This window comes from Novosphingobium lindaniclasticum LE124 (assembly GCF_000445125.1).
GTDB classification, from domain to species: Bacteria; Pseudomonadota; Alphaproteobacteria; order Sphingomonadales; family Sphingomonadaceae; genus Novosphingobium; species Novosphingobium lindaniclasticum.
In genome coordinates, this window is the sequence record NZ_ATHL01000064.1 from 1 (window position 1) to 41,358 (window position 41,358).

The 41,358-nt window shown below is 60.6% G+C and carries 31 protein-coding genes and 3 pseudogenes; 25 read left to right on the forward strand and 9 right to left on the reverse strand.

The genetic code is table 11. The features are described from left to right. From L284_RS49085 to L284_RS33565, 5 genes are all read right to left on the reverse strand, one after another. The coding region (locus tag L284_RS49085) for a transposase (RefSeq protein ID WP_152524642.1) at positions 1-240 on the reverse strand (240 nt) is incomplete at its 3' end. A gap of 189 nt (positions 241-429) precedes the next feature. After that, complete coding sequence (locus L284_RS33550; RefSeq protein WP_021233695.1) at positions 430-1,557, reverse strand: acyl-CoA dehydrogenase family protein; 1,128 nt, start codon at positions 1,555-1,557, stop codon at positions 430-432. Between the two features lie 90 nt (positions 1,558-1,647). After that, a complete protein-coding gene (locus tag L284_RS33555) occupies positions 1,648-2,631 on the reverse strand; it encodes an NAD(P)H-dependent flavin oxidoreductase (protein ID WP_031341934.1) in 984 nt (327 codons plus the stop codon). Between the two features lie 104 nt (positions 2,632-2,735). Then, positions 2,736-3,497, reverse strand: a complete 762-nt coding sequence (locus L284_RS33560; RefSeq protein WP_021233697.1) for an SDR family NAD(P)-dependent oxidoreductase — start codon at positions 3,495-3,497, stop codon at positions 2,736-2,738. A 142-nt stretch (positions 3,498-3,639) separates the two neighbouring features. Continuing rightward, positions 3,640-5,175 carry an acyl-CoA synthetase gene (locus L284_RS33565; protein ID WP_021233698.1) on the reverse strand — a complete coding sequence of 512 codons (1,536 nt, stop codon included), beginning with the start codon at positions 5,173-5,175 and terminating at the stop codon, positions 3,640-3,642. Between the two features lie 285 nt (positions 5,176-5,460). Between L284_RS33565 and L284_RS33570 the strand changes: the two genes are divergently transcribed. The 10 genes from L284_RS33570 (at position 5,461) to L284_RS33615 (ending at position 17,565) form a co-directional block, all read left to right on the forward strand. Further along, positions 5,461-6,225, forward strand: a complete 765-nt coding sequence (locus tag L284_RS33570; protein WP_021233699.1) for an SDR family NAD(P)-dependent oxidoreductase — start codon at positions 5,461-5,463, stop codon at positions 6,223-6,225. Continuing rightward, positions 6,222-7,412 carry an acyl-CoA dehydrogenase family protein gene (locus tag L284_RS33575; protein WP_021233700.1) on the forward strand — a complete coding sequence of 397 codons (1,191 nt, stop codon included), beginning with the start codon at positions 6,222-6,224 and terminating at the stop codon, positions 7,410-7,412. Before L284_RS33570 ends, L284_RS33575 begins: the two co-directional genes overlap by 4 nt. Continuing rightward, positions 7,409-8,491: a phosphotransferase gene (locus L284_RS33580; RefSeq protein ID WP_031341935.1), complete on the forward strand. Its 1,083-nt coding sequence runs from the start codon at positions 7,409-7,411 to the stop codon at positions 8,489-8,491. Before L284_RS33575 ends, L284_RS33580 begins: the two co-directional genes overlap by 4 nt. Continuing rightward, positions 8,488-9,270 (forward strand): enoyl-CoA hydratase/isomerase family protein, encoded by a 783-nt coding sequence (locus tag L284_RS33585; RefSeq protein ID WP_021233702.1) that lies wholly within the window; start codon positions 8,488-8,490, stop codon positions 9,268-9,270. The genes L284_RS33580 and L284_RS33585 overlap by 4 nt, the downstream gene beginning before the upstream one ends. A 2-nt stretch (positions 9,271-9,272) precedes the next feature. Next, the gene (locus L284_RS33590) at positions 9,273-10,433 is read left to right on the forward strand and encodes an acetyl-CoA C-acetyltransferase (RefSeq protein WP_031341937.1); all 1,161 of its coding nucleotides are present in this window, start codon (positions 9,273-9,275) and stop codon (positions 10,431-10,433) included. A 3-nt stretch (positions 10,434-10,436) separates the two neighbouring features. Then, positions 10,437-11,216 (forward strand): enoyl-CoA hydratase-related protein, encoded by a 780-nt coding sequence (locus L284_RS33595; RefSeq protein WP_021233704.1) that lies wholly within the window; start codon positions 10,437-10,439, stop codon positions 11,214-11,216. Positions 11,217-11,404: 188 nt separating this feature from the next. Beyond that, complete coding sequence (locus L284_RS33600; RefSeq protein WP_052018367.1) at positions 11,405-12,310, forward strand: AraC family transcriptional regulator; 906 nt, start codon at positions 11,405-11,407, stop codon at positions 12,308-12,310. A gap of 100 nt (positions 12,311-12,410) precedes the next feature. Beyond that, positions 12,411-14,486 (forward strand): beta-glucosidase family protein, encoded by a 2,076-nt coding sequence (locus tag L284_RS33605; protein WP_160172109.1) that lies wholly within the window; start codon positions 12,411-12,413, stop codon positions 14,484-14,486. 63 nt (positions 14,487-14,549) lie between these two features. Next, on the forward strand, positions 14,550-15,920 hold the full coding sequence (locus L284_RS33610) for an MFS transporter (RefSeq protein ID WP_021233707.1): 1,371 nt from the start codon (positions 14,550-14,552) through the stop codon (positions 15,918-15,920). A gap of 49 nt (positions 15,921-15,969) precedes the next feature. After that, positions 15,970-17,565: a carboxylesterase/lipase family protein gene (locus L284_RS33615; protein WP_160172110.1), complete on the forward strand. Its 1,596-nt coding sequence runs from the start codon at positions 15,970-15,972 to the stop codon at positions 17,563-17,565. A 56-nt stretch (positions 17,566-17,621) separates the two neighbouring features. On the opposite strand, the gene L284_RS33620 is transcribed toward L284_RS33615, so the two are convergent. Continuing rightward, the gene (locus L284_RS33620; RefSeq protein ID WP_021233709.1) at positions 17,622-18,488 is read right to left on the reverse strand and encodes a helix-turn-helix domain-containing protein; all 867 of its coding nucleotides are present in this window, start codon (positions 18,486-18,488) and stop codon (positions 17,622-17,624) included. A 71-nt stretch (positions 18,489-18,559) separates the two neighbouring features. After that, positions 18,560-19,396 (reverse strand): enoyl-CoA hydratase-related protein, encoded by an 837-nt coding sequence (locus L284_RS33625; RefSeq protein WP_235054342.1) that lies wholly within the window; start codon positions 19,394-19,396, stop codon positions 18,560-18,562. Positions 19,397-19,808: 412 nt separating this feature from the next. Between L284_RS33625 and L284_RS0124010 the strand changes: the two genes are divergently transcribed. The 8 genes from L284_RS0124010 (at position 19,809) to L284_RS33655 (ending at position 32,434) form a co-directional block, all read left to right on the forward strand. After that, positions 19,809-20,540 (forward strand): nitroreductase, encoded by a 732-nt coding sequence (locus L284_RS0124010; RefSeq protein ID WP_235054343.1) that lies wholly within the window; start codon positions 19,809-19,811, stop codon positions 20,538-20,540. Positions 20,541-20,729: 189 nt separating this feature from the next. Then, entirely contained in the window at positions 20,730-23,645 is a 2,916-nt protein-coding gene (locus L284_RS33630) for a TonB-dependent receptor domain-containing protein (protein ID WP_160172111.1), read from the forward strand. 87 nt (positions 23,646-23,732) lie between these two features. Beyond that, the gene (locus L284_RS33635) at positions 23,733-25,424 is read left to right on the forward strand and encodes a linalool dehydratase/isomerase domain-containing protein (RefSeq protein ID WP_021233714.1); all 1,692 of its coding nucleotides are present in this window, start codon (positions 23,733-23,735) and stop codon (positions 25,422-25,424) included. Positions 25,425-25,445: 21 nt separating this feature from the next. Then, positions 25,446-26,729 carry a spinster family MFS transporter gene (locus tag L284_RS33640; protein WP_160172112.1) on the forward strand — a complete coding sequence of 428 codons (1,284 nt, stop codon included), beginning with the start codon at positions 25,446-25,448 and terminating at the stop codon, positions 26,727-26,729. A 55-nt stretch (positions 26,730-26,784) separates the two neighbouring features. Next, complete coding sequence (locus tag L284_RS0124015) at positions 26,785-28,359, forward strand: carboxylesterase/lipase family protein (protein ID WP_081673954.1); 1,575 nt, start codon at positions 26,785-26,787, stop codon at positions 28,357-28,359. A 68-nt stretch (positions 28,360-28,427) separates the two neighbouring features. Then, a complete protein-coding gene (locus L284_RS33645) occupies positions 28,428-30,215 on the forward strand; it encodes a tannase/feruloyl esterase family alpha/beta hydrolase (RefSeq protein ID WP_021233717.1) in 1,788 nt (595 codons plus the stop codon). Positions 30,216-30,287: 72 nt separating this feature from the next. Then, the gene (locus L284_RS33650; RefSeq protein WP_040713053.1) at positions 30,288-31,238 is read left to right on the forward strand and encodes an NAD(P)H-dependent flavin oxidoreductase; all 951 of its coding nucleotides are present in this window, start codon (positions 30,288-30,290) and stop codon (positions 31,236-31,238) included. A gap of 434 nt (positions 31,239-31,672) precedes the next feature. Beyond that, on the forward strand, positions 31,673-32,434 hold the full coding sequence (locus L284_RS33655; RefSeq protein ID WP_021233719.1) for an SDR family NAD(P)-dependent oxidoreductase: 762 nt from the start codon (positions 31,673-31,675) through the stop codon (positions 32,432-32,434). A 50-nt stretch (positions 32,435-32,484) separates the two neighbouring features. Here L284_RS33655 and L284_RS33660 read toward each other — a convergent pair whose 3' ends face one another. Beyond that, on the reverse strand, positions 32,485-33,480 hold the full coding sequence (locus tag L284_RS33660) for a LacI family DNA-binding transcriptional regulator (protein ID WP_021233720.1): 996 nt from the start codon (positions 33,478-33,480) through the stop codon (positions 32,485-32,487). Positions 33,481-33,569: 89 nt separating this feature from the next. Here L284_RS33660 and L284_RS33665 point away from each other — a divergent pair, with 89 nt between their 5' ends. The 6 genes and pseudogenes from L284_RS33665 to L284_RS47915 all read left to right on the forward strand — a co-directional run. After that, positions 33,570-34,424 (forward strand): fumarylacetoacetate hydrolase family protein, encoded by an 855-nt coding sequence (locus L284_RS33665; RefSeq protein WP_021233721.1) that lies wholly within the window; start codon positions 33,570-33,572, stop codon positions 34,422-34,424. A gap of 2 nt (positions 34,425-34,426) precedes the next feature. Then, complete coding sequence (locus tag L284_RS33670; protein ID WP_031341949.1) at positions 34,427-35,158, forward strand: SDR family oxidoreductase; 732 nt, start codon at positions 34,427-34,429, stop codon at positions 35,156-35,158. Between the two features lie 50 nt (positions 35,159-35,208). Next, on the forward strand, positions 35,209-36,924 hold the full coding sequence (gene dld / locus L284_RS33675) for a D-lactate dehydrogenase (RefSeq protein WP_021233723.1): 1,716 nt from the start codon (positions 35,209-35,211) through the stop codon (positions 36,922-36,924). A gap of 288 nt (positions 36,925-37,212) precedes the next feature. After that, positions 37,213-37,748 (forward strand): annotated as a pseudogene (locus L284_RS33680) (IS5 family transposase); the annotation flags it as partial. A 78-nt stretch (positions 37,749-37,826) separates the two neighbouring features. Further along, positions 37,827-39,187, forward strand: a protein-coding gene (locus tag L284_RS33690) for an IS3 family transposase (RefSeq protein WP_152524645.1) whose coding sequence is annotated in 2 segments (ribosomal slippage) — positions 37,827-38,172 and positions 38,172-39,187 — 1,362 coding nt in all. Because the reading frame shifts where the segments join, the coding sequence is not laid out codon by codon here. A 217-nt stretch (positions 39,188-39,404) separates the two neighbouring features. Further along, positions 39,405-39,530 (forward strand): annotated as a pseudogene (locus tag L284_RS47915) (IS3 family transposase); the annotation flags it as partial. 231 nt (positions 39,531-39,761) lie between these two features. Here L284_RS47915 and L284_RS33700 read toward each other — a convergent pair. Continuing rightward, positions 39,762-40,778, reverse strand: coding sequence for an IS110 family RNA-guided transposase (locus L284_RS33700; RefSeq protein ID WP_026109761.1), 1,017 nt, complete (start codon positions 40,776-40,778; stop codon positions 39,762-39,764). Positions 40,779-40,847: 69 nt separating this feature from the next. Between L284_RS33700 and L284_RS47305 the strand changes: the two are divergent. Then, positions 40,848-41,358 (forward strand): annotated as a pseudogene (locus tag L284_RS47305) (IS3 family transposase); the annotation flags it as partial.

A 41,358-nucleotide genomic window follows, 5' to 3' on the forward strand; every position in this document is an offset into this window, starting at 1 on the left:
ATTCAACCGCAAGACTCTCGTTATGAGCGAGGGACCGCCGGGGGGCAGGTCAGTGATGATCGGTCCCCACTTATAGATCAGCGAAACATCGACGTCCGCAGCGCGGGCGACGTCTGCGATCGAAGCGCCGGGCGCCATCGAGGCCTCCACCAGCGCAAGCTTCTCATTCAAACTCGACCGCCGCCGCCTCTGCGCGCCGGAAAACACCGTCACCTGACCCACTGCACATCCCGTAGCCATGTGGCAAACCTCAGTGCTTGCCACATGGCTAACCTCTCAGGCCGCGCCGATCAGCAACAGAGGGCTCTCGCCGGATGCGTACGCATCTGCGCCCAGGAAAGCCGCATCAGATCACTCATGACCTAGTCTCTTCGTGGCGCCATCGAACCAACCTATCCCGATCAATGAAGCAATTTATTAGCTTCTGCCCTAGAGTGCCCGAGCAATCACCATGCGCTGGATGTCAGAAGTTCCTTCGTAGATTTGGCAAACGCGGACATCTCGGTATATTTTCGCGACGCCGAATTCCTCAAGATACCCGTACCCTCCTAATGTCTGCAATGCACCGGACACGACCTGTTCCGCCATCTCCGATGCAACCAGCTTGGCCATCGATGCTTCGCTTAGGCAAGGACGTTCGGCGTCTTTCATGGACGCTGCGTGGAGTACCAGCTGGCGGGAGGCCTCAAGTTTGGCAGCGAAGTCTGCAAGGCGAAAGCCCACCGCCTGATGCTCGATGATAGGCTTGCCGAAGCTTTTTCGCTCTTTCGCGTAGGCGACTGCAATGTCGATTGCAGCCTGAGCCATACCGACGCATTGTGCGGCGATACCGATGCGGCCGACTTCAAGATTGGCGAGAGCGATACGGTACCCGGCGCCGCAACTGCCGAGCACGAGTTCGTCAGGGACGAACACGTCGTCGAACCGTATCGCACAGGTATCGGAAGCCCATTGGCCCATTTTGTGCTCTACCTTATCAACGGTGTATCCCTCACTGTTGGTAGGAACAATGAAGCCGGAGATTCCTCGCTTTCCGGCGTTGGGATCGGTGATAGCGTAAACCATAGCTATGCCAGCTATTTTGCCGGACGAAATGAACTGCTTGGCGCCCGTAAGACGGTAGCCGCCGCTAACCTTCACGGCGCGGGTCCGTATGGCAGCCGCGTCAGAACCGGCGTCAGTCTCCGTCAGTGCAAATGCACCGATCAATCGCCCGGCAATCAGATCCGGCAGGAAGCGCGCTTGTTGGTCCGAGTTCCCGTCGCGAAGCAGGCTGGAGACAATAAGGCTGTTCTGTATCGACACAATGGTTGAGAGCGGCCCGTCTGCGGCCGCGATCTCCATGAGAGCGAGCGCGTAGGATACGTAGTCGGTTCCCGCACCGCCGACCACTTCAGGCGCTGTCATCCCCATCAAGCCAAGAGAAGCCATCTCTTCGAAAAGGGCCGGTGGATAGCAGCGCGCAGCTTCGAATACGCGGCTGAGGGGCTTGATCCGTTCCTGCGAAAAGGCGCGGATGGTGTCACGTACAGCTTCATGCGTTTCGTCGAGAACCATGAGGAAATCATTCCTTGCTTGATTGCGCTAGATGGGCATCGGAGGGGCGCCGCCTGCATGTCTGCTAATCGGTGTGACGGTAGTTGTGGTCTATTCTGATGCAATGAACTGACTGAGGCGACCATTGATGATCTCCTCTGCGTCATCGACGATGCGCTTTAAGAGGTCAGCGCAAGTGGGAATGTCGTGGATCAGACCTTGAATCTGGCCTGCCCATACGAGGCCAGCGCCGATGTCTCCTGTCTCAAGCGCGACCCGGCCTTTCGCGCCAGATACATATGGCTGGATGTCGGTAAAGACACTGTCGGGACGTGCGCTGATCTCCACGACGGTGTCAGAAACATCTGTCTTTGCAACACGGCCAGTGTTGTGGAATTTGCGAAAAATCAGGTTGGTCGACCGTTCATCGTTTTCGACGATCAATTGTTTGACCTTGTCGTGGATCGGGGCCTCCTGCGTAGCACAAAAGCGCGTGCCCATGTTAATTCCGTCCGCGCCCAAGGCCAAAGCTGCAGCGAGCCCTCGACCGTCGCCAACACCGCCGCTGGCGAGTATCGGGACTTTCACCTGATCGGCCGCAGCAGGTATCAGGATGAGCCCGCCGATATCGTCCTCTCCGGGATGACCGGCACATTCAAATCCGTCGATGGAGATTATATCCACGCCCATCCTGACGGCCGAAACGGCGTGACGCACGGCCGTGCACTTGTGGAGCACCGTTATGCCGTGCCCTTTGAAGTCATCGACATGCTCCTGCGGCTTGTGTCCTGCAGTCTCCACTATCTTGATCCCGCTTTCAATGATCGCACGGCGGTATTCGGCATAGGGAGGAGGGTTCACCGAGGGCAGGATCGTGAGATTCACGCCGAACGGTTTATCGGTCATGCTACGGCAACGGTCGATCTCGCGGCGCAGATCGTCCGGTGTGGGTTGGGTCAGCGCCGTGAGGATGCCAAGGCCGCCGGCATTGGAAACGGCCGAAGCCAGTTCGGCCCTGCCAACCCACATCATGCCGCCCTGCACAATGGGATGCTCTATCCCAAGCATCTCTGTGATGCGCGTCTTTATCGCCATTGCCGTTTTCCCCTTTGCCGCTAGCCGCGCGGCATACAAATCTGCGTTGATTGTAGAATGCCTGGACCGAAGCGCCGAAGTGGAAGCCAGTTGCTCCGACTTCGTCAGCGCGGTGCCATGCGGATTGCGCCGTCGAGGCGGATCACCTCTCCATTCAGCATCGGATTGGCGATGATGCTCTCGACCAGCTGCGCATATTCGGCGGGTTTTCCAAGCCGGCTGGGATGCGGCACCTGCGCACCCAGGGCGTCCTGCACGCTTTGCGGAAAGCTTTCCAGCATGGGCGTAAGGAAGATTCCGGGGGCGATGGTCATGACGCGGATCTTGTGGCTCGCCAGATCGCGTGCGACCGGCAGCGTCAGGCCGACGATCCCGCCCTTCGAAGCGGCGTAGGCAGCCTGGCCGATTTGCCCGTCATAGGCGGCGACGGATGCGGTGTTGACGATGACGCCTCGCTCTCCATCGATTTCCTCAGCCGCGGCAAGGCGGGCGGCGACCTTCGATATGGCATTGAAACTGCCAACCAGGTTGATGCCGATCGTCTTTGCGAAGCTGCCGAGCGGATGCGGGTTGTTCTCCTTGCCGACGGTCTTCACCGCAGGCGCGATGCCGGCGCAGTTGACGAGGATGCGCGCAATGCCATGCGCCGCTTCCGCCGTGGCGATTCCCGCCTCCATGCTGGCATCGTCCGCCACGTCCACAGCAACGAAGAGGGCGCCAATTTCCGCCGCCGCCTTCGCGCCGACTTCTTCGTTCAGATCGAAGATCGTTACCCTGGCTCCGCCTGCTGCCAGCATTCTTGCCGTGGCATTGCCCAGACCCGAAGCGCCGCCGGTCACGATGGCGGCTGCACCCTTGATATCCATGTCCCGTCCTTTCCGTTCATCAGTTCGATCCTGCCGCAGCCGCTTTGCCGCCGCCGGACATCGACGCCCTTTTTGCATGAGGCATTCCCTGCGCACCGGCAGACCCCGCCACGGCGGCTTCGCGCCGTCGGTCCGGGGCAGGTTATCGTGGAGCGGCTGCGCCGGACCGAAATTCCTCGATAAGCTTCGTCTTCATCAGTTTTCCCGTCGCCTCGCGGGGGAGGGTGTCACGGAAGAGGAAGCGTTTGGGGGTCTTGATGGCGCCGACAGCTTCCCGGCAGAAGCGGCGAAGCTCCTCTGCCACGGTATCGTCGCCATCCACGCCTTCGCGCGGCTGCACGATGGCGAGAACGGCCTCGCCCATTTCCTCGTCCGGCACGCCGATGACCGCGACATCGTTGACCTTGGGATGGAGGACCAGCGCGTTCTCGATCTCTTGGGGGTAGATGTTCACGCCGCCCGAGATGATCATGAAATGCTTGCGATCGGTCAGGAAGAGATAGCCCTCCTCATCGAGGTAACCGATGTCGCCGAGAGTGGCCCACCCCCTGTCGTTATAGGCAAGTGCGGTCTTCTCCGGATCGTTGTGATAGGCGAAGGGCGACCCATCCGCGAAGAAGACCTGACCGACTGTGCCCGTCGCGACTTCGTGCCCGTCTTCATCGAGGATTTTCGGCTTCCCGATGACGGCACGGCCGACGGAACCCGGCTTGCGAAGCCATTCCTCCGAATCCAGCGCGGTGATGCCGCACTGCTCCGTGCCGGAATAGTATTCATGTATGATCGGGCCGAACCAGTCGATCATCTGGCGTTTGACCTCGACCGGGCAGGGCGCTGCCGAATGGATGACTGCCCGCATGGAACCGAGATCGTATGCGGCGCGGACATGTTCGGACAGCTTGAGCATGCGTATGAAGTGCGTGGGCACCCAGGTGGAATGCGTGACGCGGTACCGCTGGATAAGCCGCAGCGCTTCCTCGGCATCGAATTTGGCCATGACGACGACCGTGGCGCCAAGGCGATGGGCAAGCATAGCCCAGCGTAGCGGTGCGGCATGGTAGAGGGGGGAAGTGGACAGGTAGACCATGTCACCGTCCATGCCGTAGAGCGAGCAACCCATGGACATGAGGGCGATCGAGGCATCGATCGCGCCGTCTGGCAGCGGCCCGCGAACGCCTTTGGGACGCCCCGTCGTCCCTGACGAATAGAGCATGTCCGTGCCCGCGCTTTCGTCGACGATCCTGTCCTTCGGCTGCCGGGCGCTCAGGGATTTCCAGCTTTGGTAGCTGTCGCCGCCCGTGTGGACGCCAAAGCCCTTCACATCGGGAAGGCATGCGAGCGCCTCGGCCGCGAGCGCGGCAAGATTGTCGGAGAAAATGAAAATCTTGCACCCCGCATCCTGCAGGATATAGCTGATGTCCCTGGCGCTCAGCCGCGTCGAGACCGTGGTGAGGTAGCATCCCGATCTTTGCGCGCCCCAGGCAATCTCGAACAGCGGCAGCTCGTTCTCCAGCATGACCGCGATGACATCGCCGCGCTTGAGGCCCAGATACCTGATCAGGTTTGCGCTCTGGTTGGATGCATCCTCAAGATCCCGGTAGCTCACGCTTTCGCCGGTGCTGGCAAGTATGCAAGCCGGCTTGTCCGGGTTGGCCGCCGCATGATGGAACGGGTGCATCTACTCTCTCCCTAGTCGGTCGACTGACACCCTCGCATGCAGGTGCCGCGGTTCCGTTGGGCTTTAAAAGGCAAATGCCGGCCCCTGACGCAAGGCCGCCGCGTTATTTGCAAAGTTTGATGCGGGTTTTGTGTAAAGCCATTTTTCGTCGCATGGATTAGACCTTCATTCGCAAATGTTCGCTGCGTTTCCTGTCTCTGTCCGCCGTCGTGGGGAGTGACGGTGCTTCTGCCGCTTCAGGCGGTAGGCGGGCGCGTGAAGTAAAAGATAGTCGAGAGGATCGAGATGGATATCAAAGGGCTAGCGGCGGTAGTAACCGGAGGCGCTTCCGGCCTTGGCGGCGCTGCCGCTTCGCGTCTGGCGAAAGCGGGCGCGAGGGTGACGATCCTCGATCTCAATCCGGAAATGGGCGAAGCACATGCCCGTGCGATCGGCGGCCATTTCATTCGCGCGGATGTGACGGACGAAGCAGGCGTCGCAAACGCGCTGGATGAGGCCGCCGAACGGCACGGGACCGCCCGCGTCCTCGTCAATTGTGCCGGCATCGGAGCTCCTGCGCGAATTCTTGACCGCAACGGTGAATCCATGCCGCTGGCGAATTTTTCGCGCGTGGTGACGGTCAATCTGATGGGCACTTTCAACGTGCTGTCGAAATTCGCCGCGCGCCTGCAGGGCGAAGCACCGGTAGGACCGGAAGAGCGCGGCGTTATCATCAATACTGCCAGCGTCGCGGCTTATGACGGTCAGATCGGCCAGGTGCCCTATGCCGCCTCTAAGGGTGGCATCGTCGGGATGACGCTGCCCGTCGCGCGCGAATTTGCACGGCTCGGCATTCGTGTGATGACCATTGCGCCCGGCATCTTCCGCACGCCCCAGCTTGGAACGCTCCCGCAGGACGTGCTCGACTCGCTCGGCGCGCAGGTACCCTTCCCGAGCCGCCTGGGTGAAGTGGACGAATTTGCCGCCCTTGTCGAACACATCGCCGCGAATCCGATGCTGAACGGTGAAGTGATCCGTCTGGACGGCGCCATCCGGATGGCCCCGAAGTGAGCGGCCCTGAAACTCCCGCCGTCGATTGGGATGTCGCACGGGATATCGCCACCCGCGTCGAGCGCTTCGTGCGCGATGTGGTGGTTCCTTTCGAGCGCGACCCGAGGCGCGATCACCACGATTGCCCGACCGATGCACTGGTGGATGACCTGCGCGCCCGCGCGCGCGATGCGGGCGTCGTGTCGCCCCACATCCTCGCCGATGGCCGGCACCTTTCCCAGCGTCAGACCGCACTGGTCCTGCGCATGACTGGATTGTCTCCGCTTGGCCCGCTGGCGTGCAACACCGCCGCGCCGGACGAGGGGAACATGTACCTTCTCGGCAAGGTCGGCAGCGCGGAGATCAAGGAGCGTTTCCTGCAGCCGCTCGTCGCGGGAACGGCGCGCTCGGCGTTTTTCATGACCGAACCAGCCGAAGAGGGTGGCGCGGGCTCGGACCCTTCGATGATGCGGACGACCTGCCGCCCGGACGGAAATCACTGGGTCATCAACGGTCGCAAGGCGTTCATCACTGGTGCCGAAGGCGCCCAGGTGGGCATCATCATGGCAAAGGCGGAGCAGGGCGCCTGCATGTTCCTTGTCGATCTGCCGGATCCGGCGATCCGGGTGGCGCATGTCCCGAACACGCTCGACAGTTCGATGCCGGGCGGCCATGCCGTGGTGGATTTAACCGATCTGCGTGTTCCTGCCGACCAGATGCTGGGGCAGGCGGGGGAAGGCTTCAAGTATGCGCAGGTCCGGCTTGCGCCCGCCCGCCTTTCGCACTGCATGCGATGGCTGGGCGCCTGCATCCGCGCGAATGAGATCGCGACCGACTACGCAAACCGGCGGCAGGCCTTCGGAAAGGTTCTGATCGACCATGAGGGCGTCGGCTTCATGCTGGCAGAGAACCTCATTGACCTGCGCCAGGCAGAGCTGATGATCGACTGGTGTGCCGACGTGCTCGACACGGGCGCCCAGGGGACTGCGGAAAGCTCCATGGCGAAAGTGGCCGTGTCCGAGGCCCTGATGCGCGTCGCCGACCGCTGCGTCCAGGTGATGGGCGGAAGCGGAGTGACGACTGAAACCATCGTCGAGCAGGTGTTCCGGGAAGTGCGTGCATTCCGGATCTACGATGGTCCGACGGAGGTTCACAAATGGTCGCTCGCCAAGAAAATCAAGCGCGACTGGAAGGCGGCACAGGCATGAGCAATCCCACGCACGACGCATTGGCACAGGAGGCGAATGCCGGGACCACTGCGGTACGCGATGCCTATCGCTTCGACGAGACGGCGCTGTCCCGCTGGATGGAGGAGCACGTCGATGGCTTCGCGGGACCGCTGGTTGTGGAGCAGTTCAAGGGCGGCCAGTCCAACCCGACCTACAAGCTCGTCACCCCCGCTCGCAGCTACGTCCTGCGGCGCAAGCCGCCGGGCGTGATCCTGAAAGGCGCCCATGCGGTGGAACGGGAAGCCCGCGTGCTTGCCGCCCTTCATGCGCAGGGCTTCCCGGTCGCACAAGTATTCGGGCTGTGCACCGACGAAAACGTGATCGGTAGCTGGTTCTACGTGATGGAGATGGTCGAAGGGCGCATTTTCTGGGACGCAACGTTCCCCGGAGTGTCCGAAACGGAACGGCCTGCATACTTCGATGCGATGAACGAGGCCATCGCCCGCCTTCACATGATCGACTACCGCGCCATCGGACTGGAGGATTTTGGCAGACCGGGCAACTACTTCGCTCGCCAGATCAGCCGCTGGTCCGACCAGTATCTGAATGATGAGGCCGCCGGTCGCGACCACAAGATGGATGAACTGGTCAGCTGGCTTCCGACCGCGATCCCGGCAGAAGACGAAACCAGCATCGTCCACGGTGATTTCCGCTGCGACAACATGATCTTCCATCCGACCGAACCGCGCGTGCTCGCGGTACTGGACTGGGAACTGTCGACCCTGGGGCACCCGCTGGCGGACTTTGCCTATCATGCGATGATGTATCAGATGCCGCCCGATATCGTGGCAGGGCTGGGAAAAGCGGACATCGCCGCGCTGAACATACCTGATGAAAAGGCTTATGTCGCAGCCTATTGCGCGCGCACGGGCCGGACCGCGATCGCGAACTGGGACTTTTATATCGCGTTCAACTTCTTTCGCCTTGCCGCGATCTTCCACGGCATCAAGGGCCGCGTCGCACGCGGCACGGCGGCGTCCGGCCATGCCAGGGAGCGGGCTGCGGCCTATCCCCGCGTTGTCGATCTGGCGCATGCCGCCATGGAGCGCTGCCGATGAGCGTGGAGCCCGTCCTGTTCGAGGTCGTGGACGATATCGCAACGATCACGCTCAACCGCCCCGCTAATGGCAATACCGTCGACATGGCGCTGGCGCGCGGGCTGTTGTCCGCCGCCATCGCCTGCGACCATGACAGTTCCATTCGCTGCGTTGTGCTGACAGGAGCCGGCAAGCTCTTCTGCGGTGGCGGCGACCTGTCGGTGTTCGCGGACCTTGGGAGCGACATTCCCATGTTCCTGAGCGAACTGGCGGGTACGCTGCACATGGCGGTCTCCCGTTTGCTGCGTATGGCCAAACCCCTGCTGGTGCTGGTCAACGGCCCGGCCGCCGGGGCCGGTCTCAGCCTTGCGCTGATCGGGGACGTTGTCGTTGCGGACGAAAGCGCTCACTTCACGGCGGCCTATGGCAGCGTCGGGCTCTCGCCGGATGGCGGAATGAGCTGGCTTCTGCCCCGCCTCGTCGGCGTCCGCCGGGCGCAGGACATCATCATCTCGAACCGCCGCATTGCGGCTCAGGACGCTGCCGCGATGGGCATCGTCACGCGCGTGGTCGCAGACCTTGCAGGCGACGGACGGGCTGAAGCACTGAAGCTGGCGGCTGCGCCGACGGCAGCGGTAGCCCAGGCCAGGGCGCTTCTGCTTGAGAGCTTCAGTTCATCGCTTGAAACCCAGCTTGAGCGGGAAACGCGCAGCATTGCCGCCATGGGAGGCACTCAGGATTGCCGGGAGGGCGTGATCGCCTTTGCCGAGCGCCGCAAACCCAAGTTCTCAGGAGAATGACAATGGCAGAAGCCTACATCGTCCAGGCCGTTCGCACCGCCGGTGGCCGCCGCAAGGGAGCGCTGGCGGACTGGCACCCCGCCGACCTTGGCGGGGAAGTTCTGAATGCCGTGGTCGATCGGTCCGGGATCGACCCGGCTAGCGTCGAAGACGTGATCCTCGGTTGCGTCACGCAGGCAGGAGAACAGGGCTTTGCGTTTGCCCGCAATGCGGTTCTGTCGTCACGCCTGCCCATCAGCGTGCCCGCCGTCACCGTCGATCGGCAATGCGGAAGCTCCCAGCAGTGCGTGCAGTTCGCGGCCCAGGCCGTTATGTCGGGTACGCAGGACGTCGTGATCGCAGCGGGTGCGGAAAGCATGACGCGCGTGCCGATGTTCACGAACATTTCCTACCATGAACGCGAAGGTGTGGGGGTTGGCCCGTTCAGCGACCGCATCAAGCAGCGCTTCGGCGTCGAGAATTTCAGCCAGTTCCAAGGCGCCGAAATGCTGGCCGCGAAGTATGGCTTTGATCGGGATACCCTCGATCGCTTTGCCCTGGAAAGCCACCGGCGTGCAGCGGCTGCGACCGATGCCGGGGTCTTTCGCGAGCAGATCGTGCCGCTGGCCGTGGCGGGGGGCATCCATGACAAGGACGAAGGCATCCGCTACGATGCGACGCTCGAAAGCATCGGATCGGTGAAGCTTCTCACCGAAGGCGGGGTCATATCCGCTGCGAACGCCAGCCAGATTTGCGACGGCGCATCGGCGGCACTCGTCGTGTCGGAAAGAGCGCTGAAGGACCACGGCCTGACACCACTCGCCCGGATCGTGAACCTTACGGTGACCGCAGGCGATCCGATCATCATGCTGGAAGAACCGATCGGCGCCACCCGCAAGGCATTGGCGCGCGCGGGCATGTCCATCGACGATATCGATCTGTACGAGGTGAACGAGGCTTTCGCGCCGGTGCCGCTGGCATGGACCAAGGCGCTGGGCGCCGACCCTTCGAAGCTCAACGTTACCGGCGGCGCGATTGCGCTTGGTCACCCGCTGGGCGCGACCGGAACGAAGCTGATGACCACGCTCATACACAATCTGCGTGCTCGCGGCGGTCGCTACGGCCTGCAAGCCGTGTGCGAAGGCGGCGGCATCGCCAATGTCACCATCGTGGAGGCGCTCTGAGACATGCCCGGATATCACTATGTAGACGTGGTCAGGGAAGGTCCGCTCACCATCGTCACGATCAATCGGCCGGAGGTGTACAATGCACTGAGCTCTGCGGCTCATGATGAACTGGCGGAAATCTTCGATGCATTCGCCGCCGACGATGAGCAGTGGGTGGCGATCATCACCGGGGCCGGTGAAAAGGCATTCTGTGCCGGCCACGACCTCAAGCAGCAGGCTGCCGGAGGCGGGCTTACCACTCCCTTGTCCGGTTTTGCCGGATTGACGGCGCGCTTCGACCTCAACAAGCCGGTCATCGCGGCCGTTAATGGCGTCGCCATGGGAGGCGGCTTTGAAATAGCCTTGGCCTGCGACATTGTAATAGCCTCACGAAGCGCCAGTTTTGCCCTGCCGGAGGTGAAAGTCGGTATAGCGGCATTGGCAGGGGGGCTACAGCGCCTGCCGCGGGAAATCGGCCTGAAGCGAGCGATGGGTATGCTGTTGACGGGACGCCGGGTTTCGGCATCCGAAGGTCTGGATCTGGGCTTCGTCAATGAGGTGGTCGACAGCGACGTTCTGGGCGCAGCGCGCCGCTGGGCCAACGAAATCCTGACGTGCAGCCCTATGTCCGTCCGTGCGACCAAACAGGCGGTAAGCCGCGGTCTGTCCATACCGGTCGAACAAGCAGTCACCGAACAGTGGGAGTATTTGGCGTTGAAAGAGATGCTAGCTTCGGAGGACTATGTGGAGGGCCCCTTGGCGTTTACGGAAAAACGTTCGCCTCGGTGGACAGGCCGCTAAAGCCAGCCACGCTACATATGCCCGAGCCGCGTGTGCGTCGCCTGCAAGCCATTCAAGGTCCTGAAAACGCCCTCAGGCGGCGCGCAAGAAATGTATCGAAAGGGCGCAATTTTTGTAGAACGGGTTCGTGCTAGCATCCGCTTCGTCGATGGGGCCTTAAGGCCATACGGCGGAGAGGAAGAATGAGCATGAACGTGCTGGCTGATAGGCCCGCTGCTCATTACGAGCAGCGTAGCAGTGAAACAATCATTGCCGATGTGCTTCGCCGCGGTCCGGAAGTGGATCTGGCAGCGCCGGATGGCAGCTGGCGCGTCAGCCGATGGCGGCAATTCGTAGGGAGCTACGAACTGCCTGAAATGCCTAGCGCCGTGTTCGTGGTTCAGCTTGCCGGCAAGACGGACGTAAGGACATGGCAGGGCAACGGGTGGAGCCAGGTTTCGACTTTCCCCGGCTCGGCGACCATCGTCCCGCGCAATCGCGGTACGCGCTGGCTGGTTGACGGCGAACTTGATGTGATGACTCTCAGTTTGCCGAACTGGGAAGGCGGATCGGGACCGCTGCTCGATCATGCGGGTGATATGCGCTTTGCCTATTCCGATCCGCTATCGGCTGCTCTGGCGCGGCAGATCGTTGCAGAACTCTATCGCCCGGCGTCGGCGGAAAGGGATAACTACATCGTTTCGCTGGTGTCGGTTCTCAAGCTGCACCTTATCCATGTGCCTGCCGATTGTGGCTCTTCTGCTTACCCTGTTTCGAACTTCTCATCCTACCGGGTGCACAATGCGATCGAAGCGATCATCCGCTCACCCAGTGCAGAGCATCGCCTGGACGATCTGGCGCAACAAGCGGGTGTGACACCTTCGCATTTTGGAAGAATGTTCAAGAAGGCCACTGGCCAGACCCCGCATCAGTACGTGTTGAAAGCTCGACTGGAGCGGGCGCAGCAGATGCTGGAAATGACCGATGCACCGGTCAACGTCATCGCTGAAAAGCTTGGGTTCAACAATCAAAGTCACTTCAACAGGATATTCCGACAATTCATGGCGAAGACGCCAACGGATTTTCGGAGAGGCCGCACCGGGGCGCTTTCATGACCTTTAACTGGTCTGTGCCCAGGCCGGGATATTCCGGCGCGGTGGCCGCAACCAAATTGAGGAAGGAATGCCCATGACGAGTTTCGAGCCCCGCAAGGGCATGACCGAACAGGAGATCGAGAAAACGATCAGCCTCATCCTCGCAGAGGCAAGCCTGGCGGAAAAAGTTGGAATGATGTCCGGCAAGGGATTTTTCGCCCAGTACGCAGAGAGCGGCCGGAGATGGGGAGGGCACGCCTATCGCGCCGGCGGCGGCATCGAGCGGCTGGGAGTTCCTGCGCTCTACTTCACTGACGGCCCGAGGGGCGTATCGCGTGGCAATTCAACATGCTTCCCGTGTTCGATCGCACGCGGGGCGAGCTTCGATGTCGCGCTGGAGCGCCGTATCGGGGAAGTCATGGGGATCGAGGCACGCGCACAGGGCGCGAACCTCTCCGGCGCAGTTTGCATCAATCTCCTGCGCCATCCGGCATGGGGGAGGGCGCAGGAAACTTACGGAGAAGACAGCCACCATCTTGGTGAAATGGGGGCTGCGCTGGGTCTGGGGGTGCAGGCCCACAATGTCATCGGCACCCTCAAGCATTTCGCACTCAATTCCATGGAGAATGCCCGCTTCAAGGTCGACGTCCAACTCGACGAACGAACCCTGCACGAAATCTACCTGCCGCACTTCAAGCGCGGAGTCGACGCCGGCATCGCGACCGTCATGTCCGCGTACAACAAGGTAAACGGAGAATATGTCGGGCAGGATCGCTACCTCCTCACCGACGTCCTCCGAACGGAATGGGGCTTTGACGGCTTCGTGCACTCCGACTGGATCCGGGGGGTCTACGCCGTATACGGCGCCGCTGCCGGCCTTGATATCGAGAACCCCGAGCCCGCCGTGTTCGGGGAGAACCTTATCGCGGCAGTTGAAGCGGGGCATGTGGAGCCGACCGTCATCGACCGGGCGTGCCGCCGGATACTGACCGTCATCTACCGCTTTGCGTCGGCCGAAGACCCCTTGCCGGGCTATGACATGGAACTGGTCGCAAGCGATGCCCATACGCGGCTTGCTCTGGAAAGCGCCGAGAAATCCGCGGTTCTGCTTGAGAACGACGGGGTTCTGCCATTCAAACGAGGCAGCATTGCAAGGCTGGCGGTTCTCGGGCGTCTGGCAGCGATCGAGAACACGGGGGATACCGGGTCCAGCATGGTCCGTTCACCCTATGTCGTGACCGCGCTGGAGGGCTTGCGCCGCCATCTTGGCGAGGATGCGATCCTGACGGCGGATGAAAGCGACATCGACCACGCTGCTGCCGTGGCGAAGGATGCCGACGCGGTCGTGGTGGTGGTGGGATGCACTGCTCTTGAAGAGGGGGAATATGTACCGGGCGGCCTGACCTTTGGCGCCGATCAAAAAGAGGCGCTTGAAAAAGAAGGAAAAACCGCTGCCGACCTGCCATCGAAAGGCGGAGATCGTGAACACCTTTCCCTTCCTGCCGAACAGGTTGCGCTGATAGAGGCCGCCGCGTCGGCGGGCAAACCGGTGGTCGTCGTGATCGTTGCGGGGTCTGCCGTGCTGGTCGAGGAGTGGCGAGACAAAGCTTCTGCGATCCTCCAGACCTTCTATTCGGGCATGGAAGGGGGCACGGCACTTGCCCGCCTACTCTTTGGCGAGGCCAACCCTTCGGGGCGCATGCCGCTGACCGTGGCGAAATCGATCGAGGACTATCCTTTCTTCGACCGTGACGCCGACGCCATCGAATACGGGTACTGGCACGGCTATGCGAAGTTCGAGCAGGAGGGCTTGGTGGCCCGTTATCCGTTCGGCTTCGGACTTTCCTACACCCGTTTCGCCTACCGATCGCTTCGCGCACGCGTGTCGGGCGATACCATCCATGCCTCTGTCGGCGTGACCAACGATGGGGATGTGTCAGGCGACGAGGTGGTGCAGCTTTACGTAGGGTATCCGGGCACGATCAAGCCGCGAGCGGCAAAAGCGCTGAAGGCGTTCAATCGCGTGACCCTGGCGCCAGGCGAAACGAAAATCGTCGATCTCGCGGTGCCGCTGGGCAGTCTCGCGTACCGCGACGTAGCTACTCACGGCTGGAAAATGGAAGCCGGCGAGTACCGCATCATCGTCGCGCGGTCGTCTGCGGATCCTGCGCCGCTGTCGGCAGGCATAACGCTTTAGCCAAACGGCATTGCTTTGACATCGGGAGTTTGTTGGGTGAAGGAGGGAAGAAGCTTGAAAGGCATGACGACGTCGGGCGCGGAATTGCCGTTCAGAAAGCGTTTTGGCTATGGTATCGGCGATCTCTCCTTCAATCTTTATTTTACCACCGCCAGTCTTTATCTCTTGTTGTACTATACCGATGTAGTGGGCCTTTCGCCCGCAACAGGTGGCTGGATATTCGCTGCGGCCCTTACATGGGATGCGGTTCTCGATCCGTTCATGGGTTATGTTGCAAGCCGCACCCGCACGAGGTGGGGAAGTTACCGGCCCTATCTGTTGTTCGGGGCCGTGCCGCTCGCGATTGCTTGGGCGCTTATCTTCCTGCCGTCAGGATTTACTGGCACGGCACTGACGATCTACGCGCTTGCGGTCCATATGCTTTTCCGAACCTGCTACACCATCGTATCGATGCCTTATCTTTCTTTGTCGGCAGTGATGACGTCCGAAAGTAACGAGCGAGGCGTCCTTGCGAGCTTCCGCATGGTCGCTGCAACGGGCGCGGGGCTCATCATTTCGTATTTCACGCTGGACCTTGTCAAAGCATTCGGCGGTGGCGACCAGATGCGCGGTTTCCTGTTCGTTGCGCTCCTTTTCGGGACCCTTGCGACACTGATACTTTGGTTCACCTTCCTGAATACCACGGAGGAAGTTGCCGCCGAGGAAGAGAAGTTACCGAGCGCTGCCGACATGATCCGGATGCTGCGCGCCAATAGCGCGTTCTGGCTCGTCGGCGGTTTGATGCTGATGACAGCCATGGCATCGACGTTTTTCAGCAAGGCCATCCCGTATCTGTTCAAGTACGGCGTAGGACGTCCCGACCTGATAGGCACCGCTCTTGCCACCATTACCGGTTGCGCCATGATCAGTATCCCGTTCTGGACGCAGATCATGAAGCGCACATCGAAGCGGGCTGTGGCGATGTCAGGCCCTTCACTGGGGTGCATCGCCTATACTTCATTCTGGTTCGTGCCGATGGACCGACCGGATCTGTTGCTGGGCATCCTTGTGATCTCCGGATTCGCGACCGGCGCAGGATATCTTACGTTCTGGGCCATGATACCCGACACAGTAGAGTTCGGCGAATGGCGCACGGGGGTGCGTGCCGAAGGTATGCTGTTCGGCTTTGTCTCGCTCGTGCAAAAAGCCGCTCTCGGCTTCGGAGTCGGCTTGCTTGGTGAGGTTCTGACCAAGATCGGCTATGTGGCGAACCAGCCCCAGACTCCCGAAACTTTGGCGAACCTGCGAATGATGATGCTGGCCGCTCCGCTGGCATTCGCCGCCGCTGCCGTCGCACTGATTTCTTTCTACCCGCTGGACAGGAAACGCCACGCCCGCCTGGTAAAGGCCCTTGCGTGGCGGAATCGCAGAATGTCGCCGAGAGATGTCATGTAATGCGGCGGTTTGGCGCCCGATCAATGATCTGAAAAAGGACTTCGTTATCATGTCGATCGACCTGTCGCGCAGAACATTGCTGACTTCCGCAGCATTCGCGGGGTTCATGAGCGCTACGCATGGCTTCGCTCTCACCATTGTCGGTGCGCCAACGCCGATCGTACAGACAAAGGCAGGCAAGGTACGTGGGCGAATGCAGCCCGAAGGTCTCTACAGCTTCAAGGGATTGCGCTACGCCGCGCCGCCTGTCGGAGCATTGCGTTTTCGGCCTCCGCCACCATTGAAGCCTTGGGCCGGGGTGGTCGAAGCGTCGGACTTTGGCGATGCCGCCATGCAGACGGCAGGTGCGGGTTCGCTGCCGAGCGAGACGCATAGCGAAGATTGCCTTTACCTGCATCTGTGGACCAAAGGCCTCGACAACACCAGGCGGCCCGTCATGGTCTGGTTGCACGGAGGCGGATTCTGGGAAGGCGCGCCGGGGCGTCCGGTATACTACGGCGATCACATCGCTCAGCAGGATGTGGTCATCGTCACGGTGACGCACCGGCTGAATGTGTTCGGATATACGCAACTCCCGGATAGTTGGGGCCCGGAATACAAGTCTTCCGGTATTGCAGGCATTCTGGATATCGTGGCCGCATTGCGCTGGGTAAAAGCCAACATCGAGAAATTCGGTGGAGACCCTCAGAACGTCACCGTCTTCGGCGAAAGCGGGGGCGGGGGAAAGCTGTCGCTTCTGCTCAACATGCCGGCGGCCACCGGGCTTTTCCAGAAAGCCATCATACAAAGCGGCGCCGTTCTTTCGGCCAACTCGAACGAATACGGCCAGGCTCTGGGGCAGGCCCTGACCGACATCATCGGCGTATCTGCCGGAGACGTGGACGCATTGTCGAAAGTCGATGCAGGCAAGATCTTCGAGGCTCAGGACGCGGCGATCGCAAAGGTGCGCGACAAAGCACCGAAAGGCTTCTTTTCCGGGCTATTTTCGCCAACGGTCGATGGTGTCGAATTGCCGCGAATGCCGTTCGATGGCGGAGCACCTGCCGCCATCGGACAGATTCCTCTGATGATCGGCTCAGCCAGGAACGAGGCGAACTTCTTCCCGGACTCTGCTACCATCATCAAGGAAACCGACGCGCAGTTCGAGCAGCGAGTCCGCGAGGCGTTTCCTTCGGAAGCGGCGCAGCTTATCCCGGCGTTGCGCGCTTCTTACCCCGGCTACAAGCCGGGCGAACTCAGCCTTCAACTCATCACCGCGCAGATGTTCTGGATCAACACGGTCAAGGTCGCGGATATGAAGGCGCGCCAGCCGGCTCCGGTGTTCATGTACCGCTTCGACTGGGAATCGCTGACCCGACGCAACGGTGTGCCCATGCGCGCGGCCCATGCCATCGACGTTCCGATCGTTTTTGGCACTTATGACAGCATGCGCGTATTCGTGGGGCCCGGTGATGGACCGGCTCGCATGAGCCAGCAGATGATGCCGGCCTGGGTAGCATTCGCACGTACTGGGAGGCCGGACTGCGAAGAGATTCCGGCCTGGCCGCGTTACGACTTGGCCAAGAGGCATACGATGCTGTTCAACCTGGAGAGCAGCGTTGCAAGCGACCCGCTCGGCGAAGTCCGGCGGTTGATCGCAGGTTGATGCACAAGGCCCCGCGGTCAACCGGGACCGCGGGGCCTTCTACTACGAGCCAAAGGTCAGTGGGCGGCCGAAATGACCCTGCTTCGGTAGCTGGTCGGGCTTTCGCCCCCATGCTGTCGGAAAGCACGAGCAAACTGGCTGGCACCGGAAAAGCCCGACATCTGCGCTATGCGCTGCATGGAGATATCCGTTCGGCAAAGCAGCCGTTTTGCACGGTCCAGCCTGGCTTTCAGGATGTAGGCATGCAGGCTGACGCCCATGGCCTGCGCGAATGTTCGGCTAAGGTGCGATTCCGTTAGGTCGACAAGATCCGCCAGATCGCACAAGCTATGCCGCTTGGCGGGGTCGTCATTGATGGCGTTGATTACGGTGTGAATCCGGGACGATGATATCCCTGATGTGGGATAGGCTGCTTTACCGGCTGAACTGCGGCCGCTCGAAACGTGCATGGACAGCATCGACATAAGGTGTTCGAGATAGGCGCTATGTTCGTCCCGTTCATCGTTATAGAATTCGCTCAGGATCTGTTCGGCCAGAGCACTGCCCAATGGATCCGAGTAGGCGAAGCGCATTTTGCCGAAAGCGTTGCGTTGCCCACTAGGCACCGGTTCGTTCAGACTGAAAGTCAGAACGTCCAGTTCACCGTCGACGAGCCAGCGGGTTTGGGTATCGGCGGGCACGATCGTTGCGGCGCCGGGGAAGGAGGTCGCTTCACTCCAGCCATCCCGATCCCAGAACCGCACGTCACGTTTGCCAGACAGGTGAACAACGAACATCGGAGCGGGCAGTGCGGGTAGAGAATAGCTTCCTACGAACTGCCTCCACCGACTGACACGGTATTTGCCCAGGTTGGACTGGTGAGCGACCTCCGGTCCCTTGCAGATGGTATTCGCGATGATCGCCTCGCCGTTCCAGTCACTCATGAAATCCACTCCAGCTTCAGATACCCGCCGGGATGGGGCCGCCTGCCACTCCCGATCGGGCTCAACCCTATTTAAATGCCCGTCCAAACCGGCCGTCGGCGTTCTGCAAAAGCGCTGAGACCTTCCTTGAAATCGGCGCTTGTGCTCCAGGCGATGTATTCGGGATATGTATCCTGTCGTTCCAACGCCGCCTCCACGTCCACTTCGGCCAGTCCGCGACGGACGATCGCCTTGGAAGCCTGAACCGCCACTGGCGAAGCTTTCAGGATATCGCTGCACCAGCGTTCGGCAGCGGCCATAAGCTCTTCATGTGGAACCACTTCGTTGGCCAGGCCGTACCGGGCGGCATCCTGTGCGCTTACATTGCGGGAACTGAGGATCATGCCCATCGCAATGTTATGCGGAAGGCGCCGGGCAAGCCGGTGCAACCCGCCAGCGAGCGCGATTGCCCCCACAAGCGGTTCGGGCAGTCCGAACTGAGCACGCTCGGACGCTATTATAACGTCGCATGCCAGCGCGATCTCAAAACCGCCGCCGAGCGCCACGCCGTTGACGGCTGCGATAAACGGTTTGTCGCAATCGAATCGGCGGGTCAGGCCGCCATATCCGGAGGCCGGGTATGTTGCGATCGGGCTATCCGCTTCAGCTGCCGCCCTGACATCGGAGCCCGCACAAAAGGCTCTGTCGCCTGCCCCCGTAATCAGGCAGATAAGCTGCTTCGGATCCTGAGCGAAAGCGTTGAATGCTTCGTCCAGCTCATAGTGCATCGCTACATTTATTGCGTTCATTGCCTCCGGACGATTGAGAGTGACCTTCGTGACCGGGCCGTCGTTTTCGACTCTTAAGTAACGCATCTTTGTTAATTTCCTGTCTTTTCCGCTAAGTACCTTCGCGAATGTCCATTGCACAGAGCTCCCAATGCTTGGATCAACCGCGAACTCAGACGGCCTTGGAACGCGATGTCCCTATCGGCAGCCTCCATATGTTTTCGTCAGACAAAGCGACGAAGCGCATTCCTTCCCGGTCCGGTGACCATACCTTTCCAGGCAGATCATTTTGTCGGATATGATATGCCGATTCCATCGCGCGGCAAGAAAAGTTTATTTCTGTAAAACAGTAGGTTACATCGACTTAGAAAACTTGACAGTGCTGTCAATCAGGCGTATTGACAGCACTGTCAGAACGATATTGATTGGTCATTGGACAATCGGTGTCGAATCGCTGAGTTAAACTGGCATTCGACACATGGTGCATGTTAATTGGGCCTGAGAGCACGATCATGTACGCACGTTTCAATGGCTCCGCGAGAGAGGGTGCAAGGTGATTGAATCCAGCGAACGAGTAGCGATGCGAGCGGCATTGGGGGAAGGACCCGATCAGTTTACAGTGCTTGCCGATCTACTCGCGCACCGATCGAGTTGCCGGGCTTTTCTGCCAGGAGAAATACCCCGTCCGCTGATCGAAAAAATGCTCACGCTTGCGCAACTCACGCCTTCATGGGCAAACACCCAACCTTGGCAGGTGACCGTGACGTCGGGTGCTGCTACGGAGCGGCTTCGGGAAGCGCTGCTTGCGGATTTTGATAGCCCTGAGCCTTTAAGTCCGCCTGACCTTCCGTTCCCGACCGCCTATTCTGGCGCACGTCTTGATCGCCGCCGCGAGGTAGGCTGGCAGCTCTACGAAAGTGCTGGAATCGCCAAGGGTGACCGTGCAGCTTCTGCGCTTCAAGCCCGCGAGAACGAACGTCTTTTCGGCGCGCCTCACGCGCTGTTGATCCATACAAAGCGAGAAATGGGCGCGTACGGCGCTGTCGATTGCGGCCTCTATTTGAGCAATGTATTGCTGGCAGCGGAGGCACTCGGGATCGGGATGATTGCCCAGGCTGCTCTTGCTCAACACTGCGGAGTGATCCGCGAAATGTTTGACATTCCGGATGATACTGTTTTCGTCTTTGGGGCGTCATTCGGGTTTCCAGACAAGACTGACCCCGTGAATAGTTTCCGCTCGCGGCGGTCTCCTATGACCGATAGCGTGTTTTGGGCAGACGAATAGGCGAAGTAGCCGCATTCGCTAGCGGGAGCATCAGAAGCAACCCGAGCGAATATAATACATTACGGTACAAACGGTGAGCGATGCGCGCCGCGTGGAAGTAGTGCGCATTCTTACCAAGTAAACGTCGGCAAAAGCCGAGAGACGATGCCAGGAACCATTGGGGTTCCTGGTCTAAGGGGAGGATATCTGATGCGTATGCGCTCCAAGGTCGTATTCGTGTTGCTGTGCTGCACAGCAAATGCGGCTTATGCGACGGCTGCCTCTGCTCAGGCGACCGTGGATGCTGAAGAAAACGGAAAAGCAGAAGCTTCCGTTGCCGACATTATTGTCACCGGCTCGCGCCTTGTTTCCAACGGGAACAATTCGCCGACGACGATTGCAGTCGTCACTGCCGATGAGCTTCAGGAAACGACGCCGTCGAACGTGGCTGATGCCCTCTTGAAGATGCCGCAATTTGCAGGTTCAAGCAGCCAGTCTGCCACGACTAACGCTGGTGGCGCGACTTCCTTCTCGGCTAGCTCCTTCCTAAACCTCCGTTCGATCGGTCCGGTACGCAACCTTGTGCTGTTCGATGGAAATCGGCTGGCGCCTTCCGGCGTAAATGGTGCGGTTGACATCTATACGATCCCGCAAATGTTGCTTCAGCGCATCGACGTCGTGACGGGTGGCGTTTCCGCCGTCTACGGATCGGATGCGGTGTCCGGCGTGGTCAATTTTGTGGTCGACAAGAAGTTCAACGGCATCAAGGGACTTGCGCAATCCGGTGTCAGTCAACGTGGTGACGGCGCGTCGCAGCGGCTCGGCCTTGCCGTTGGCACTCCCTTCGCACAGGGCCGCGGGCACATTGAAGGAAGTTTCGAATACTTTAAGAGCGATGGGATCGACAGCAACAAATCCCGTCGTAACGGCGCTGCACGCTATACCGCAACTCCAACGGGCGGGACGGCAGCCAATCCCATCTACACGCTGACTTCCGATTCCAGGCTTCCCGCGACCTATACCTTTGGTGGTCGGATCACGACGGCATTCGACGCTTCAGGGCAACCGGTCACTGGAGCTGCTGCGGCAGCGTTCAACGATACCAATTTTTCGACCGATGGCGTGCTGACGAAGTTCGTGCATGGCGTCCCGGGCGGCGGTGTGGAAAGCGGCGGCGAAGGCGGCTACTATGAGAGTTCGCTCACCGCGTCTCTGGAGACCAAGCAAGGTTTCTTGCGAGCCGATTATGAACTGACAGACGCCATCAATGTGCATGCGCAAGGTTCTTACACTGACGTCAACAGCGTCGGCGTCTACATCCAACCCATCGTCGGGGGGGCTGGTGGTCTTGCAGCAAGAATTTCGTCCAGCAATGCATTCCTGTCGCCTGAGTTGCAGCAGCAAATGATCGCTGCGGGCATCTCGACGTTTGCGTTTCGCAAGTTCCAGATGAATGTCCCGCGTGTCGTACAGGACACGTCGACCCGCAGCATATTCGGTAATGCCGGGCTGGACGGCAAGCTGGGCAAAAACTTCAACTGGTCGATCGACTACGCGCATAATGAAGTGCGTCGTACCGACATCATTCGAGGAAATGGTAGCACGGGGCGTCTCTTCGCCGCTCTGGATGCGGTTGCTGCACCAGCCAGCTATACGGGAACGGATTACCTTCTCAACTCGTCGGGCCAGCGTGTAGTCTGTAACGTGACGTTGACGAACCCGGGTTTGTATCCGGGATGCCTTCCGCTGAATGTCTTCGGGCCGACAGCGGAGAACCAGGCTGCTTCGGCGTGGACGCGGGGCGACACGACGAACGTGACGACGCAGAAGCTCGATACAATTACAGCCACGCTGAAGGGCGCGGTATTCGCGCTGCCTGCGGGTGACGTGCAAGTCGCGATCAACGGCGAGTACCGCGCGCTGTCATTGCGAGGTGTTAGCGACAATCAACCAACGTCACTCACGGACTGCACCGGTTTGCGATTCAGCTGCAACCCTGCAGCGCCTGTGGCGCAATATCGTCAGAATGTCTTCGCCAATACGGCGGGCAAAGTTAACGTGAAGGAAATTGGCGGCGAAATTCTCATCCCCGTGTTCGCCAATGCGCCTTTTGCCAAGTCTCTCGATCTGAACGGTGCAGTCCGATATACCAAATATTCCACCAGCGGTGGGGTCTGGACATGGAAAGCCGGGATCGACTGGCACGTCGATGACGCCCTGAGCTTCCGCGCAACCCGTTCCCGGGACATTCGCGCACCAACCGTGACTGAGCTTTTCGGCGCTCAGCAGGTTGCGCGGACCGGATACAATGATCTTCGCACAGGTATCAACGACACCACCACCGTAATAAGCAGCGGCAACGCAAACCTTGCCCCTGAGAAGGCGGACACTTATACGATCGGCGGTGTCTACAAGCCTAGCTGGCTGCCCGGTTTCAGTGTCGCCGTGGACTATTTCAACATCAAGATCACGGAAGCGATCTCGCTCATCGATGGCACTTCGGCCACCGTGCAGCAGCAATGCATCAACAGCAATTTCACTTCGACGGTTTGCTCTCTTTACGAACGCACATCGCCAACGGCCTATCCCACGCGCGTATTCCAGAGCTATCTGAATGCCGCAAATAGCAAAACCCACGGCGTGGATGTCGATCTCATCTATGGAGTGAGTTTCCTCGGCGGCGACTGGAACTTCAGGGCTCTCGGCAGTTATCAGCCTAAGTTCACGACGGTTCTCTTTCCCAACGATCCGCTTCTTAACGCAGCGGGCGTGGACGGACTTCCGAAATACCGCGTGACCGGTTTTGCCAGTTATGCCCGAGGACCGGTCACTGTAGCGACCCAGACGACGTGGCATAGTGCGACAAAGCATACTGCCCTTCCGAACGTTACTTTCGCCTACCCGGATAGCCCGGCCAAAGCTTTCACTGACCTGACGTTGACGTTTGATGTTCCAGAATGGAAGAAGATCAACACGCAATTCTTCATCAACGTGAAGAACGTGTTCGATACAAGGCCAGGTATTTTCGCTGCTCCGGCTGCCACGCCCGGCTTTGGGCCGATCACGACGAACGGTGAGGACCCTATCGGCCGCTACTTCACTATCGGCGTGCGCGCACGACTGTGATGACCTGAACCGTCTACCTTACGGCGGGAGAGAAAACCTCTCCCGCCGCCTCCGGGTAGGTCGAAAACAGGTATCGGGAGAGCAGAAATGTCATTTACCATTGACCGCCGTAGCTTCCTTGGCGCGGCCGCATCCGTCATTCCGACAAGCAGAGCGCTCGCTGCCACTTCGACCCTCGATGTTCGGAACTACGATGCACTGACTGACGAGCAACTGGGCGCGTCCAACCATGTCGTGCGGATCGCCACGCAACCCGAGGGCGAATGGTACGGGATGGGCATATCCTCCTATCAGGGAGGGGATGAGGGGTATCGCTGGCAGATCGGCTGGTGGCTGCAGCCGCTGGCAATCACCCAATACCGGCTTCCCGCTTACCGCGAACTCTACAAGCGCAGTTTCGAGGGCTTCCTCGCGAAGATGGCGCACCGCGACAGCTGGTCCTATTGGGAAGCGGAATCGATGGGTGTCGCAACGCGCGATACGCTGGGCGTACCGGGTCGGGACAAGCCCACCGCCGATCCCATCGCCCGGGATAACATCAATTATAGCGCCAACACCATGAACCTGATGGCTATGCATCAGATGCTTTATCGCGATGGAAAGTATCTGCAGCCAAACTCTTTCGCTCTCAAGCACTGGACGAAGGATGGTCTGGAAGTATTCGGCTATGACTTGCCGAAGATAGCGCAGGTTCTTTACGACGGATTTGCGGAGACACAGTGGCGTGGTGTCGCTTGCGAGGTCAACGGCGTTTACCCCGCATATTGCAACCAGCTGGCTCTCGTGGCTTTCAAGCAGTATGATCAGCTTCTGTCCGGTGACATGGGTGCGCGGCTGATCGCCAACCATGTTCGCGCCTGGCAGGAGCACAGCGACCTCTATCGTGTGGGAACTCATGTACCGGGCGGGCGTGAGCCCTTCATTCCGCGCGCATACTATGTGAAGCAGGGCGCCATGGTTGCCATGGGCGACACGATGATGAGCAGTGCAGCCTATGTGAACGCATGGAACGCGGCATGGGTCGAAGAGAATTACCCCTACTGGAAGAAGCGCTTCACAGTCACTGACGGCGTAATGAGTGTGAAGCTTGAACCGGAGGTGCGTGGCGGGCACCTGCATCACAACCCCTATAGTCCCGCCGCGAACCAGGCGGACAACTGGCAGTCGCCCGGCACGCCGGAGAAGGGCGAGACGCCGCCGTTCTACTTCTATGCGGCCATTTCGGCTGCGGAAATGGGGGATGGCGAATTGCTTGGCAACATCCGCGGGCATGCCGCGAAGTTCAACAATCAGGCGACGTGGAAAGGCAGCGAGTTTTTCTACGACCGAAACGAGCGCACTGGGCCGGCGCGGATGTCACGGGGCGGGGCCGTACTCATGACGGCGGCCCATCTGGTGGAGAAGGACAGCTTCCGCAAGCTCTACAACCTCCCCTTGACGGAGGCTGACGTCCACACACCACAGATCGAAGGGGTGGATTGGCCGAATATCCTGGTGCGGCGCGCCGTGTTCGACAAGCAGAGGCAGGCATTGGTCGTGACCCTTCTCAGCGCCGCGTCCTTGCGGGATTCCAAAGCCGCGGCCGTGGACACCCGCTTTGCCATCGCCAATCTCGATCCCCGCAAGACATATGCGATCTCGTGCGACGGGGCAGCCATCGGCCGTGTTCGCGGCAACACCGTGCTCGACGGCGCGGACCGCCTGCAATTCGCCGATGGAAAGCTGATCGTCGGTACCCGGCTTGGAACGGACCGATCATTCATCGCTCAGGCGGTCTGAGGCGGAAAGGACACCGTGAACTTGGATTCCACTCGCTCCAGTCCCGCCAAGGGCTATTTTGTCGCCGCCGTCCTGGCGGGCGCTTACGGGCTCAATTTTCTGGATCGCCAACTGCTGTCGATCCTTGCCGAGCCGGTGAAGGCCGATCTCGGGCTGACCGATACACAGCTTGGCCTCCTTTCGGGCTTCGCCTTTGCGATCGTGTACACACTTTTCGGCATACCGGTCGCGTGGATGGCGGACCGGGGCAATCGTGTCCGGATCGTCGTGGCGGCATGCGGATTGTGGAGCCTGTTCACCAGCGTATGCGGGCTGGCCCAGAACTTTACGCATCTGGCCCTGGCCCGGATTGGGGTCGGTATTGGCGAGGCAGGCGGGTCGCCCCCGTCATACTCTATCATTGCCGACTACTTCCCTCCCGAACGCCGCGCCGGCGCTCTGGCGATCTATTCCCTGGGCGTGCCGATCGGTACCACGGCGGGCGCCGCGCTGGGGGGCTGGATTGCTGCGGAGCACGGCTGGCGCTGGGCGTTCATGGCTGTCGGAGCCTTAGGCGTCGTCTACTCGGGCTTCATCCTTCTTGTCGTACGCGAACCCAAACGGGGCGGAAACGACAAGGCATCCGTCAAGTCGGCCTCCTTTGCCGACACTGCCAAGCTCTTTATTCGCGAACCGAAACTGACCCTGACGGCGGTTGCCGCCTCGTTCTCCAGTTTGATCGGCTACGCCATGCTCAGTTGGACTCCGGCGCTGTTGATGCGGGTCAAGGGCATGACGCTTGGCGAACTGGCCAGCTATTATAGCGTCGCCTCGGGCGTCACGGCTGCCATAGGAACTGTGCTCAGCGGCTACCTTGTCGATCGGCTGGGCCAGCGCGACAAGCGCATGTACGGCTTTATCCCGGCGATCGCATTCCTCGTCGCCGCGCCGTTCTATGCCGCAGGTATATATGCGCAGTCCTGGCAGATGACCTTGCTGTTCATGACCGTGCCGTTCGCGCTCTATGCATCCTATCTGCCCCCGGCGCTGGCAATCGTGCAGAATACGGTTGCACCGTCGCAACGTAGCACTGCATCGGCGATCCTTCTCTTCATCCTGGGCATATTCGCACTGGGCGGTGGGCCGCTTCTCATCGGCTCGATCAGCGACGCGCTGCTGCGGCAAGGGCATGCATTTCCGCTCCAGTTCGCGATGTATGCGCTCTTTCCGATCTTCTTTCTCGCCTCGCTGGGACATGCCGCCGTAGCGAGGGCGATGGCCGGGTCGGAGAATGCGGAACCGGGGCGGGCAATTTCTGCGGGATGACTGAGGAATATCATTGCAGGGCCGCTTTCATTCGGACTCAAACGTGGAGAGACTGATGCGTCTGCGTCGCTTTTTTTCAATCGCGCTGGCCGCCGCGGCTGCAGTGGGTGCGGCACCGTCCGCCTTTTCGCAAACGGTTCGTCTGGATGCCGGTCAGGTATCCGGCGTGCGGAAGGACGGGGTCGATGGGTTCCTTGGCATTCCTTATGCAGCAGCGCCCGTCGGGGCCAATCGCTGGCGCGCGCCATTGCCGCCCGCTCCGTGGAAGGGAACGCTGAAAGCAGACCATTTCGGCCCCAGTTGCCCCCAGAAGATCATCCCCAGCTTGGGCGCATGGACGCACGAGTATTTGCCTAGCGGAGCAACGAGCGAAGACTGTCTTACGGTCAACGTCTGGAAACCTGCCGGAGCGACCCGTGATCTGCCGGTTCTTGTATGGATACACGGCGGAGGCTTCACGTCGGGATCAGCCTCTGTTCCTGTCTATGACGGAGCCGTACTAGCCCGCAAGGGAATCATTGTCGTGTCGATCAACTATCGGCTCGGCTTCCTCGGCGCGATGGCAAGTCCCGAAGCGCGGGCTACCGGAGGCGACTTCGGTTTGCAGGACCAGATCGCAGCGCTGCGATGGGTGAAACGCAATATCGGCGCTTTCGGAGGCGATCCCGCACGGGTCACAATTTCCGGGCAGTCGGCAGGCGCGTTTTCAGTCCATTACCTGATCCTGTCCCAACAGGCACGGGGCCTTTTCAGCCGGGCGATCCTGCAAAGCGGGGTTGGTCTGGGCGTGCATCTCGACTTGGCGCTCGCCCCGCGTGACGTTGCCGAGCGAAGCGCAGGTGCGTTTCTGGCGGCGGCCGGGGTGAAGACCCTGGATGAGGCGCGCAAGCTCTCCCTGGACGAACTGTCCACCGCCTTTGCCAAAGTGGGGGGGCGCCCCGGAAGCACCGACGGGGCGCGGATCGGCCCATATGCGGACGGCGTCGTGCTGCCGCTCGACCCCGCTGCGGCTTTCCGTGCCGGTCGGTACAACGACACGCCCGTGATGATCGGTCTTACCGCGGATGAGGGGAGCGGCCTCAACCCTCACTATCGTTCGACCGACGCAGCGCTCTACAAAGCATTCCTGGCGCGCCGCTTCGGTGCCCTTGCTCCAGCAGTGGAGGAATTCTACCCCGCAAAGGAGGGAGAAAGCGCGCTTCCGGCGCTCACCCGGGATTGCGGTCTTGCCATGATGGCGGATTGGACGCGGACACGGGAAAAGACAACGCGGTTCCCTGCGTTTGCCTATATGTGGACGCATGTCGAACCGGGGCCGGAATCCGCTCGTTACGGTGCTTTCCACACCAGTGAAGTGCCTTATGCTTTCGGCACTCTCGACAAGGCGCCTGACAGGCCGATTGCTGCGGTGGACTGGCGGCTGGCGGACATGATGCAGGGCTATTGGGTCAACTTCGTCAAGTCCGGCAATCCCAACGGCAAGGGGCTGCCGAAGTGGTTGCCCTTCGGTCGGGACAATCATGTGGAGGAACTGGGCGATCGCGTCGGTGTCTATCCGCGGCTTGATCCTGCGAAAAATGCCCTGCTGCTTAAACATGCCGAGGGCGGCGGTAACCTGCTGGCATTCTAGGCATTCGGGTGCAGCAGGCAATGGCGGCCTCATCACATTTATATCCAACACCCCGAAGGGGATAGTACATGCGCGGACCATTCCTGTTTGCGTCCACCACGGGCGCCGCACTCTTCATCGTCAGCGCCATGGCCGCGGCGGCCACCGACGGACCTGGCCCAGCCGGGCCGGCGACGCCGAATTTCGCTGCCTGGTGCACTTCGCAAGCCGTGTCCGCCATTGCCGCAGGGCTTGGTGCCGGCGTGACGATCCACGAAGTGCCCAATGGCCCCCGGCTTCCGGGCGGCGTGAAGCTGAACCCTGCGAGCGGGAAGGTACCGGCCACCTGTCGTGTCACCGGCAGTTATGTGACCAACCCGAAAACAGGTAAGACGGCGAATTTCCTCGCCACCTTCCCGGCACACTGGAACCAAAAGTATCTGCAGCTGGGATGCTCGGGAACCTGCGGCTATCTTCGTATGAACGATCCGGCAGCGCCCCCGATCACGGTCACGGCGCAGGGTTATCCCGGTCAGCTTCTGGAAAAGGGCTATGCCGTTTTCGGAAACGATCTCGGCCATGTGGCGCCCAGCGCGACATCGGGCGGTTCGGAATGGCTGAAGAACAGCGACGGCACGGTCAACGCGGAGACGCTGGCGGATTATCTCTACCGTGCCGATCTCGTCATGGCAGACATGGGCAAAGCCTTTACCCGCGCGTTCTACGGCCAGGGCACCAATGCCGCAAAGGCCGATATCACCAGATCCTATTTCAGCGGTTGTTCGCAGGGAGGGCGTGAGGCGCTGGTCGCTGCCACGCGCTTTCCGGAGAAGTTCGACGGGATCATCGCCGGCTCCCCCGTATCGGATCAACCGGGCGTCCTGTGGCACGTCATGGGACAGGGATTGCTGGCCCAGAAGCTCGCGCCGATGAAGTTCACACCGGGCCAAATGGAACGGCTTAAGGCCAGGGTCGTGGCAAGCTGCGATGCGCTGGATGGCGTGAAGGACGGTCTGATCCAGAACCCTGCCGCCTGCAACATCCAGCCAGACACGATCCTTCCGGTGTGCAAGCCGGGCCGTCAGACCGACGATTGCGTGTCGAAGCAGCAGTCCGCAGCACTGAGCGTCTATTTCTCGGGCGTGACGGACGCCAGGGGCGCGCCGCTTCAGCCCGGCTTTCCGATCAGCGACCAGAGCTATGTCGGCATCGGTCAGGCCGCGTCTGCCGCACCGGCGGATCTGGACATGCGGTACTTCGTCGGCCACGCCTTCGATGGGATGCCGCTTGCCACTTACGGCGATGCGCGTGATCCCCATATCGTCGCCAACGTCGCGGCGTACAAAGCGTACGTCGACCTCCTGCGCCGCGGTGTGGTGATGGCCGAGGATTTCGGCCCGTTCTTCAAGCGGAACGGCAAGCTCCTGTGGTACCATAACCTGAGCGATGAAGCGCTGACGCCATACATGTCCTTCAATCGATACAGGAAACTGGCGGCAGACCATGGCGGATATGCCAGGTTGCAGGAGAACATCCGCTTCTTCGCCGTACCGGGCAGCGGACACTGCGGGATGGGAGGCCCCGGCCCCAGCAATTTCGACGCGATCGGTGCCCTGGAAAAGTGGGTTGAAGAGGGGGAGGCGCCGCAGGCCCTGCTTGCCCGCCAACTGGATCCCGCCAACAGCAACATCCTGACCGGCCAGATCGACTGGTCGAAGCCGCCTCTGCGCACGATGCCGCTGTGCACCTTCCCGCAGATGGCTCGATACAAAGGCAAAGGGTATATCAACGCGGCCCGGAACTGGGAATGCGCCGGCTCTGATCGCCGGATGCTGACCATCGGACGAACCGGGCGGGAAGCGGGGGTGACGCCCTGATCGATCACCGGCCTTCGCTGACTGCCACCGCGTTTTATCCGCCGATCTGAAGGATAGATGATGCGCACGAGCATGACCGATCTTTTCGCCGGACGCCTGAGGCTTCCGCTGATAGTGGCGCCGATGTTCCGCGTTTCGGGCCTTGAACTGGTGCTGGAAGCGTGTCGTTCGGGCGTTATCGGCGCGTTCCCGGCCGCGAACTGTCGGCCTGCCGAAGAACTCGGCGGATGGGTGACGAGGTTGCAGGACGAACTGGGTGACACGGATGCGCCGTTCTGCGTGAACCTCATCATGCGACGCGACTCGCTGCAAGATGAACTGGCCTGCCTTTGCGCCGCAGGGGTGGAAATCGTGATCACCAGCGTCGGAAATCCCGCGCCCGTGATACCCGCGCTTCACGACGCGGGGTGTCTGGTGCTGGCGGATGTGACCTCGATTGCGCACGCGCGCAAGGCGATCGATGCCGGGGCGGACGGCCTTGTTCTGCTTAGTGCAGGCGCCGGCGGTCAGACAGGATGGGCCAACGGCATTGCGTTCGTCCGGGCCGTCCGCAGCTTTTTCGATGGACCGGTCGTCCTTGCAGGGGGGCTATGCGATGGCCAGGCGTTGCTTGCGGCGCGGATACTGGGGGCAGACATGGGCTACATGGGTACACGTTTTATCGCCACGCATGAGAGTGCTGCTTCGCAGGCCTACAAGGAAATGCTGATCGGCGCATCGATGGACGATATCCTGCGCACAGCCGCCTTCACCGGTTTGGACGCCAGCATACTGGTCCCCTCTATTCGGGCGGTGGGCCTTTCACCGCACGACCTGCCAACCGACATCTCGGCCGAAACTGCCGCCGCCATGTACGGCTCTGGTGGGGACGCGATGGTGCGCCGCTGGAGTGACATCTGGAGCGCGGGCCACAGCGTATCCGGGGTCCATGACATCCCGTCCGTTCGCGAACTCGTGGGAAAGATTGAAGCAGATTACCGCCAGGCGCGTGAAGCACTCATCGCGGATATGATAACTGGTTGAGATCGCCGACAATCCAGCTTCGGGTCGAAAATTTCGGACAAGGGACGACACTTACTTTGGATTTGCAAAATTGAATTGACAGCGCTGTCAAATTGGCGTTCTTGGAATTGAAAAAGTGTCGAGGGGGAGGGGAGGCCGGGGCCTTTGTCATGTTCGGAAGGGTTTCTTGCAGACGCGACGCGCAACAACAGCCCGCGTCAGTTCGGTGTTCAGCCTGCAAGACCGCCCCGTAGCTTGGCGACACATCCCCAACGCGCATTCGACTGAGGGTCTTCTCATGATCGACGGCACCCATAACTAACGGCTGGAAGGCACAGCACAATGAAGCATCTCAGTTTCGCCCTGTTTGAACTGGTTCGCCATGCATCGCGCGAGTGCCGGTTCTCTTGCAATCCGGCTCAGATCCCCACCACTCAGATCCTTGAGGTGCGCCTATGACCTCGGGGGCCATCTATCCTAGTCTTGCCGGCAAGCGCGTCTTCGTGAGCGGCGGAGCAAGCGGCATCGGAGAGGGGCTGGTCGAGGCGTTCGTGGCGCAGGGGGCCAGGGTGAGCTTTTGCGACATTGCCGAAGACGCGGGACTTGCCGTCGCATCGCGGCTGTCGCAGGCGGAACATCCGCCGCTCTTCCAGAAGTGCGACCTGCGCGACATCGGCGCGGTGACGGACATGATGAAAGGGTTCGAGGAACGGCTGGGCGGGATGGATGTCATTCTGAACAACGCTGCGAATGACGATCGCCACGCCGTGGAGGATGTGACCGTAGACTACTGGGACGAGCGGATGGCGGTGAATCTGCGCCATCAGTTCTTCGTGGCGCAGGCTGCGGTGCCTGCGATGCGACGGGCCGGGGGCGGCACCATCCTCAATTTCGGCTCGATCAGCTGGCACCTCGGTCTTCCTGATCTGACGCTCTATCAGACAGCCAAAGCCGCCATCGAGGGGCTGACCCGCAGCCTTGCCCGCGAACTTGGTCGCGCTGGCATCCGGGTGAATACGATCGTGCCGGGCAACGTCAAAACGAAGAGGCAGGAACGGTGGTATTCACCGGAAGGTGAGGCTGAAATCCTCAAATCGCAATGTCTCGACAGCAGGATCATGCCTGCCGACGTCGCCGCGCTGGCTCTGTTCCTGGCGTCTGACGATGCCCGCATGTGCACCGGTCACAATTACTTCATCGATGCTGGTTGGAGTTGAGCGCGCGATAGTCGGCCGCCTTGATCGGCGGCTGCGCCAGTTGTGTCCGGTCATTCAGGGCTTGCGGTAGACCCCCGCAGGACAAGGCGATGCTCCAGCTCAATCGGCCAGACGCACGTCTCTCTATCAGGGGCAATGAGGGCATCGGCGGCGATCCGCGCCATCTCGGATATGGGCTGGTTGATGGTGGTCAGGGGAGGCCACACGTTTCTTGATATCCAGCTGTCGTCAAAGCCGACGACGGACAGGTCGTTGGGGACCGCAAGCCGGTGTTGTGTCGCGGCGGCATACACGCCCGCGGCCATGTCGTCATTCAACGCGACGATGGCCGTGGGCCGGGATCCGGTTTCAAGAAGCCGCATCCCGGCCTCCATACCGGACATGAAGGTGAACGCACCATCCGCTTCGAGAACCTCCACGTCATCCAGCGCACCGAATGCGTCGAGGAACCCCTGCCGTCTCAGGCGTGAAACGCCGTAATCTTTCGGGCCGTTGACCAGGCCGACACGCCGATGACCGCAGACGTGGAGATGTCTGGCGATCTCGGCCATCGCTTCGGCATCATCGATGATCACGCCCGCACTGCGGTCGGGCTGAATGATCGGCGCGATGCGCGCATAGCGCACCCCGTGATGCTCGATCCGGTCAAGCACTTCCAGATTGTCGGCGATGGGCTGCGTAATGATGATCCCGTCGAACCGGCGGCGCAGCACAAGGTCGATGCTGGCTATTATGTCTTCGTCGACGCCAATGTCTTCGATGACAAGGTTATAGCCGGCACTATGGCAGGCGGCATAAGCGCCCTTCTGGACTTCGTTCACGTAAGAGGGGCTGGGGTTGTCGAAAAGCACGGCAATCGTGAATGCCTTGGACCCGCCCATGGAACGCGCGGCAGGGTTGGGAATCCAGCCAAGCTGCTGCATTGCCTGCTGCACTTTCAGGCGCAGTTTCTCGCTGACGTGCGGTTCGCAGTTGATGACTCTCGAAACGCTCTTGATCGAGACGCCCGCTGCACTGGCGAGGTCGTAGATGGTAGGTTTTGCCATGGCGGTTGATTACCACCCCTGTCAGGAAACTCAATTGACAGCCCTGTCATTATTGAGGCAGTGTGGCTCAAGCATTTTGGGAGCTCATAATGAAATTGCTGCGTTTCGGATCTGTCGGTCAGGAAAAGCCCGGCGTGGTCGACGGCGACGGCGCCGTCCGCGATCTTTCCGGTCACATTGCCGATATCACACCCGATCATCTCGGCCCGGACGGTCTGGCGCGCCTTGCCGCACTGGACCTTTCCACGCTGCCGAAGGTGTCCGGCGACATCCGTTACTGCGTTCCGGTTGAAGGCGTGCGACAGTTCATCGCCGTGGGCCTTAACTATTCCGATCACGCAGAGGAAGCTGGCATGGCCGTCCCGGCGGAACCCATCCTTTTCACAAAGGCGGTTTCCTGCCTGCAGGGGCCGGATGACGACGTGCGCAAGCCCAGAGATTCCACCCGTATGGACTGGGAGGTCGAACTCGGCATCGTGATCGGAACGCGCGCGTCTTATGTCACGCGGGAAGATGCGCTGAACCATGTCGCGGGATATGTCGTCTGCGACGATCTTTCCGAGCGTCATTTCCAGCTCGGCGGCACAGGTACATGGGACAAGGGCAAGGGCTGCGAGACTTTCGGCCCGGTCGGTCCCTGGCTTGTCACCGCAGACGAAGTCGGCGACGTGCAGAATCTCGACATGTGGCTGACGGTCAATGGCAAGCGTATGCAGACCGGCAATACCAGGACCATGATCTTCGACTGCGCGACCCTGGTCAGCTACATAAGCCAGTTCATGGTTCTCCTGCCGGGAGACATCATCACCACCGGCACTCCGCCGGGCGTGGGAATGGGCATGAAGCCGGAAGTGTACCTCAACGAAGGCGACGTGATAGAACTCGGCATCGAGAAGCTGGGCGCGCAGAAGCACCGGGTCATCGCCTGGAATGATGGACGCTGACCATGGCTGGCCGTCTTGCAGGAAAGACCTGTTTGGTAACTGGCGCGGGGCAGGGCATCGGTCGCGCCATCGCGGAAGCCTTCGCGGCTCAGGGCGCAAGGGTCATCGCTGCCGACCTGCACTTACCCGAAGCGACAGGCATTCAGGGGATCGAGCGTCAGGAACTGGACGTTACCGACGATGAAGCGGTGGCCCGCGCGGCGGCCCTTTACCCGGACGTCTCCGTACTGGTGAACTGCGTGGGCTATGTGGCGACCGGTTCCATCCTCGATGCCACCACTGTAGAGTTCGACCGCGGCATCTCCATCAACGTCCGCTCCATGATGCTGACGATCCGGGCGTTTCTGCCGGCCATGCTGGATCGTGGAGACGGTTCGATCGTCAACATCGCATCGGTGGTGTCATCGGTCATGGCTGCGCCAGACCGGTTCGTCTACGGCACCAGCAAGGCTGCTGTGATCGGCCTTACGATGTCGGTCGCGCGCGATTTCATTGCTCGCGGTGTCCGTTGCAATTCGATCAGTCCGGGAACCGTCGAATCGCCGTCCCTGCTTGATCGCTTCGCACAGACCGGAGACGTTGATGGGGCGCGGGCCGCATTCGTTGCCCGTCAACCAATGGGTCGGCTTGGACAGGTGGACGAAATCGCCGCAACGGCGGTGCTGCTCGCGTCCGACGAAGCCAGGTTCATGACCGGCAGCAATCTGATAATCGATGGAGGAATGAGCCTTTGAAATGCGCCGGAAGATGCGCACACTTCGATGAAATGCAGATGGACGGTTAGATGTATCAGCCATTGGACAGCGACCAGAAGGTAGACGTTCCCACGCTGGCGATGCAGCTTGCGTCCATCGTCGGATCGAAGGGCGTCATCACCGATCCTGATCGAATGAGGCCTTATTGCACGGGGTATCGGGAAGGTGCAGGGGCTGCGGTCGCCGTGGTTCGGCCCCGGACGCTATTGCAGCAGTGGGAAGCGTTCAAGGCCTGCGTTGCGGCCGGATGCATCGTTATCACGCAAGCGGCCAACACCGGTCTGACGGGCGGTTCGACCCCGGAAGGGGAGTACGATCGGCCGGTCGTCGTCATGAATACCATGCACATCAAGGGGATTTTCCCGATCAGGGGCGGCCAGCAGGTCGTTTGCCTGCCGGGTTCCACGCTCGACGAACTTGAAGGCACCTTGGCCCCGCTGGGCCGCGAACCGCATTCGGTGCTGGGTTCCTCGTGCCTGGGTGCATCGGTGGTGGGCGGGATCTGCAACAATTCGGGCGGCGCGCTGCTCAGCCGCGGGCCGGCCTATACCGAATATGCAGTCTATGCCTGTGTCGGTCCGAACAGGTCCGTGCGCTTCCACAACCATCTTGGGATAGAACTGGGAGAAACGCCCGAAGAGATACTGTCCCGCTTGGCGTCCGGCAACTTCGGAGACAGCGACGTGCACGACAATAGTCAGAAAGCGAGCGCGGATGACTATGAAACGATTGTGCGATCGGTCGATGCATCCACACCCGCGCGGCACAACAACGACCCGGCGCGCCTTTACGAGGTTTCCGGGAGTGCGGGACGCACCATGGTGTTCGCCGTCAGGGTCGACAGTTTTCAGTCCGCCGGCGACGCCGCCACTTTCTACATCGGCACCAATGATCCGGCATGTCTGTCTTCGGTGCGTCGGCATATCCTGACCAATGCCGAGTTCCTGCCGACCTCGGCAGAATATATCCACAAGGATGCCTTCGATAGCGCTGCCGTTTACGGGAAGGATATCTTCTGCCTGATCCGCCGGCTGGGGACGGCGCGGCTGCCGGCTCTCTTTGCGCTGAAGTCCAGGGTAGACAGGCTGTCGAAGAAGCTGCCGCTTGTCCCGGCCCATCTTGCGGATCGCCTTTTGCAGTTCGCTTACCGTTTTACGCCGGGTCATCTTCCGAAACGGATGCTGCAGTATCGCCAGAAGTATGACCATCACCTGATCGTCAAGGCCAGCGGTCCGGCGATTCAGGAAACCCGCCGATTGCTGGGCGACATTCTGACCAGAGAGGCCGGAGCCATGTTCGAGTGCACCGCAGACGAAGCTCGGGCCGCCTTTCTCCATCGCTTTGCCGTGGCGGGAGCTGCCGTGCGACAGCAGATCGTCGACGACCGCCTGATCGAAGGGATCGTCGCCCTTGATGTCGCGCTTGCACGGAATGACCCGAACTGGTTCGAGGTGCTGCCAGACGAGATTGAACGCCGGCTGATCGGCAAGTTTTACTACGGTCATTTCTTTTGCCATGTATTCCATCAGGACTACCTGGTTCGAAGGGGCGAGAGCGTCGATGAGGTCAAGGCCGCGCTTTTGAATTTGATGGAAGCTCGAGGGGCCCGACATCCGGCAGAACATAACGTAGGTCATCGATATAAGGCCGATGAACCCCTCGTACGGCACTACCAGTCTCTCGATCCCACTAACTCTCTAAACCCAGGGCTTGGGATGACGAGCCGTAAAGAGGGTTGGGCATAATCCGTAGGCTTTCTAGGCCGTAAACTCATAAAGTCTAGCGACCGGCTTTGCGTGTGATATGGATGGGTATGCACATCACATGGAAGCAGGCGGTTCTGGCATTGGGCCTTGCGATTATCGCCCTTGTGGCGTTCCCGCGGTTTTCGCCTTTGGTTGCTCAAGATGCCTGCCTTGATAGCGGGGGCGCGTGGAGAGACGGCCAATGCCAGCATTAGGCCGCAGGTCGCCGATCAGGCTTGAGGTTTTCCGGCTCACGTGATTCAGGCGCTCCATTATGATGGAGGCTTGATGGCACGGCGGCGGTACGAACTGACAGATCGGGAATGGGCGATCATCGAGCCGCTGCTGCCTAACAAGCCACGCGGTGTGGCGCGGGTAGATGACCGCCGGGTTCTCAACGGGATACTGTGGCGCTTTCGCTCGGGCGCTACGTGGGCCGAAGTTCCTGAGCGCTACGGCCCGCCCACAACCTGCTACAACCGGTTCGTCCGCTGGCGCAAAGCGGGGGTTTGGGACCGGCTGCTGGCAGCGGTTTCTGCCGGATATAATGGCGAACTGGTGATGATCGATTCCACCTGCATGCGCGTCCACCAAAACGGTGCGACGGGTAAAAAGGGGGAAGCTGCGATCGTGGCATGGGACGTTCCCGGGGCGGTCTCACCAGCAAACTCCACGCTCTTGTCGATGCTGACGGACGTCCTGTCAGCCTGAGACTGACAGGCGGGCAGGTTCACGATGCCTGTGAGGCGGAAGCGCTGATCGTGGCCATTCCCGAGGGCGCAACCCTACTGGGCGACAAAGGGTATGACAGCAAGGCTGTCCGCCGTCAGCACCCATGGCACAGATTTGAGGTTGTGATGTAAGGAGGATTTGGGCTTCGTCGTAGTGACGAAGGAACAAAGATGAAGCCCAAATCCTCCTATTCGAAATCGACGAAGGCCCCTGCGGAGCAGGTGGTGAAAGACATCCGGCGGCAGACCCGCCGGCACTTCTCGGCCGAGGACAAGATCCGCATCGTGCTGGAAGGCCTGCGCGGCGAAGACAGCATCGCCGAGTTGTGCCGGAAGGAAGGCATCGCCCAAAGCCTGTATTACACCTGGTCGAAGGAGTTCATGGAAGCGGGCAAGCGCCGCCTGGCGGGCGACACCGCCCGTGCCGCGTCCACCGCCGAGGTGCAGGATCTGCGCCGCGAAGCCCGCGCCCTGAAGGAATGCGTGGCCGACCTGACGCTGGAAAACCGTCTGCTGAAAAAAAGCATGATCGCGGATGGGAAAGAAGGCGAATGAGGTATCCCGCATCCGAGAAGCTCGAGATCATCCGGATCGTCGAGCAGTCGCACCTGCCCGCCAAGCGGACGCTGGACCAGCTCGGGATCGCCCGTCGGACTTTCTACCGCTGGTATGATCGCTACCTCGAAGGCGGCCCGGAGGCGCTGGAAGATCGGCCATCGGCGCCGAGCCGGGTGTGGAACCGCATCGCGCCGGAAGTGCAGGATCAGATCGTCGAGATGGCCCTGGAGCAGTCCGAGCTATCTCCCCGCGAACTGGCGGTACGATTTACCGATGAACGCCAATACTTTGTCTCCGAAGCCACGGTTTACCGCCTGCTGAAGGCCCACGATCTGATCACCAGCCCGGCCTATGTCGTGGTCAAGGCCGCCGACCAGTTCCACACGAAAACCACGCGGCCGAACGAGATGTGGCAGACCGACTTCACCTACTTCAAGATCATCGGGTGGGGCTGGATGTACCTGTCGACCGTGCTCGACGACTTCTCGCGCTACATCATCGCCTGGAAGCTGTGCACCAACATGCGCGCCGAGGACGTGACCGATACGCTGGACCTCGCCCTGGCGGCTTCCGGCTGCGATAGCGCCACGGTGCTGCACAAGCCCAGGCTGCTCAGCGACAACGGCCCCAGCTACATCGCCCGCGAACTGGCCGAATATATCGAGGCCAACAATATGAGCCATGTCCGCGGCGCCCCGTGCCATCCGCAGACCCAGGGCAAGATCGAGCGCTGGCACCAGACCCTGAAAAACCGCATTCTGCTGGAAAACTACTTCCTGCCCGGCGACCTCGAGGCCCAGATCGAGGCCTTCGTCCAGCACTACAATCACCAGCGCTATCACGAGAGCCTGGCCAACGTGACGCCCGCCGATGCCTACTCCGGCAGGGCGCCGGCCATCATCAAACAGCGCGAAAGGATCAAACGACAGACCATCGAACATCGGCGCTTGCAGCACCGCAAGCTCGCCGCTTAACATCAAACCCCAGACGAGGCCCGCACTCCGCTAATCTACGCCCCGATCTGCGCCAAATGTGCTGACGACTGACATAGCCTTGATCATCACGGATACTCTAATCTTATTCCAGTGAGCCAAATCCGCAAGCCTATGTTTTCGATCTTATCGAACATGATCTGCCCCCTTCTGAGTGGCCCATCGACTATCGTAGTCTGGACCACGAAGGAGGAATGGAATGGCTCGGAAGCACAAGCCCGAGGAGATCATCGGCAAGCTGCGTGAGGCGGAGATCGTGTTGGCGCAGGGCGGGACGGTGGCCGACGCCTGCCGGCGGATCGGCGTCACCGAACAGAGCTATTACCTCTATGGACGGCTCTCCCTTTGCAAGCGGCATTGAAACGTTCTGCGTGGATCAGTTGCAAACATCTATCCGGCGTCAGCTGGTTGTCCAGAGCGCCCAAATGGGAAATCCGCACACGCGCACCTCTACAGCTGGTAGGCCTCAAGGGCCTCGATAATAGTCAGGCTCGTCGCGCGTCGGCTCGATCAGTGCAGTCCATTTCTCCGTCTACTCGCAAACTGGTTCGGTTCTTCAGGCGGCGGCGCGGTATTGATCGCCCGTTCGAAGCACGGCCCAGATTATCCGTGCATTCTTGTTGGCGATGGCAACCGTTGCGCGGTTGAACCCGCGTCGCTCCCGAAGCTGGTTGGCCCATTGGCTGATGGGATCATTTTTATTGGGTGCCGTTCTCACGACGGCACGCGCGCCGTGAACCAATAGGCTGCGCAAATGCTGGCTTCCTCGTTTAGAGATGCCCATAAGCACCGCCTTATCACCGCTCGAGAACTGGCGCGGTACTAATCCAAGCCAGGCCGCCATGTGGCGCCCATTCCTGAAGTCCGAACCATCGCCGACCGCCGCGACAATCGCTGTTGCCGTTTTGGGCCCAACGCCTTTGATCCTGGCGACACGCTGACAGGGCTCGCTCGATTTGAAGACGGCTTCGATTTTCTTGTCGAAATGCTCGATGCGGCGTTCGAGATCGCAGAAGAAATCCCAGAGCTCGGCAATGGTCTCACGGGCCATAGTCGAGAGGCCGGAGTCGGCGCGTGCGAGTATCTCCGGAATCATGCGTCTCACCCGGGTAATCGACTTGGCAAAGGCAATGCCACGATCAAGCAGCAGCCCGCGCATCTGGCTGACCAGGGCCGTTCGGTGGTTCACAAGACGCTGGCGGGCGCGGTGTAGAGCCTGGATATCCTGTTGCTCAACGCTTTTCTTAGGCACCAGCGGAATGTGGGGTTGACGCACAGCCGTACAGATCGCCTCGGCATCGTTGCCGTCGTTCTTCTGCCTGCGGACAAATGGCTTCACATATTGAGGACTCACGATCTTCACGTTGTGGCCCAACTCTTCAAATTGGCGGGCCCAGCAAAATGCTCCTGTGCAGGCTTCGATCGCGACGGTGCAGGGCTCAATCCCGGCCAGCACCGAAAGTAGTTGGTCGCGCATGACCCGCCGTTTGAAAATCGCATTGCCCTTGCGATCAACGCCATGCAGCTGGAAGACATTCTTCGCCAGATCAATACCAAGTACATCGATGGTCATCATTCCTCTCCTTCGACTGCCGGTTGCACAACGATGCTCCGGGGTGGGAGAGCCGTCCATCCCATTAGCTGGCGCAAGGAGTACGGCGGGCTGAAGATGGATCAGGCACGGCGGATGAAGGATCTCGAGCGAGAGAACGCCCGGCTGCGGCAGGCGGTGTCGGATCTGACGCTCGATAAAATGATCCTGCAGGAGGCAGCGCGGGGAAACTATTGAGCCCCGCCAGACGCCGCYGCTGTGTCGATCACATCCGAGGGATCATGGCTGTCTCCGAGCGGCGGGKGTGCCGTGTGCTCGGGCAGCATCGATCGACGCAGCGCAAGGCGCCACGCGGGGCGGACGACGAAGCCGCACTGACGGAGGACATCATCGCTCTCGCCCGGCAATATGGTCGTTACGGCTATCGCCGGGTGACCGCCCTGCTGCGCGATGCGGGGTGGCATGTGAACCGTAAGCGGGTCGAGCGCATCTGGCGCCGCGAGGGGCTCAAGGTGCCGCAAAAGCAGCCGAAGCGCGGAAGGCTCTGGCTCCATGACGGATCGTGCATCCGGCTGCGGCCCGAGTATCCGGGGCACGTGTG

Excerpts from the sequence above, each read along its gene's own strand:
- L284_RS33550 (WP_021233695.1), bottom strand. The coding sequence starts at position 1,557 with ATGGTTCTCGACGAAACGCATGAAGCTGTACGTGACACCATCCGCGCC.
- dld (WP_021233723.1), top strand. The coding sequence starts at position 35,209 with ATGTATCAGCCATTGGACAGCGACCAGAAGGTAGACGTTCCCACGCTG.
- L284_RS33590 (WP_031341937.1), top strand. The coding sequence starts at position 9,273 with ATGGCAGAAGCCTACATCGTCCAGGCCGTTCGCACCGCCGGTGGCCGC.
- L284_RS33630 (WP_160172111.1), top strand. The coding sequence starts at position 20,730 with ATGCGTATGCGCTCCAAGGTCGTATTCGTGTTGCTGTGCTGCACAGCA.
- L284_RS33570 (WP_021233699.1), top strand. The coding sequence starts at position 5,461 with ATGGATATCAAAGGGCTAGCGGCGGTAGTAACCGGAGGCGCTTCCGGC.
- L284_RS33600 (WP_052018367.1), top strand. The coding sequence starts at position 11,405 with ATGAACGTGCTGGCTGATAGGCCCGCTGCTCATTACGAGCAGCGTAGC.
- L284_RS33650 (WP_040713053.1), top strand. The coding sequence starts at position 30,288 with ATGACCGATCTTTTCGCCGGACGCCTGAGGCTTCCGCTGATAGTGGCG.
- L284_RS33605 (WP_160172109.1), top strand. The coding sequence starts at position 12,411 with ATGACCGAACAGGAGATCGAGAAAACGATCAGCCTCATCCTCGCAGAG.
- L284_RS33565 (WP_021233698.1), bottom strand. The coding sequence starts at position 5,175 with ATGCACCCGTTCCATCATGCGGCGGCCAACCCGGACAAGCCGGCTTGC.
- L284_RS33595 (WP_021233704.1), top strand. The coding sequence starts at position 10,437 with ATGCCCGGATATCACTATGTAGACGTGGTCAGGGAAGGTCCGCTCACC.
- L284_RS33580 (WP_031341935.1), top strand. The coding sequence starts at position 7,409 with ATGAGCAATCCCACGCACGACGCATTGGCACAGGAGGCGAATGCCGGG.
- L284_RS33645 (WP_021233717.1), top strand. The coding sequence starts at position 28,428 with ATGCGCGGACCATTCCTGTTTGCGTCCACCACGGGCGCCGCACTCTTC.
- L284_RS33615 (WP_160172110.1), top strand. The coding sequence starts at position 15,970 with ATGTCGATCGACCTGTCGCGCAGAACATTGCTGACTTCCGCAGCATTC.
- L284_RS33700 (WP_026109761.1), bottom strand. The coding sequence starts at position 40,778 with ATGACCATCGATGTACTTGGTATTGATCTGGCGAAGAATGTCTTCCAG.
- L284_RS0124015 (WP_081673954.1), top strand. The coding sequence starts at position 26,785 with ATGCGTCTGCGTCGCTTTTTTTCAATCGCGCTGGCCGCCGCGGCTGCA.
- L284_RS33660 (WP_021233720.1), bottom strand. The coding sequence starts at position 33,480 with ATGGCAAAACCTACCATCTACGACCTCGCCAGTGCAGCGGGCGTCTCG.
- L284_RS33560 (WP_021233697.1), bottom strand. The coding sequence starts at position 3,497 with ATGGATATCAAGGGTGCAGCCGCCATCGTGACCGGCGGCGCTTCGGGT.
- L284_RS33655 (WP_021233719.1), top strand. The coding sequence starts at position 31,673 with ATGACCTCGGGGGCCATCTATCCTAGTCTTGCCGGCAAGCGCGTCTTC.
- L284_RS33670 (WP_031341949.1), top strand. The coding sequence starts at position 34,427 with ATGGCTGGCCGTCTTGCAGGAAAGACCTGTTTGGTAACTGGCGCGGGG.
- L284_RS33635 (WP_021233714.1), top strand. The coding sequence starts at position 23,733 with ATGTCATTTACCATTGACCGCCGTAGCTTCCTTGGCGCGGCCGCATCC.
- L284_RS33585 (WP_021233702.1), top strand. The coding sequence starts at position 8,488 with ATGAGCGTGGAGCCCGTCCTGTTCGAGGTCGTGGACGATATCGCAACG.
- L284_RS33555 (WP_031341934.1), bottom strand. The coding sequence starts at position 2,631 with ATGGCGATAAAGACGCGCATCACAGAGATGCTTGGGATAGAGCATCCC.
- L284_RS33610 (WP_021233707.1), top strand. The coding sequence starts at position 14,550 with ATGACGACGTCGGGCGCGGAATTGCCGTTCAGAAAGCGTTTTGGCTAT.
- L284_RS33665 (WP_021233721.1), top strand. The coding sequence starts at position 33,570 with ATGAAATTGCTGCGTTTCGGATCTGTCGGTCAGGAAAAGCCCGGCGTG.
- L284_RS33620 (WP_021233709.1), bottom strand. The coding sequence starts at position 18,488 with ATGAGTGACTGGAACGGCGAGGCGATCATCGCGAATACCATCTGCAAG.